This is a genomic window from Streptomyces sp. Root1304 (assembly GCF_001426405.1).
Lineage (GTDB): Bacteria > Actinomycetota > Actinomycetes > Streptomycetales > Streptomycetaceae > Streptomyces.
In genome coordinates, this window is the sequence record NZ_LMEP01000001.1 from 796742 (window position 1) to 852070 (window position 55329).

The 55329-nt window shown below is 72.1% G+C and carries 59 protein-coding genes and 2 pseudogenes (2 of these 61 only partly in view); 31 read left to right on the top strand and 30 right to left on the bottom strand.

Features of this window, described 5'->3' with window-relative positions:
• The 3 genes from ASD33_RS03625 to ASD33_RS03635 all read left to right on the top strand — a co-directional run.
• Positions 1-136, top strand: the final stretch of a protein-coding gene (locus ASD33_RS03625) for a helix-turn-helix transcriptional regulator (protein ID WP_056552984.1). It extends 605 nt beyond the left edge of the window; the window shows 136 of its 741 coding nt (coding positions 606-741); its start codon lies beyond the left edge, outside the window; the stop codon is at positions 134-136.
• A 5-nt stretch (positions 137-141) separates the two neighbouring features.
• Positions 142-612: an NUDIX domain-containing protein gene (locus ASD33_RS03630; RefSeq protein WP_056553846.1), complete on the top strand. Its 471-nt coding sequence runs from the start codon at positions 142-144 to the stop codon at positions 610-612.
• Positions 613-705: 93 nt separating this feature from the next.
• Positions 706-2346, top strand: coding sequence for a DNA repair helicase XPB (locus ASD33_RS03635; protein WP_056552987.1), 1641 nt, complete (start codon positions 706-708; stop codon positions 2344-2346).
• Positions 2347-2428: 82 nt separating this feature from the next.
• Here the strand turns inward: ASD33_RS03635 and ASD33_RS03640 are convergent, their stop codons facing one another.
• Together ASD33_RS03640 and ASD33_RS03645 are read right to left on the bottom strand one after the other, a co-directional pair.
• A complete protein-coding gene (locus tag ASD33_RS03640) occupies positions 2429-2758 on the bottom strand; it encodes a hypothetical protein (protein WP_056552990.1) in 330 nt (109 codons plus the stop codon).
• 48 nt (positions 2759-2806) lie between these two features.
• On the bottom strand, positions 2807-2995 hold the full coding sequence (locus ASD33_RS03645) for a hypothetical protein (protein ID WP_056552993.1): 189 nt from the start codon (positions 2993-2995) through the stop codon (positions 2807-2809).
• 228 nt (positions 2996-3223) lie between these two features.
• Between ASD33_RS03645 and ASD33_RS03650 the strand changes: the two genes are divergently transcribed.
• From ASD33_RS03650 to ASD33_RS03660, 3 genes are all read left to right on the top strand, one after another.
• Entirely contained in the window at positions 3224-5245 is a 2022-nt protein-coding gene (locus ASD33_RS03650) for a UvrD-helicase domain-containing protein (RefSeq protein ID WP_242426817.1), read from the top strand.
• A 14-nt stretch (positions 5246-5259) separates the two neighbouring features.
• Complete coding sequence (locus tag ASD33_RS03655) at positions 5260-5676, top strand: VOC family protein (protein ID WP_056552997.1); 417 nt, start codon at positions 5260-5262, stop codon at positions 5674-5676.
• A 77-nt stretch (positions 5677-5753) separates the two neighbouring features.
• Entirely contained in the window at positions 5754-6326 is a 573-nt protein-coding gene (locus tag ASD33_RS03660; protein ID WP_056553000.1) for a dihydrofolate reductase family protein, read from the top strand.
• An 83-nt stretch (positions 6327-6409) separates the two neighbouring features.
• On the opposite strand, the gene ASD33_RS03665 is transcribed toward ASD33_RS03660, so the two are convergent.
• Positions 6410-7300: an aminoglycoside phosphotransferase family protein gene (locus tag ASD33_RS03665; RefSeq protein ID WP_056553003.1), complete on the bottom strand. Its 891-nt coding sequence runs from the start codon at positions 7298-7300 to the stop codon at positions 6410-6412.
• A 17-nt stretch (positions 7301-7317) separates the two neighbouring features.
• Entirely contained in the window at positions 7318-7908 is a 591-nt protein-coding gene (locus ASD33_RS03670; protein ID WP_056553007.1) for a TetR/AcrR family transcriptional regulator, read from the bottom strand.
• A 109-nt stretch (positions 7909-8017) separates the two neighbouring features.
• On the opposite strand from ASD33_RS03670, the gene ASD33_RS03675 reads away from it, so the two are divergent.
• Positions 8018-8611: a DUF2867 domain-containing protein gene (locus tag ASD33_RS03675; RefSeq protein WP_056553010.1), complete on the top strand. Its 594-nt coding sequence runs from the start codon at positions 8018-8020 to the stop codon at positions 8609-8611.
• A gap of 102 nt (positions 8612-8713) precedes the next feature.
• On the opposite strand, the gene ASD33_RS03680 is transcribed toward ASD33_RS03675, so the two are convergent.
• Together ASD33_RS03680 and ASD33_RS03685 are read right to left on the bottom strand one after the other, a co-directional pair.
• A complete protein-coding gene (locus tag ASD33_RS03680; RefSeq protein ID WP_056553013.1) occupies positions 8714-9403 on the bottom strand; it encodes a copper homeostasis protein CutC in 690 nt (229 codons plus the stop codon).
• Positions 9404-9454: 51 nt separating this feature from the next.
• Positions 9455-10441, bottom strand: a complete 987-nt coding sequence (locus tag ASD33_RS03685; RefSeq protein ID WP_056553015.1) for a hypothetical protein — start codon at positions 10439-10441, stop codon at positions 9455-9457.
• Between the two features lie 217 nt (positions 10442-10658).
• Between ASD33_RS03685 and ASD33_RS03690 the strand changes: the two genes are divergently transcribed.
• The 3 genes from ASD33_RS03690 (at position 10659) to ASD33_RS03700 (ending at position 13625) form a co-directional block, all read left to right on the top strand.
• Entirely contained in the window at positions 10659-10943 is a 285-nt protein-coding gene (locus ASD33_RS03690) for a heavy-metal-associated domain-containing protein (RefSeq protein ID WP_056553018.1), read from the top strand.
• A gap of 85 nt (positions 10944-11028) precedes the next feature.
• The gene (locus ASD33_RS03695; protein ID WP_056553021.1) at positions 11029-13296 is read left to right on the top strand and encodes a heavy metal translocating P-type ATPase; all 2268 of its coding nucleotides are present in this window, start codon (positions 11029-11031) and stop codon (positions 13294-13296) included.
• A 47-nt stretch (positions 13297-13343) separates the two neighbouring features.
• On the top strand, positions 13344-13625 hold the full coding sequence (locus ASD33_RS03700) for a metal-sensitive transcriptional regulator (RefSeq protein ID WP_015035316.1): 282 nt from the start codon (positions 13344-13346) through the stop codon (positions 13623-13625).
• A 41-nt stretch (positions 13626-13666) separates the two neighbouring features.
• Here the strand turns inward: ASD33_RS03700 and ASD33_RS03705 are convergent, their stop codons facing one another.
• The gene (locus ASD33_RS03705) at positions 13667-13846 is read right to left on the bottom strand and encodes a hypothetical protein (protein ID WP_056553024.1); all 180 of its coding nucleotides are present in this window, start codon (positions 13844-13846) and stop codon (positions 13667-13669) included.
• 83 nt (positions 13847-13929) lie between these two features.
• Between ASD33_RS03705 and ASD33_RS03710 the strand changes: the two genes are divergently transcribed.
• From ASD33_RS03710 to ASD33_RS03740, 7 genes are all read left to right on the top strand, one after another.
• Positions 13930-14328, top strand: coding sequence for a BlaI/MecI/CopY family transcriptional regulator (locus ASD33_RS03710; protein WP_056553853.1), 399 nt, complete (start codon positions 13930-13932; stop codon positions 14326-14328).
• A complete protein-coding gene (locus ASD33_RS03715; RefSeq protein ID WP_056553027.1) occupies positions 14325-15233 on the top strand; it encodes a M56 family metallopeptidase in 909 nt (302 codons plus the stop codon). Before ASD33_RS03710 ends, ASD33_RS03715 begins: the two co-directional genes overlap by 4 nt.
• A 322-nt stretch (positions 15234-15555) precedes the next feature.
• Entirely contained in the window at positions 15556-15831 is a 276-nt protein-coding gene (locus ASD33_RS36025) for a GNAT family N-acetyltransferase (protein ID WP_242426818.1), read from the top strand.
• 157 nt (positions 15832-15988) lie between these two features.
• On the top strand, positions 15989-16882 hold the full coding sequence (locus tag ASD33_RS03725; protein ID WP_056553030.1) for a class I SAM-dependent methyltransferase: 894 nt from the start codon (positions 15989-15991) through the stop codon (positions 16880-16882).
• A 111-nt stretch (positions 16883-16993) separates the two neighbouring features.
• The gene (locus tag ASD33_RS03730; RefSeq protein WP_063991893.1) at positions 16994-17434 is read left to right on the top strand and encodes a transcriptional repressor; all 441 of its coding nucleotides are present in this window, start codon (positions 16994-16996) and stop codon (positions 17432-17434) included.
• Between the two features lie 123 nt (positions 17435-17557).
• Positions 17558-18571, top strand: a complete 1014-nt coding sequence (locus tag ASD33_RS03735; protein WP_242426819.1) for a helix-turn-helix domain-containing protein — start codon at positions 17558-17560, stop codon at positions 18569-18571.
• Between the two features lie 179 nt (positions 18572-18750).
• Positions 18751-19758: a helix-turn-helix transcriptional regulator gene (locus ASD33_RS03740; RefSeq protein WP_242426820.1), complete on the top strand. Its 1008-nt coding sequence runs from the start codon at positions 18751-18753 to the stop codon at positions 19756-19758.
• A gap of 103 nt (positions 19759-19861) precedes the next feature.
• Here ASD33_RS03740 and ASD33_RS35355 read toward each other — a convergent pair whose 3' ends face one another.
• The 6 genes from ASD33_RS35355 to asnB all read right to left on the bottom strand — a co-directional run bounded on the left by ASD33_RS35355 (position 19862) and on the right by asnB (position 27056).
• Positions 19862-20101, bottom strand: a complete 240-nt coding sequence (locus ASD33_RS35355) for a hypothetical protein (protein WP_157869985.1) — start codon at positions 20099-20101, stop codon at positions 19862-19864.
• A 226-nt stretch (positions 20102-20327) separates the two neighbouring features.
• Positions 20328-21632, bottom strand: coding sequence for a D-inositol-3-phosphate glycosyltransferase (gene mshA, locus ASD33_RS03745; RefSeq protein ID WP_079044556.1), 1305 nt, complete (start codon positions 21630-21632; stop codon positions 20328-20330).
• 129 nt (positions 21633-21761) lie between these two features.
• Positions 21762-23327 (bottom strand): class I tRNA ligase family protein, encoded by a 1566-nt coding sequence (locus ASD33_RS03750; protein ID WP_056553041.1) that lies wholly within the window; start codon positions 23325-23327, stop codon positions 21762-21764.
• Between the two features lie 103 nt (positions 23328-23430).
• On the bottom strand, positions 23431-24177 hold the full coding sequence (locus ASD33_RS03755) for an SDR family oxidoreductase (RefSeq protein ID WP_056553045.1): 747 nt from the start codon (positions 24175-24177) through the stop codon (positions 23431-23433).
• A 91-nt stretch (positions 24178-24268) separates the two neighbouring features.
• Entirely contained in the window at positions 24269-25195 is a 927-nt protein-coding gene (locus tag ASD33_RS03760) for a PrpF domain-containing protein (RefSeq protein WP_157869986.1), read from the bottom strand.
• Between the two features lie 55 nt (positions 25196-25250).
• Positions 25251-27056, bottom strand: coding sequence for an asparagine synthase (glutamine-hydrolyzing) (asnB, locus tag ASD33_RS03765; protein ID WP_056553050.1), 1806 nt, complete (start codon positions 27054-27056; stop codon positions 25251-25253).
• A 174-nt stretch (positions 27057-27230) separates the two neighbouring features.
• Here asnB and ASD33_RS03770 point away from each other — a divergent pair, with 174 nt between their 5' ends.
• Both ASD33_RS03770 and ASD33_RS35360 read left to right on the top strand, forming a co-directional pair.
• Complete coding sequence (locus ASD33_RS03770; RefSeq protein WP_056553053.1) at positions 27231-27965, top strand: PIG-L deacetylase family protein; 735 nt, start codon at positions 27231-27233, stop codon at positions 27963-27965.
• 111 nt (positions 27966-28076) lie between these two features.
• Positions 28077-29162: a hypothetical protein gene (locus ASD33_RS35360; RefSeq protein ID WP_056553056.1), complete on the top strand. Its 1086-nt coding sequence runs from the start codon at positions 28077-28079 to the stop codon at positions 29160-29162.
• Between the two features lie 100 nt (positions 29163-29262).
• On the opposite strand, the gene ASD33_RS03780 is transcribed toward ASD33_RS35360, so the two are convergent.
• Positions 29263-30783 (bottom strand): chitinase, encoded by a 1521-nt coding sequence (locus tag ASD33_RS03780; protein WP_056553060.1) that lies wholly within the window; start codon positions 30781-30783, stop codon positions 29263-29265.
• A 299-nt stretch (positions 30784-31082) separates the two neighbouring features.
• Between ASD33_RS03780 and ASD33_RS03785 the strand changes: the two genes are divergently transcribed.
• Together ASD33_RS03785 and ASD33_RS33800 are read left to right on the top strand one after the other, a co-directional pair.
• Positions 31083-31247, top strand: a complete 165-nt coding sequence (locus ASD33_RS03785; protein ID WP_157869987.1) for a hypothetical protein — start codon at positions 31083-31085, stop codon at positions 31245-31247.
• 95 nt (positions 31248-31342) lie between these two features.
• Complete coding sequence (locus tag ASD33_RS33800; protein ID WP_079044521.1) at positions 31343-31645, top strand: hypothetical protein; 303 nt, start codon at positions 31343-31345, stop codon at positions 31643-31645.
• Here the strand turns inward: ASD33_RS33800 and ASD33_RS03795 are convergent.
• Positions 31617-32387 carry an MBL fold metallo-hydrolase gene (locus ASD33_RS03795; protein ID WP_056553068.1) on the bottom strand — a complete coding sequence of 257 codons (771 nt, stop codon included), beginning with the start codon at positions 32385-32387 and terminating at the stop codon, positions 31617-31619. The genes ASD33_RS33800 and ASD33_RS03795 overlap by 29 nt on opposite strands.
• 146 nt (positions 32388-32533) lie before the next feature.
• Between ASD33_RS03795 and ASD33_RS03800 the strand changes: the two genes are divergently transcribed.
• Positions 32534-33427, top strand: a complete 894-nt coding sequence (locus tag ASD33_RS03800) for a pirin family protein (protein ID WP_056553074.1) — start codon at positions 32534-32536, stop codon at positions 33425-33427.
• A gap of 145 nt (positions 33428-33572) precedes the next feature.
• Entirely contained in the window at positions 33573-34256 is a 684-nt protein-coding gene (locus ASD33_RS03805) for a TetR/AcrR family transcriptional regulator (protein WP_056553077.1), read from the top strand.
• A gap of 24 nt (positions 34257-34280) precedes the next feature.
• Here the strand turns inward: ASD33_RS03805 and ASD33_RS03810 are convergent, their stop codons facing one another.
• The 5 genes from ASD33_RS03810 to ASD33_RS33805 all read right to left on the bottom strand — a co-directional run bounded on the left by ASD33_RS03810 (position 34281) and on the right by ASD33_RS33805 (position 37938).
• Complete coding sequence (locus ASD33_RS03810; protein ID WP_056553080.1) at positions 34281-35150, bottom strand: MerR family transcriptional regulator; 870 nt, start codon at positions 35148-35150, stop codon at positions 34281-34283.
• 54 nt (positions 35151-35204) lie between these two features.
• Entirely contained in the window at positions 35205-35834 is a 630-nt protein-coding gene (locus ASD33_RS03815; protein WP_056553083.1) for a LysE family transporter, read from the bottom strand.
• Complete coding sequence (locus ASD33_RS03820) at positions 35831-36142, bottom strand: DUF2087 domain-containing protein (protein ID WP_056553087.1); 312 nt, start codon at positions 36140-36142, stop codon at positions 35831-35833. Before ASD33_RS03820 ends, ASD33_RS03815 begins: the two co-directional genes overlap by 4 nt.
• A gap of 43 nt (positions 36143-36185) precedes the next feature.
• Positions 36186-36476: a hypothetical protein gene (locus ASD33_RS03825; RefSeq protein ID WP_056553090.1), complete on the bottom strand. Its 291-nt coding sequence runs from the start codon at positions 36474-36476 to the stop codon at positions 36186-36188.
• Positions 36477-36588: 112 nt separating this feature from the next.
• On the bottom strand, positions 36589-37938 hold the full coding sequence (locus ASD33_RS33805; protein WP_242426848.1) for a RodZ domain-containing protein: 1350 nt from the start codon (positions 37936-37938) through the stop codon (positions 36589-36591).
• A gap of 152 nt (positions 37939-38090) precedes the next feature.
• Here ASD33_RS33805 and ASD33_RS03835 point away from each other — a divergent pair, with 152 nt between their 5' ends.
• Positions 38091-38459, top strand: coding sequence for a hypothetical protein (locus tag ASD33_RS03835; RefSeq protein WP_056553093.1), 369 nt, complete (start codon positions 38091-38093; stop codon positions 38457-38459).
• A gap of 124 nt (positions 38460-38583) precedes the next feature.
• Here the strand turns inward: ASD33_RS03835 and ASD33_RS35365 are convergent, their stop codons facing one another.
• Positions 38584-39261 (bottom strand): hypothetical protein, encoded by a 678-nt coding sequence (locus ASD33_RS35365; RefSeq protein WP_157869988.1) that lies wholly within the window; start codon positions 39259-39261, stop codon positions 38584-38586.
• Positions 39262-39290: 29 nt separating this feature from the next.
• On the bottom strand, positions 39291-39806 hold the full coding sequence (locus ASD33_RS35370; protein ID WP_157869989.1) for a hypothetical protein: 516 nt from the start codon (positions 39804-39806) through the stop codon (positions 39291-39293).
• A 585-nt stretch (positions 39807-40391) separates the two neighbouring features.
• Here ASD33_RS35370 and ASD33_RS33810 point away from each other — a divergent pair.
• From ASD33_RS33810 to ASD33_RS03860, 3 genes and pseudogenes are all read left to right on the top strand, one after another.
• Positions 40392-40601, top strand: a pseudogene (locus ASD33_RS33810) (oxidoreductase); the annotation flags it as partial.
• Positions 40602-40713: 112 nt separating this feature from the next.
• Positions 40714-41199, top strand: a complete 486-nt coding sequence (locus tag ASD33_RS03855) for a DUF1877 family protein (RefSeq protein ID WP_056553106.1) — start codon at positions 40714-40716, stop codon at positions 41197-41199.
• A gap of 113 nt (positions 41200-41312) precedes the next feature.
• A complete protein-coding gene (locus ASD33_RS03860; protein ID WP_056553109.1) occupies positions 41313-41717 on the top strand; it encodes a hypothetical protein in 405 nt (134 codons plus the stop codon).
• Between the two features lie 26 nt (positions 41718-41743).
• On the opposite strand, the gene ASD33_RS03865 is transcribed toward ASD33_RS03860, so the two are convergent.
• Together ASD33_RS03865 and ASD33_RS03870 are read right to left on the bottom strand one after the other, a co-directional pair.
• The gene (locus ASD33_RS03865; protein WP_056553113.1) at positions 41744-41926 is read right to left on the bottom strand and encodes a DUF397 domain-containing protein; all 183 of its coding nucleotides are present in this window, start codon (positions 41924-41926) and stop codon (positions 41744-41746) included.
• The gene (locus ASD33_RS03870) at positions 41919-42728 is read right to left on the bottom strand and encodes a Scr1 family TA system antitoxin-like transcriptional regulator (protein WP_056553116.1); all 810 of its coding nucleotides are present in this window, start codon (positions 42726-42728) and stop codon (positions 41919-41921) included. The genes ASD33_RS03865 and ASD33_RS03870 overlap by 8 nt, the downstream gene beginning before the upstream one ends.
• 109 nt (positions 42729-42837) lie before the next feature.
• Here ASD33_RS03870 and ASD33_RS03875 point away from each other — a divergent pair, with 109 nt between their 5' ends.
• From ASD33_RS03875 to ASD33_RS03885, 3 genes are all read left to right on the top strand, one after another.
• Entirely contained in the window at positions 42838-43083 is a 246-nt protein-coding gene (locus ASD33_RS03875; RefSeq protein ID WP_056553120.1) for a hypothetical protein, read from the top strand.
• Positions 43080-43310: a hypothetical protein gene (locus ASD33_RS03880; protein WP_056553123.1), complete on the top strand. Its 231-nt coding sequence runs from the start codon at positions 43080-43082 to the stop codon at positions 43308-43310. Before ASD33_RS03875 ends, ASD33_RS03880 begins: the two co-directional genes overlap by 4 nt.
• Before the next feature lie 211 nt (positions 43311-43521).
• Positions 43522-44493, top strand: coding sequence for a hypothetical protein (locus ASD33_RS03885; protein WP_056553126.1), 972 nt, complete (start codon positions 43522-43524; stop codon positions 44491-44493).
• Between the two features lie 111 nt (positions 44494-44604).
• On the opposite strand, the gene ASD33_RS03890 is transcribed toward ASD33_RS03885, so the two are convergent.
• Complete coding sequence (locus ASD33_RS03890; protein WP_056553129.1) at positions 44605-44991, bottom strand: hypothetical protein; 387 nt, start codon at positions 44989-44991, stop codon at positions 44605-44607.
• Positions 44992-45113: 122 nt separating this feature from the next.
• Between ASD33_RS03890 and sigJ the strand changes: the two genes are divergently transcribed.
• Complete coding sequence (sigJ, locus tag ASD33_RS03895; RefSeq protein ID WP_056553132.1) at positions 45114-46100, top strand: RNA polymerase sigma factor SigJ; 987 nt, start codon at positions 45114-45116, stop codon at positions 46098-46100.
• Here the strand turns inward: sigJ and ASD33_RS03900 are convergent.
• From ASD33_RS03900 to ASD33_RS03920, 5 genes and pseudogenes are all read right to left on the bottom strand, one after another.
• Complete coding sequence (locus ASD33_RS03900; protein ID WP_056553135.1) at positions 46078-49821, bottom strand: amino acid adenylation domain-containing protein; 3744 nt, start codon at positions 49819-49821, stop codon at positions 46078-46080. The two genes, sigJ and ASD33_RS03900, sit on opposite strands and share 23 nt — an antisense overlap.
• Positions 49822-49879: 58 nt before the next feature.
• The gene (locus tag ASD33_RS03905; protein ID WP_056553137.1) at positions 49880-50566 is read right to left on the bottom strand and encodes a maleylpyruvate isomerase family mycothiol-dependent enzyme; all 687 of its coding nucleotides are present in this window, start codon (positions 50564-50566) and stop codon (positions 49880-49882) included.
• 6 nt (positions 50567-50572) lie between these two features.
• Positions 50573-51943: an adenosylhomocysteinase gene (gene ahcY / locus ASD33_RS03910; protein ID WP_056553141.1), complete on the bottom strand. Its 1371-nt coding sequence runs from the start codon at positions 51941-51943 to the stop codon at positions 50573-50575.
• Complete coding sequence (gene metF, locus ASD33_RS03915; RefSeq protein ID WP_056553859.1) at positions 51936-52799, bottom strand: methylenetetrahydrofolate reductase [NAD(P)H]; 864 nt, start codon at positions 52797-52799, stop codon at positions 51936-51938. The genes ahcY and metF overlap by 8 nt, the downstream gene beginning before the upstream one ends.
• An 11-nt stretch (positions 52800-52810) precedes the next feature.
• A pseudogene (locus ASD33_RS03920) lies at positions 52811-55329 on the bottom strand (homocysteine S-methyltransferase family protein); it runs 948 nt beyond the window's last position.

Consider the following 55329-nt stretch of genomic DNA (forward strand, 5'->3'; position numbering starts at 1 on the left):
CGCGCACGTGTGGGGCGTGAACGCCTACGGGGCACCCGTGTGGCACCTGCGGCGTCACAGCAGCGGCGGCATGTTCGACACCTACGCGGGGAGCTTCGACGCCGTATGGCAGAACGCCCGGCCCATGGAAGGGTGAGCGTCGTGTCTCGAACCGAGTTCTACGACGACCCCGCCGCCCCCGACCCCAACAGCCTCGTCGTCGCCGCCTCCGCCGTCGTCACCGACGCGCACGGGCGTCTGCTGCTCCAGCTGCGGCGGGACAACGGTCTGTGGGCGCTGCCCGGCGGGGCGATGGACATGGGGGATTCGCTGCCCGGTACGGCCGTGCGGGAGGTCAAGGAGGAGACCGGGCTCGATGTCGAGGTCACCGGGCTCGTCGGTACGTACACCGATCCCCGGCACGTCATCGCCTACAGCGACGGAGAGGTCCGCCGCCAGTTCAACGTGTGTTTCACCGCCCGGATCGTGGGCGGGGACCTGGCCGTCTCGGAAGAGAGCACGGAGCTCCGCTTCGTGGCCCCCGAAGAACTCGACTCGCTTCCCATGCACCACACACAACGGCTACGGATCCGGCACTTCCTCGAGCGGCGGCGGGATCCCTACCTGGGCTAGAAGCCCTCAGGGGCCTCCGGCCGGCGCGCGTGTCGGGCACACTGGAGGATTGGCCGTTATGGGGACGGCACGGTGTCGGAAGGACCTGATCGCGTGAACGGACCTCTTATCGTCCAGAGTGACAAGACGCTGCTCCTGGAGGTCGACCACGAGCTCGCCGAGGCGTGTCGGCGGGTCATCGCGCCCTTTGCCGAGCTGGAGCGGGCTCCCGAGCACATTCACACCTATCGGCTGACGCCCCTCGGGCTGTGGAACGCGCGGGCCGCCGGGCACGACGCCGAGCAGGTCGTCGACGCGCTCGTCGAGTACTCCCGCTACCCCGTGCCCCACGCCCTCCTCGTCGACATCGCCGAGACCATGGCCCGCTACGGGCGCCTCACCCTCTCCAAGCACCCCACCCACGGGCTCGTCCTGACCAGCACCGACCGGCCGGTCCTCGAGGAGATCCTGCGGTCGCGGAAGGTGCAGCCGCTGGTCGGGGAGCGGATCGACGCCGACACCGTCGCCGTCCACCCCTCCGAGCGCGGACAGATCAAGCAGACGCTGCTCAAGCTGGGCTGGCCGGCCGAGGACCTCGCCGGGTACGTCGACGGCGAGGCCCACCGGATCGATCTCGCCGAGGACGGCTGGTCCCTGCGGCCGTACCAGAAGCAGGCCGTCGAGGGCTTCTGGCACGGTGGCTCCGGCGTCGTCGTCCTGCCGTGTGGTGCCGGGAAGACGCTGGTCGGGGCCGGTGCGATGGCCCAGGCCAAGGCGACCACGCTCATCCTGGTCACCAACACCGTCTCCGCCCGCCAGTGGAAGAGCGAGCTGGTGAAGCGCACCTCGCTGACCGAGGACGAGATCGGCGAGTACAGCGGTACGAAGAAGGAGATCCGGCCGGTCACCATCGCCACGTACCAGGTGCTCACCACCCGGCGGAAGGGCGTCTACCCCCACCTGGAGCTCTTCGACTCCCGTGACTGGGGACTCATCGTCTACGACGAGGTCCACCTGCTTCCCGCGCCCGTCTTCAAGTTCACCGCCGACCTCCAGGCCCGGCGGCGGCTCGGGCTCACCGCCACCCTCGTCCGCGAGGACGGGCGCGAGTCCGACGTCTTCTCCCTCATCGGGCCCAAGCGGTTCGACGCCCCCTGGAAGGAGATCGAGGCGCAGGGCTACATCGCGCCCGCCGACTGCGTCGAGGTCCGCGTCAACCTGACCGACTCCGAGCGGCTCGCCTACGCCACCGCCGAGGCCGAGGAGAAGTACCGCTTCTGCGCCACCACGGCGACCAAGCGGAAGGTCACCGAGGCCCTGGTGAAGAAGTTCGAGGGGCAGCAGATCCTCGTCATCGGCCAGTACATCGACCAGCTCGACGAGCTCGGCGAGCACCTCGACGCCCCCGTCATCAAGGGCGAGACCCCGAACGCGCAGCGCGAGAAGCTCTTCGACGCCTTCCGCACCGGCGAGATCAGCGTCCTCGTCGTGTCGAAGGTCGCCAACTTCTCCATCGACCTGCCCGAGGCCACCGTCGCCATCCAGGTGTCCGGCACCTTCGGCTCCCGCCAGGAGGAGGCACAGCGCCTCGGCCGTGTCCTCCGGCCGAAGGCCGACGGCCACCAGGCGCACTTCTACTCGGTCGTCGCCCGCGACACCATCGACCAGGACTTCGCCGCCCACCGGCAGCGGTTCCTCGCCGAGCAGGGGTACGCCTACCGGATCGTCGACGCGGACGAACTGCTCGCGCCGTAGCCGCCCCGCCCCGTACGGGCTCCGCCCCGCCCCGTACGGGCTCCGCCCCGCCCCGTACGGGGCCGGGCCCGGCCTCGCGCGCTCAGTCCATCAGCGCGAGGAGCGGACCCGCGGCCCCCAGGGCGTACTGGGCGACCACCAGGCCCTTACGGGGGCCGATCAGCGCCGCCACGCCCGTGGCGGCGCCCAGGCCCACGGCCCAGAAGCCGGCCGCCATGAAGCCGTCGTCGACGCCGTCCCCGTCGACGGCGTCGAGGAGTCCCAGGGCGCCCGTCACCACCAGGCACACCGCGAGGAAGAGGAACCCGCCCGCTGCGGTGAAGCGGAGGGCCCGGGTGCTGGGGCCCGTGGCCGGGGTGCCGGTGGTCGCGGTCGCGGCGGGCTCGGTGCTCGTGGCGGGCTTCGTCGTCATGTGCCGATCACATCAGCGCTCCCCCGGCGCCCACAGCCGTGCGCGTACTCAGTCCGGGCCCGGCGCGTACTCAGGTCGCGGGTTCCGCACGCCCGCCTCCGGTGGGCCGTAGTCGCCGAGGAGGGTCACGGCGGCCGCCGCGCCGCCGAAGGCGCGTATCGCGCGCAACGCCGTGCCGAGGGGGCGGACGCGGGGGCGGGGGACGGTGGTCACGAGGGTGAAGGTCGTCGCGGTCATGCCTCCATCATCGAATTCGGACATTACGAACACATCGCCCTGGGGGTGGAATCCGGGTCCCCCTCACGTCGGACCCCACCCCCTAGGGGTTCCGTGGTTCGCCCGGCCGCCCGGCCGGAGTTACACTTCTCGGCTTCCCCGCTTCCCGTTCGTGGAGCGCCGCCGTCCGGTCGGAAACCGGCGGCCACCTTGTCGTGTCCGCGTATCCACCTGCCCGGAGGCCTCACTGTGTCCGCATCCGATCCGCTCGCGCACGAGCGCGCCCATCTCGCCTCCTCCCGCGCCGCCCTGCGCGCGATGCGCGAGGACGTGGAGGCGCTCGACATCAAGGACGTCACCGCGAACTGGGTGAACTCCCTGATCCTCGGCCGGCAGATCGAGGAGCGGATCAAGGCACTGGCCGACCTCTCCCACACGCCGCTGTTCTTCGGGCGCCTCGACTACCTGCACACCACGCAGGAGGGGCAGCGTTTCTACATCGGGCGCCGGCACGTCCACGACGCCCAGGGCGACCCGATGGTGATCGACTGGCGTGCGCCGGTCTCGCAGCCGTACTACCAGGCCTCGCGGAAGGACCCGCAGGACGTCGGCCTGCGGCGCCGCTTCGGGTACACCGGCGGCGAGCTGACCGCGTACGAGGACGAGCACCTCTCCGACCCCGGCGAGCTGGAGCGGACCAGCCGGCTGCTCCAGACCGAGATCGAGCGGCCCCGCGTCGGCCCCATGCGCGACATCGTCGCCACGATCCAGCCGGAGCAGGACGGCATCGTCCGCTCCGACCTGTCGGGGACGGTGTGCGTGCAGGGCGGCCCCGGCACCGGCAAGACGGCCGTCGGCCTGCACCGTGTCGCGTACCTCCTCTACGCGCACCGGGAGCGGCTCGCCCGCACCGGCACCCTGGTCATCGGGCCGAACCGGTCCTTCCTCCAGTACATCGAGCAGGTGCTGCCCGCCCTGGGCGAGCTGGAGGTGAAGCAGGCCACCGTCGACGACCTCGTCGCGCACGTCGAGGTGCGGGGGACGGACGAGGCGGCGACGGCGGTCGTCAAGGGCGACGCCCGGATGGCGGAGCTGCTGCGCCGGGCGCTGCGCTCGCACGTCTCGCTGCCGAAGGAGTCCCTGATGGTGGTGCGCGGCTCGCGCCGCTGGCGGGTGCCCGCGTACGAGATCGAGGAGATGGTGCGGGAGCTGCTGGACCGGGACATGCGGTACGGGGCCGCCCACGAGGCGCTGCCGCAGCGCATCGCGCACGCCGTCCTGGTCCGCATGGAGGAGGCGGGCGAGGCGCCCGACGACCGGGTGCAGAACACGGTCGCCCGGAACGCCGCCGTGAAGGCGGTCGTGAAGGAGTGCTGGCCGGCGGTGGACCCCGCGAAGCTGGTGCTGCGGCTGCTCGGCGACGCCGAGTTCCTGGCGGAGCACGCCGAGGGGCTGCTCACCGAGGACGAGCAGAAGCTGCTGCTGTGGGCGAAGCCGGCCCGCAGCGTGAAGACGGCGAAGTGGTCGGCGGCGGACGCGGTCCTCGTCGACGAGGCGCGGGACCTGGTGGAGCGGACGCACTCGCTCGGGCACGTGGTCCTCGACGAGGCGCAGGACCTGTCGCCGATGCAGTACCGGGCGGTGGGCCGCCGCTGCACGACCGGTTCGGCAACGATCCTCGGCGACCTGGCGCAGGGCACGACGCCCTGGGCGACGGAGAGCTGGGCGCAGGCGCTCGGGCACCTGGGCAAGCCGGAGGCCCTGGTGGAGGAGCTGACGGCCGGTTTCCGCGTGCCGCGCGAGGTGATCGCGTACGCCTCGCGGCTGCTGCCGTTCATGTCGCCGGGGCTCGCGGCGGTCGAGTCGGTGCGGGAGAACCCCGGTTCGCTGGAGGTGCGGCACACGGACGCGCTCGACGCGGAGGTCGTCGCGGCCTGCGCCGAGGCGCTCGCGCACGAGGGCTCGATCGGTCTGATCGCCGCCGACGCGCGGATCGCGCCGCTCGCGGAGGCGCTGACGGCCGCCGGTCTCGCCTACCTCTCCCCCGGTGAGGAGACGACCGCCGAGTCGCGTCTGACGCTGGTGCCCGCCTCGCTCGCGAAGGGTCTGGAGTACGACTACGTGGTCCTGGACGAGCCGGCGGCGGTCGTCGACGGCGAACCGGACGAGCGGACCGGGCTGCGCCGGCTGTACGTGGCGCTGACGCGTGCGGTGTCGGGGCTCGCGGTCGTCCACTCCGCTCCCGTTCCGCACCAGTTGGGCGCGCTGTGAGCGGTGCGGGGCCCGTGCGCGGCGCCGTCGGGTCGCTGCATCACGTCGAGGTGTGGGTGGGGGACCTGGAGCACGCCGAGGAGAGTTTCGGGTGGCTGCTCGGCGCGCTCGGGTACGCGCCGTTCCAGCGGTGGGAGGGCGGCCGGAGCTGGGCGCTCGGCTCCTGCTACCTGGTCGTCGAGCGGTCCCCCGCCCGTACGTCGGACCGGCACGACCGGCTGCGGCCCGGCCTGAACCACCTGGCGTTCCACGCCGGGGACCGGGCCGCCGTCGACGCGCTCGCCGCCGAGGCGCCGGCGCACGGCTGGCGGCTGCTGTTCGCGGACCGGCACCCGTACGCCGGGGGCGAGGGGGTCTACGCGGCCTACCTGGAGAACGCCGACGGGTTCGAGGTGGAACTCGTCGCCGATCCGGTCGGACACGACCGATGAGTTTCGGCGTACTCCCCCGTCTATAGGTTGTAGTCGGTGCTGCTGAGCACCAGTCACGAACCTCACGGGAGATCCAGATGCGCACCCTGATCAGCACCGCCTTCGTCTCGCTCGACGGTGTCGTGGAGGCCCCCGGCGGCGAGCCCGGCTACCGCAACTCCGGCTGGACCTTCAAGGACATGGAGTTCCTGCCGGAGGCGTACGCCCTCAAGGGCGAGGAGCAGCAGGAGGCCACCGCGATGCTGTTCGGCCGGACCAGCTACGAGGCGTTCAGCCCCGTCTGGCCCGACATGGAGGAGTTCGCGGCCTACAAGGCGATGCCGAAGTACGTGGTGTCGACGACGCTCACCGAGGACGACCTCGTGGACAACTGGGGCGAGACCACGATCCTGCGCTCGCTCGACGAGGTCGCCGCGCTGAAGGAGACCGAGGGCGGCCCGATCATCATGCACGGCAGCGCGTCGCTGGGCCGGTCGCTCTCGGACGCCGGGCTGATCGACCGGTACAACCTGCTCGTCTTCCCGCTGCTCCTCGGCGCGGGCAAGCGGCTGTTCAGCGACACGGACAAGGACACGCAGAAGCTGAAGCTCGTCGAGCACGAGGCCTACGCGAACGGCATGCAGAAGAACGTCTTCGAGGTCGTGCGCTGAACCCTGACAGGGTCGGGGGCATGGGAGGGGCGCCCCCTGTCAGGGGCAGGACCCTGACAGGGTCCTGCCCCTGACAGGGCGGGTCAGAGCTTCGCGTACTCCGCGAGTGCCTCCGTCCGGGCGCGGCGGGCCACCGCCGCCAGGACCCGGTTCGTGTCGCGGTAGTAGTGCTCGGTGACCAGACCCCAGGCGAGTGCCCAGCCCCGCCCGCGCTCCCAGGTCATGTCGTCGACGCGGGCCGCCTCCCGGAAGAGGGGGCGGGTGTCGGCGGTGAACATCGTCCAGGCGGGCATCGTGTCGCAGGCCGGGTCGCCCGTGCCGAGGGCGCCGAAGTCGATGACGGCGCTGAGCCGGCCGTCGCGGCCGAGCAGGTTGCCGGGGAGCAGGTCGCCGTGCACCCAGACGGGCGCGCCGTCCCACTGCGGGAGCCGGAGGACCGACTCCCAGGCGGCGGTCGCGAGTTCCGCGTCGACCAGGCCGTCGGCGGCGAGGTCCCGGACGGCGCCCGGCAGGTGGCCGTCCTCCCAGCCGGTGACCGGGCCGCCCCGGGAGGAGGCGGGCCCGTCGCCCGCGTCGACGACGCGCAGGGCGGCGCCGAAGCGGCCCAGTTCGACGGCCGTGTGGGCGAGGTCGGTGAGCGGGGCGTCGTACGTGTCGTCCCCGTCGAGCCAGGCGAACACCGACCAGACCCGGCCGTATCCCTCCCCTGGCACTCCCCGCCCGACCGGTACCGGCACGGGCAGGGGCAGGTGCGGTGCGAGGTGGGGCAGCCAGCGCTGCTCCTTCTCGGCCTGGCCTTCCGACCAGGCGGCCTTGGGCAGGCGTACGGCGAGTTCGTCACCGAGCCGGAACATCGCGTTGTCGGTGCCGGCGGAGTCGACCTCCCGTACGGGAAGCCCCGCCCAGTCGGGGAACTGGGCGGCGATCAGCCGCTCGACGAGTGCGGTGTCGATGGCGGGGCCGGGAGAGGTCATGCGCGCGACGGTAGCCGTCACGCGCCTTCCGGGCCACGGGGTTTCGGCTCCCCCGGCCCCTCCAGGATCAGGTCTCCGGCCCGGGCGAGGACCTCGGCGCGGGTGCGGCCCCGGTGGTCGGCGGCGAGGAAGTGGTGGCCGATGGCCACGCAGAAGGCGAGGAGGGCGCGGGCCTCGACCTCGTCGGGGTCGGAACAGAAGGTGCCGATCATCTCGCGAAGCAGGTCCATGCGCCGGTTGTCGACGCGGCGCAGGCGGGCGGCGACGGTCTCGTCGCGCCGGGCCCAGTCGCGGACGGCGAGGTCGATGGGGCGCAGCCGGTCGCCGGAGAAGGTGAGCATGCCGGCGAGCGTGATGAGGGCCCTCGGGTCGCCGCCCTCCTCCTGCCGGACGCGGTCGATGACCTGGTCGGTGGCTTCTCGTTCCCAGGTGTCGAGCATGGCGGCGAGGAGTGCGTCGCGGTCGGCGAAGTAGCCGTAGAAGCCGCCTTTGGTGACGCCGAGGCGTTTGGCGAGCACCTCGATCCGGACGGCGTCGGGGCCGCCGTCGGCGAGGACGGTCAGGCCCTCCTCCACCCATCGTTCGCGCGGTGTGCGTGCGGCGCCCATGGTGTGTCCCTCCTCACCCGGCGGCCGAATATACGCCTCCGTACATTCGGTCTGACATGGTTGACCTCGTAGTTGTACGCCAGCGTATAGAACGAAGGTGGCAGCGGTCATGAGACTTCCCGTGCGCGAACACACCGGCCGGCCGTGGCGGATCCACGAGTTCACCCCCGACTTCACGACCGAGGACGTGTGGTCCTACCGCACCCCGGGTGCCGGGCCCGACGACTTCGCGACCGCGCTCGCCGCGATCACGGCCGACGCGAGCCTCACCGAGCCGTCCGGGCCGACGAGGTTCCTGATGGCGGTGCGCTGGAAGCTGGGCGCCCTGCTCGGCTGGGACGACCCGAAGGCCGGTCTCGGCCCGCGCGTCCCGTCGCTGCGCGACCGCCTGCCGGAGGAGCTGACGGAGACGGTGGACCCCGCCGCCGGCCCCGGCCCGTTCGTCCCGCTGTACGAGCTGCACGACGAGTGCGCCCGCGAGCTGGCGAACAGGACCGTCCACGCGGTCATGCACCTGGGCTGGGTGGAGACGCCCGACGGCGGCCACGAGCTCCGCATGGCGGTCCTGGTCAAGCCCAACGGGCGCTTCGGCCGCCTCTACATGGCCCTGATCGCGCCCTTCCGGTACCTGATCGTCTATCCGGCGATGACCCGCCGCCGGGAAGCCGCCTGGCGGGACCGGGAGCGCCGGCCGGGGCGGTGACCCGGTTCGGGCGGCGTCCGGCTCGGACCGTCCGGGAGCCGAGCCGTACGCGTGGGGCGTCCGGCATGAGCGTGCAGGCCGTCGGCGCCCCCTCGCCGGGACCTACGCGTCCAGCGCCTCCCGCCACGTCCGCACCGCGTCCGCGGAGACCGGGGCCGCCCAGCCGCGGGGGCGGGCCGCGCCGCCGATGTGGAAGGCGTCCAGGCCGGCCGCGCGGAGTTCGGGGAGGTGGTCGAGGCGGAGGCCGCCGCCGACGAGGATCCGCGCCTCGTAGCCGGGCTCGCCCGTGCGGGCCGCCTCGGCCTTGAGGGTGGCGAGGCCGTCGTCGACGCCGGTGGCGGCGCCGGCCGTGAGGTAGGTGTCGAGGCCGGGCAGGTCGGCGAGGCGCTTGCGGAGGCCGTCGCGGTCGGCGGCGCGGTCGATCGCCCGGTGGAAGGTCCAGCGGGCGCCGTCGAGGACGGCGAGGAGGCGCTCGACGGCCACGAGGTCGGGCTCGCCGTCGGGGGTGAGGAAGCCGAGGACGAACTCGTCCGCCCCCGCCTCGCGCAGGTCCAGGGCCCGCCCGACCAGGGCGTCGACGTCGCCGGCCGCGAATCCGTCGGTGAGGCGGAGCATCACGCGCAGCGGGATGTCGACGGCGGCGCGGATCGCGGCGAAGCCGGTCCGGGACGGGGTGAGGCCGTCCGCCGCCATGTCGGTGACGAGTTCGAGGCGGTCGGCGCCACCGGTCTGGGCAGCGACCGCGTCTTCCTCGTCGAGGGCGATCACCTCAAGGACTGCACGGTTGCTCATCGAGCCCATTCCTCCATGAATGACGGCTATAGGTCTAGTCCAATGACCAGACTAGCCGTGCGCGTGCCCTCCCGCACCGTGCTCGGTCGCGGAGGCCGCCGGAGCGGGCGCCTGCGCGGGCGCCTTCCCGTTCGCGCCCGCCGTCACGGTGAAGGCCGCCGTCCGTACCTTTCCCTGGTGCTGGAAGTCCAGGAACAGACGGTACGTGCCCGCGCTGGGTGCCGTCGCCGTGAAGGAGACGTCGGGGCCGGGGCCGCCCTCGTTCGGGTGCACGTGGAGGTAGGCGAGGTCGCCGTCGCGGAGGGCGACGAGGTGCCCGTACGCCCCGAGGTACGGCTCCAGGTCGGTGACCGGCTTCCCGGCCTTGGTGACGGTGAGCCGCAGCTCGCCGGCCTTGCCGGGGTCCAGGGTGCCACCGAGGCGGACCTGGTAGCCGTCGACGGCCGCGGTCGGCGCGATGGCGGGCAGCGGCTTCGGCGCGTACGCCCCCGGTACGGAGAGGTCGGCGCCGAGCGTGACGCCCTTGGCGCCGGGCGCGGCGGGCTTGAAGTCGGCGAAGGCCTTGTAGCCGCCGGCGGCGGGCAGGTCGACGGGGGTCGTCCAGGTGCCGTCGGCCGCCTTCACGGGGTGCAGGTGGCGGAAGGTGTTGAGGTCGCGCGAGGCGACGATGAAGTGCAGTTCCTTGCCGTGCTCGGTGGTGAAGGCGGTGACCTTCTTGCCGGCGGCGTCCTTGACGGAGAACTTCAGGACGCTGCGGCCCGCGGTGGTGACGGGGGTCTCCAGGGCGAGGGTGTAGCCGCCGTCGGAGACCTGGAGGCCGCCGGGGAGGTTCGCGGCGGCGGCGGGCGCGGCCTCCTCGTGGCCGGCGTGACCGTCGGCGGCGGGGCTCTTGGTGGCGGTGGGCGCGGCAGCGTGGTCGCCGTGCTCTGCCTTCTTGGGCTCCTCGACGGGGCCGACGCCCGTGCCCACCCCGTACGCGGCCCCGAAGGTCGCGGCGAGCGCGGCGGCGTAGGCAGTGATCTTCACTCCGGTGTTCATGGCTGCTCTCCCGTACGTGGGTGGGGTGGCTGATCCGTGCGGCGCGTCGCGCCCGTGAGGGGCGCACCGCGCTGTCCGATGCACTTCACCATACCCCTGGGGGGTATCAAGTCAAGTCGGGGAACGGCTTGCGTCGGATACGGGAGGGGGGTATACATGGACTCACAACCGAATACCCCCCGAGGGTATCGGACCGGATTCGACCGAGGAGGAAGCCATGGGCTCCTGCTGCACCCCCGACAACAGCTGCTCGACCACGGAGGCCACCGCCGTCGCGGTCGCCGACAGCACCGCCACGGTCTACGCCGTCTCCGGCATGACCTGCGGGCACTGCAGGACCGCGATCACCAAGTCCGTCAGCGCCCTGGACGGCGTCCTCGCCGTGGACGTCGACGTGGACGCCGGCCTGGTGACCGTGACCACGGGCGGCGAGCCCGACGACGCCGCGATCACCGCGGCGGTCGACGACGCGGGCTACGAGCTCACCGGCCGCGCCGCCTGACCGAACAGCCCCCTCGGCCGCCGGGGCCCGCCCACCACGCCCGGGCCCCGGCCCCCGACACCCCGCAAATGAGGAGCAGGAGCTCATGACAACGACGACACCCGGGACCGCCCAGGTCGAGCTCGCCATCGGCGGCATGACCTGCGCCTCATGTGCGGCCCGTATCGAGAAGAAGCTCAACCGGATGGACGGGGTCGAGGCCACCGTCAACTACGCCACCGAGAAGGCGAAGGTCACCTTCGACGCCGACATCGACGTCGCCGCGCTGATCGCCACCGTCGAGGCCACCGGCTACACCGCCGCCGAACCGCAGCCCGAGCGCCCCGCGAGCGGCGGCGGCGAGGAGGGCCCGACCGACGAGGAGAAGGCCGACGAGGAGCTGCGGCCCCTCAAGCAGCGGCTGATCACCGCCGTCACGCTCGCCGTGCCGGTCATCGCGATGGCGATGGTCCCGGCGCTCCAGATCGAGTACTGGCAGTGGCTGAGCCTCACGCTCACCGCGCCGGTCGTCGTCTACGCCGCCTGGCCCTTCCACAAGGCCGCCTGGACCAACGCCAAGCACGGCGCGGCCACCATGGACACCCTGATCTCGGTCGGCACGATCGCCGCGTTCCTGTGGTCCCTGTGGGCGCTGTTCTTCGGCACCGCCGGCACGCCGGGGATGACCCACGCCTTCGAGTTCACGATCGCCCGTACCGACGGCGCCGGGAACATCTACCTGGAGGCCGCGGCCGGCGTCACCGCCTTCATCCTCGCGGGCCGCTACTTCGAGGCCCGCTCGAAGCGCAAGGCGGGCGCCGCGCTCAAGGCGCTGATGCAGCTGGGCGCCAAGGAGGTGACCGTCCTCAGGAACGGCCAGGAGGTCACCGTACCGACGGCCGACCTGCAGGTCGGGGACCGCTTCCTGGTCCGCCCCGGCGAGAAGATCGCCACCGACGGCACCGTCGTCGAGGGTTCGTCCGCCGTGGACGCCTCCATGCTCACCGGCGAGTCCGTCCCGGTCGAGGTCTCGGTCGGCGACTCCGTCACCGGCGCCACCCTGAACGCCGGCGGCCGACTGGTCGTCGAGGCCACCCGCGTCGGCTCCGACACCCAGCTCGCCCGGATGGCGAAGCTCGTCGAGGACGCCCAGAACGGCAAGGCCGCCGCCCAGCGCCTCGCCGACCGGATCTCGGCCGTCTTCGTCCCGGTCGTCATCGCGCTCGCCCTCGGCACCCTCGGCTTCTGGCTGGGTACGGGTCAGGGCCTGACCGCCGCCTTCACCGCGGCCGTCGCCGTCCTGATCATCGCCTGCCCCTGCGCCCTCGGCCTGGCCACCCCGACCGCCCTCATGGTCGGCACCGGCCGCGGCGCCCAGCTCGGCATCCTGATCAAGGGACCCGAGGTCCTGGAGACCACCCGCAAGGTCGACACGATCGTCCTCGACAAGACCGGCACCGTCACCACCGGCCGGATGACCCTGATCAAGGTCCACACCGCCGAGGGCGTCGACGAGACGGACGTGCTGCGCCTGGCCGGCGCCCTGGAGCACTCCTCCGAGCACCCGATCGCCCAGGCCGTCGCCACCGGCGCCGCCGCCAAGGTCGGCACCCTGCCGACCCCCGAGGATTTCGCCAACATTCCCGGTCTCGGCGTGCAGGGCGTCGTCGAGGGCCACGCCGTCCTCGTCGGCCGCGAGAAGCTGCTCGACGAGTGGGCCATGGCGCTCCCCGCGGACCTCAAGTCCGCGAAGGACGCCGCCGAGAAGACCGGCAAGACCGCCATCGCGGTGGCCTGGGACGGCGAGGCCCGTGCGGTCCTGGAGGTCGCCGACGCCGTCAAGGAGACCAGCGCCGAGGCCATCAAGCGGCTCCGCGCGCTCGGTCTGACGCCGATCCTGCTCACCGGTGACAACAAGGCGGTCGCGGAGGCCGTCGCCGCCGAGGTCGGCATCGACGAGGTCATCGCGGAGGTCATGCCGCAGGACAAGGTCGACGTGGTCAAGAAGCTCCAGGCGGAGGGCCGTTCGGTCGCCATGGTCGGCGACGGCGTCAACGACGCCGCCGCGCTCGCCCAGGCCGACCTGGGCCTGGCGATGGGCACCGGCACGGACGCCGCCATCGAGGCCGGCGACCTGACCCTCGTACGGGGCGACCTGCGGGCCGCGGCCGACGCGATCAGGCTCTCCCGCAAGACGCTCGGCACGATCCGCTCGAACCTGTTCTGGGCCTTCGCCTACAACGTGGCGGCCCTGCCGCTCGCCGCGGCCGGACTGCTCAACCCGATGATCGCGGGCGCGGCCATGGCCTTCTCCTCGGTCTTCGTGGTCGGCAACAGCCTCCGCCTGCGGGGCTTCCAGGCCGCCGACCGCTGACGAACGCCCTTCCCTCCCTCCCCCTCCCCCTCCCCGAGGAGCCCGTCGTGGCCGGTTACGGACAGCACAAGGAAGACATCATCAGACGCCTGCGCCGCATCGAGGGTCAGGTCAGGGGGGTGCAGCGGATGGTCGACGAGGACGTCTACTGCATCGACGTCCTCACCCAGGTCTCCGCGATCAACGCGGCCCTCCAGTCCTGCGCGGTGGCCCTGCTGGACGAGCACCTCAGCTGCTGCGTCACGGAGGCCATCGCCCAGGGCGGAGACCAGGCGAAGGTGAAGGTGGGCGAGGCGTCGAAGGCCATCGCCCGGCTGATCCGGACATAGGCCCGGCGGCGGGCCCCCGGTGCGGGGGCCCGTCGGGGAGATCAACCGCTCTTGCGTGAAGGGCAGTCGGCGGACAGCGTGAGACTCAGCCGGAGACAGAGGCCGAGCAGCTGCCGGAGGAGCACCAGCTCCACCGATCCGGGGAGACCGGAGTCGCAGACCTCCGCGCAGGGGCGGTTCTTCGTAGGGGTCGCCAGAAGGGTCTTCAGGAGGGTCGACATCCTGCCACTGTACCCCTGGGGGGTATACCTGGCCGGGGGAAGCGGCCCGTACGATGAGCCGCCCGTAGGGGGAGGGGATGCACGTGCGCCGGCTGGGAGAGCTGGAGGCCGAGATCATGGACCGACTGTGGGCCTGGCAGCGGCCCGCCACGGTCCGCGAGATCGTCGACGACATCAACCGGGAACGACGGGTCGCGTACACGACCGTCATGACCGTCGCGGACATCCTGCACCGCAAGGGCTGGCTCCGCCGGGAGAAGGCCGGCCGGGCCTGGCTGTACGAACCGGTCCGCAGCCGCGAGGAGTACACGGCCGGACTGATGCGGGACGCCCTCGGCGACAGCCAGGACCGCCCGGCGGCCCTGCTCCGCTTCGTCGAGGTCATCTCGGACGAGGACATGGACGCCCTCGACGCGGCCCTCCGCGCGGCCCGCGGCGACCAGCACCTGCATCCACATCCGGGGGACGGGGGCGGCGCGTGAACCACCACATCCTCGTCCCGCTCGGGCTCGTCCTGCTCACCGGCTTCCTGGTGCCCTGGCTGGTGGGCCGGTCACGCTGGGCCCAGCAGGCGCCCCGGCTCGCCCTCGCCGTCTGGGCCGCGTGCGGCGCCGTCTTCGCGGCGGCGACCGCCCTGATCCCCGCCCAGCTGGTCCTGCCGGCCGGGAGCAGCCACCGGCTGGCCGACATGGTGTACACCCTCGAACCGCCCACGCTCGCGCAGGTCATGAACCTCGACGGGCGCGAGCGGTTCGCTTTTTCGCTCTCCCTGCTCGTCCTGTCGCTGCCCGCCGCCGCGTTCGCGCGCCGTCTCGCCCGGGCCCGCCGGACGCGGCTGCGGCACGCCGGTGTGCTGCGGCTCGTCGGGCGGTACGACCCCGCCCTGCGCGCCACCGTCCTCGACGACGAGCGGCCCGCCGTGTACTGCCTGCCCGGCCGCTCGCGCCGGGTCGTGGTCTCCTCGGGCGCGCTGCGCACCCTCACCCCGGCCCAGCTGGCGGCAGCGCTCGCGCACGAGCGGGCGCACATCGCCGGGCGCCACCACCTCCTGGTCGCGGCGGCGGAGGCCTTCGCGGCGGTCTTCGCGCGCCTTCCGCTCGCCCGGTACGGCGGACCCGCCGTACCGCTGCTGCTCGAAATGGCGGCGGACGACCGGGCGTTGCGGCGGTGTACGCGGGACGCGCTGGCGACCGCGCTGTACGCGCTGGCCTCGGGCCGGGCGCCCCGGTCGGCCTTCGCCGCGGGCGGCCCTTCGGCGGCGGTGCGGATGCGGCGCATCCTCACTCCGCACAGCGCGGGACATCCCGTTCTGCTCGGACTGCTGACCATCGCTTCCGCAGCTCTCGCGATGGCGCCCTTGATCGTCGCCTGCTGTTCGTTCCCCTGATAACCGCCCTATTTACTAAGCGAATTCGTAGATTTCGCATCGGTCACGGACAACTGAATTCCCCGCTATTGTGGGTATGTTGGGGCTCACGCTCGGCACGTCGAAGGGTACGAAACCAATGCAGCTGGCTGGGGTTCGGACGGCCGCGGCCGGCGATGCGACGACGATATCCAGGCTGCTTGCCGATGCCATTCGGAGCAGCTACACGGGAATCCTCGACGAAATCCCGATGGGCCGGCTGATCTCCGCACAGTGCGCACTCCCCCGCATACGCGCGGAAATTGAAATTCCGGGGGGCGCGCCCGGCTGGCTGGGCTGGCTCGTGGCGACCGACACGGCGGGCTCCATCGTCGGAGCGGCGGCCGGCGGGGTTCCCGTACCGGGCGAGGGCGAGGTGTACGCCCTGGCCGTGGCGGACGGTTCCCGGCGCGGGGGCGTCGGTACGGCCCTGATGGCGGCGGCCACCCAGCGGATGCGCGACTTCGGCGCCCGCGACCAGCGCGTGGAGCTCCCGGCGGAGTCCGACCCGGCGCTTCCCTTCTACCGGCACCTGGGCTTCGCGGCCCTCTCCCCCCGGCGCTGGAGCCGCGGGCTCTGATCCGAGGCGTGGCAGATCCACGCCATCGCGTGTTCACGCAGCCCGATCCGGTGGATCGGGGCTCCCTCCCCAGGTCAGGATGGGTCCAGCGGCGCGGTCCCGGCGGCACGGGTACCTCGTCCGGACGGCATGGACCGAGCGAGCCCCTGGAGGAGCGATGCACACACCGAGCGGCACTTCCCTGCCCGTCGTGCCCGCAGCGCTCGCGCCGGTCCTGCCGTCCCGATACGGCCGGGAGCGCGAGCCCGCCCCCGGGGCCGGCGTCCGGGTCACCCCGGACAGCCTTCCCGGGCTCGAATCCGTCTCCCCCGCCGACGAGGCGTCCGTGTGGCTGCACGACGCCCTGCTCGGCCCGCACAGCGCGGACATCGTCCGGTACCTCAGCCTCGCCCGCTCCACCGGCGGACCCGTCCTCGACCTCGGCTCGGGAGCCGGGCGGCTCGCCGTCCCGTTCGCCCGGCACGGCTTCGCCGTGGAAGCCGTGGACCGGGACGCCTCGGCCCTGGAGCGCCTCGAAGGCTGGGCCCGCCGGATCGGCCCGCAGGTGGCGGGACTCGTCATGACCCACCGAGCGGACCTCAACGAGCTGCGCCTCGACGGCAGTTACCGGCTGGCCCTGCTCGCGGGCGCCATGGTCACCGCCGTACCCCCGGCGCGGCGGCCCGGACTGCTGCGGGAGGTCGCCGGGCACCTGGAGGCGGGCGGGGCGCTGGCCCTCGACTACACCGCGCACCAGCTGCCGGGGCTGATCGCGGAACCGCGGCGGACCTGGGCGTTCCAGGTGCCGCGCTTCGACGGGATCGACGAGTGGGTGGTGGCCCGGCAGGTCTTCGACCTGCCGTCGATGAGCGAGCGGATCACGTACTACACGGCGCGGACCGGGAAGCTCTCCACGGAGCGGGTCGTGCTCACCACCGACAAGTGGATCGTGGACCCCGAGCGGCTCGCGGCCGAGCTGCACTCGGCGGGGCTGCACATCGAGGGGCGGCGGCGGCACCGGATCGACGAGCGGACCGAGTCCGTCCTGCTCGTGTGCCGGGCGGACGACTGACCGGAGGCGGCGGAGCACCTGACGGGGTGGACGCGCACGCCTGACGAGGTTGACGAGCAAGAGGTACGATGCACACAAAAGTTTGGGCCGACCAGGTGGCGGGCGGAGAAGATGGCAGTCGTGGAAGAGCTGACGGGCCGCGAGGCGGTGATCCAGCGCCTGCGTGACGTCGGGCTGCGGGTCACGGGCCCGCGCCTGGAGGTGCTCACGGTGCTCGCCGCCGGCGGCCATCTCGACGTCGAGGCGATCACGACGACCGCCCGGGAGCGGCTCGGCACGCTGACCAGCCAGGCCGTGTACGAGATGCTGCGCCACTTCCAGGAGACGGGCCTGGTCAGCAAGTTCGACCGGCCGGGTCTGCCCGCCGTCTTCGAGATCTCGGGTCCCGCGCACCAGCACGCCCTGTGCACGGTCTGCGGCCGGGTGGAGAACGTGTCGGCGGCCGCGCCGGTGCCGCCCCGCGGCGCCCTGCCGGAGTGGCGGGTGGACGACGCGGAGATCGTCTTCAAGGGGCTGTGCCCCGATTGCCGGGCAAGCGCCCCCACCGCCTGAGCAGGGCCCAACTCCGTGCGTGTCGTTCGATTTTGTGGCAGGGTCTAGCGGGGCGATTCAACGGGTCCGGGTGGACCGAGGGGAGTCTGCTGCGCAGTGTCCAGAAACACCGCCGTTCCGCGTGTGGGTGGCGATCAGGCCCTCGCCGTCTACCAGGAACTCCGCATCCACCCGGATGCCACGTTCGACGAGGTCGCGGACCGTTTCGAGCTCTCCGCCGAGGAGCGGGAGCGCTGCCGGGACGAACTCGCCGCCCTGGGACTGACCGAGGCCGGCGGACCGGCCGGCTCCGGGGCGTCCCCGGCCCCCGCGATCGTCGATCCCGATGTCGCCCTGCTGCGGCTGCTGCGCAGGGAGCGCGACCGGCTCCAGGAACGCCTGGCCGCGACCAGCCGCACGCACACCGCCCTCGAAGCCCTCGCCGGGCCGTTCCTGCAGGCCGGAGCCACGCCCAGGGCCGAGGTGGAGGTCGAGATCGTCGACGCTCCGGACCGGGTGCTGGGGAGCCTCGCGGACCTGACGGACTCGGTTCGGACGGCCGCGCACTTCATGCACACCGGCTCCGTCCGGCGCGAGGAGATGGGCGGTGAGCTGGACCGGGACCGGCTGTGGGCCGGGCGGGGCGTCCGGGTCCGCGCCATGTACAGCCGCCGGGCCGCCTCGGTGCCGGAGATGGCCCAGCACCTGGAGGAGCGCGCCGCCGTCGGCGTGGAGATCCGGCTGTCGTCGGTGGTGCCGATGAACATGGTGCTGGCCGACGAGAACTTCGCGATGCTCCCGACCGACCCGTACGAGCCCTCGTCCCCGTCGATCCTCGCGCGCGGTCCGGGCCTGGTCCGGTCCTATCTGGCGCTGTACGAGTACTGCTGGACGGCGGCGGCCCCGTACGGCCAGGAGGAACCGGCGGAGAGGGGCGGCGACGGGCTCTCGGAACAGCAGCGGACGGCGCTGCTGATGCTGGCCTCCGGCATCAAGGACGAGCAGATCGCCCGCAATCTGGGGGTGTCGCTGCGGACGGTCAGCCGGCTTCTGTCCGAGGTGATGCAGGAGTTGGGGGCGGCGAGCCGCTTCGAGGCGGGCGTGAAGGCGGCCCGGCTGGGACTGCTGGACAGCGAGGGGACCGATCGCGGGCTGTGAGGACGGGGGGCTCCCCCGGAGGAGTTCGGATGACGCACGATGGGTGCGACCAAGCATGACGGACCCCTCCTGGCCGTATGACAGGGTGAGGGCGGGGGCGACTCGAGCGAACAGGGGGTCACTTCGCCATGATCACCGGCGGCGGCAGTACGGGAGCGCGATGGTCACCCGATCCTGTGGTGGACCTCTACCAGGAATTACGCAGGCGGGGGGTGTCCCGGCTGCGCGAGGTGGGATCCCAACTGCGGCTCGCACCAGAGGAGTACGAGCGATGTAGGGACGAGCTGACCTCCCTCGGGCTGATCGTGCCGACGAATCCCGCCCAGCACGGAGCCCGGGGGGAGTTCGAGGGCGCCGCGGGGCAGCAGGACGGCGACACGGTCGCCGTGATCGACCCGGAGATCGCCATGCTCCGGCTGCTGCACCGCGAGCGGGAGCAGCTGCGCGACCATCTGGACGAGGCGGACCGGGCTTACAGCACCCTGGAGACGCTCGCGGGGGCCTATCTGCGGGCCGGATCACTGACGCGCTCGGACGCCGACGTCGAGCTGCTCAGCGACTACCGGCGGATCCAGCAGGTGCTCGAGGACATCACGGACGTCATCCAGCACGGTCTGGCGTCCATGCATCTGACCTCGCTGAACCGCGAGGTGGGCGAGCGGGTGCTGAGCCGGGACCGGCGGCAGATCGGCAACGGGGTGCGCGTCCGCGCCATGTACAGCGAGCAGGTCTGCTCCTCCCCGGAGGTGCAGGAGCATCTGCGGCGCCGGGTCGAGGCGGGGGTGGAGGTGCGGATCGCACCGGCCGTGCCGATGCCGCTGATCATCGCGGACGCGCAGTTCGCGGTGGTCCCGGTGGATCCGGCGGAGCCGGCGGCGGGCGCGGTGCTGGCCCGGGGGCCGGCCCTGGTCCGCTCGTACCTCGCACTGTACGAGCACTGCTGGCACACCGCTTCGCCGTACGGGGACGCCTCCGCGCCCGAGCAGGGCGGCGACGGCCTCTCCGAGCAGCAGCGGGCGGCGCTGAGCATGCTCGCCTCCGGGATGAAGGACGAGAAGATCGCGCGCGGGCTCGGGGTGTCGCTGCGGACGGTGAGCCGGATGCTGTCCGAGCTGATGCAGGAGATGGGCGCGACGAGCCGCTTCGAGGCCGGAGTGCGCGCCTACCGGCTGGGCTGGGTGGACTGACGGAGGCCCAATTCCGCACAGCCCGGCGGCAATTGCCCGGGGAATGCAAAGGATCCGTGGCCGCCCGGAAAGGGCGGCCACGGAGCCTTTTACCCGACGGCGCTCAATTGGCAGGAATCGGCGCCGGGGAGACACGGTCCCATTCGTTCCCGTTGGACGGGGAAGGCGTGGGGGTGGGGGTGACGGTGGCGGTGCCGTCCGTTCCTTCGGCCACCACATGCTGGGAAGCGGCCGACGCGGTTTCCGGGGCCGTCACGAGCGCCGCACCGCCCGCGACGGACAGACAGGCAGCCGCGGCGACGGCGAACTGACGGACGATCTTACGCATCCCCGTGGCGCGCACAGCAGACATGATTCCTCCAGGATGTGGAATGTGAATTCGTCCTTCCGGGGGCCCGTGCCGCCGGGCGTTCCCTGAAGACATCTCCATTCTGTCCCGGCCCCCGAATCGAATCCAGGGATTCTCTCTGCGTGGACCCGCCATGGCGCGGATGCGTCAATGCGCCATGTGTACAACGGAATTGAAGGATCCGGAGCTTCCCATATCTTTGGTCGAACCAAAAGAGATGCTAGACTTGTGCTACGGCCTTCTCGTTCCTCCAGGAGAGAGGGGCCGTCGGGGCAGGGGCGTGCCGCCGCCCCTGCCCCACCACCCCGACCACGGCCGGCCGGCGCGTCTCCGCGAGCGCCCCCCGGTACACCTCGACCGTCCGCGCGGCGGAAGCGCGCCAGCTCATCCCGCGCGCGTGACGGACCGCCGCCTCCCCCATCGCCTCCACCGCCTCCGGGTGCTCCGCGAGCCACCGCAGCCGCCGCGCGTACTCCACCGGATCGTGGCCGCGCACCAACAGCCCCGTCACCCCGTCCCGCACCGCCGTCGGCAGCCCGCCCACCGCCGCCGCGAGCACCGGCGTCCCGCAGGCCTGCGCCTCCAGCGCCACCAGCCCGAAGGACTCGCTGCGCGAGGGCACCACCAGGACGTCCGCCGCCCGGAACCAGTCGGCCAGCAGCTCCTGCCGTACGGGAGGGCACGACCGCAGCACATCGGTCACCCCCAGCTCCGCGGCGAGCTGCCGGGCCGTCCCCTCGCGGCTCGCGCCCGAGTGGCCGCCGACCACCGGCACCAGTAGCCGGCGGCGCAGTTCCGGCACCTCCCGCAGCAGTTCGGCGACCGCCCGCACGAGCACGTCCGGGCCCTTGAGGGGCTGTATGCGGCCGGCGTAGAGCGGGACGAAGGCGTCCGCGGGCAGCCCGAGCCTGGCCCTCGCCGCCGCCCGGCCGTCCCCGGGGCTGAAGGTCCGCAGGTCGACCCCGGGGCGGACGACCTCGGTACGCGCCCCCTCCGCCCCGTACAGGGTGCGCAGCGCCTCCGCCTCGTCGGCCGTGTTGGCGATCAGCCGGTCGGCGGCGGACACCACCTGGTGCTCGCCCCTGACCCGCAGCTCCGGCTCGGGGGTGTCACCGGCGGCGAGGGAGGCGTTCTTCACCCGGGCCAGGGTGTGGGCGGTGTGCACCAGCGGGACGCGCCAGCCGACCGAGGCGATCCGACCCGCCTGCCCGGAGAGCCAGTAGTGGGAGTGGACCAGGTCGTAGCGCCGCTCCTCCTTGAGCAGGGCGAGCGAGAACGGCACCACCAGGTCGGGCATGGCCTCCTTCGGCAGGGCCTCGCGCGGCCCGGCGTACAGGTGCCGGACCCTTATGCCCGGGGCGAGTTCGACGAACGGGGGCGACCCCTCGCCCCGGCAGCGGGTGAACAGGTCGACCTCCACGCCCTGTTCGGCCAGGGCGCGGGACAGCTCGACCATGTAGACGTTCATCCCGCCGGCGTCCCCCGTCCCTGGCTGGTGGAGCGGGGAGGTGTGGACGCTGAGCATGGCGACGCGCAGGGACACGTGGGGCTCCTGGGGAGTGGGGGCCACGTGTCCCTGCGCGTCGCTCGCGCGCGCACGGTCACGCGACAGGGGACATTCCTACGGACGTACTTAGTTGTTTAGTAGTGGGGGTCAGAACCCGAAGACCGGACCCGACGGCGGTGCCAGCCGCGTCCCCGGCAGCGGCGCCGTCAGCGCGTGCCAGTCGACCGCCCGCCCCGGTGCCACATGGAGCGCCGCCGCGAGCCGGTCCGCGCCCTCCGGCATCACCGGCCGCGACCACGCCGACAGGGCCGAGGCCACCGCCAACTGCGCGGCCAGCGCCGGGAGATGACGGCAGGAGGTACTGGGCCGGCACCGCTCGTGGGCGTTGACGTGGCCGAAGTCGGCCGCCGAGCGGACCATCTCGTCGAGGACGGCCACCGCGCGGCGCGGATCGAAGGCGTCGGGCCCGTACGCCTCGCGCAGATCGTCCACGCCCCGGTGCAGCCGCCGCTCCAGGATCTCCCAGCCGGTGCCGCCGGGCAGCGCCTGCGGGGCGAGCCCGCCGCACTCCTCCCGAACGGCGGCGAAGAGCCGGGACAGCCAGCTGTTCCAGTTCTCGTCCAGCTCGCGCCGGGCCGCCGCGAGCCGCTCCCGGTGGAAGACGGTGCGGCGGCCCAGCGGACGGGCCTGGAGGACATGGCGGCGCAGGGTGTCGGAGCCGTACTCGGTGAGCAGGTCCAGCGCCCAGACGTTGCCCTCCTGGACGCCCTCCTCGATGACGTACGACTCGTTGACGTTGAAGTCCTGCGGCAGCTTGATGTCCTGCGCGAGCAGCAGCACCGGCAGCAGCACCGCGTGGCAGAAGGCGTGCCCGAAGCCGCAGAAGTGGATGGCGCGGCGGGGCAGCGGCCCCGTCACGTCGTAGCCGAAGAGGTGCATGGCTGCTGCCTCGAAGCAGCCGTCGATCCGGTGGTCGGGGAAGCCCTCGACCGGCACCGGCAGCCCCCACTCGGCGGGGTGGCCGACCGCGATGTCCGGCAGGCCGTCCTCGACGAGCGACTCGCACAGGGCCGCGAGGCGCGGCGGGAGGCCGGCCGTCGCCCAGTAGTCGGCGAGCGTGTCCCTGAAGGGTTCCAGGGGGACGTAGAGCCGGCGGCAGCGGCGGGCCACCGCCGGGGTGTCGCAGAGCGCGCAGCGCGCCCCGATCAGGTCGCCGCCGTCGTTGGGGCGGGCGCACTCGTGGCACATCCCGCCGTCGCTGACCGCGCCGCAGTGCGGGCAGGTGCCGGTGGCGTGCGCCCCGTGCAGCCAGCGGTCGCAGGGCTCGCAGTACGGCAGCAGCCGGGTGCGCGGGGCGATCACGCCCTGCGCGAAGAGCCGGCCGAAGAGGTCCTGCACCCAGCGTCCGTAGCCCTTGTCGCGGCGCGGGCGCACGATGTGGTCGAACTCCACGCCCGAGCGCAGCCAGTCGGCGGTGATCGCGGCCCGGTAGCCCTCCGCGACCTCCTCGGGCTTGCGGTGGTGGCGCAGCGCCCGGACCTCGACGGAGCTGGCGTGGTCGGCGGTGCCGGTGGTGAACCGGACGGCCTCGCCCTCCGCGCGCAGATAGCGGGTGAGGACGTCGGCGGCGACGTACGGCCCCGCGAGGTGGCCGATGTGGAGTTCGCCGTGGGTGGCGGGAGGAGTCGCGGTGATCCAGACAGGGGTGCTCATGGGACCTCCTTGACGCTGTGGTGCGGTGGGCTTCAGCGGTCGCGGGCGGCGGAGCGCGGTCGGCGCAGGGCGGTCAGCGGGTCGAAGTGGACGGGCGGGGCGGTCAGCGGGGCTCGAAGTGGAACGAGCGGATGAAGCAGTCGCGCGGCTGCTCGACCGCGTAGACGATGCATTCGAAAAGGGCCTGGGTGGTCAGCTTCTCGTCGGGCGCTATTCCGTCCGGATTCGAGCCGTCCCATTCCGCGAAGCGCGGGTCGGAGGTCGAGAAGTCCGGCGGGAAGAGGGAGAACACCCGGACCCCGGAGGGCCGCAGCCGGCGCGACAGGATGTCGGCGAATCCTGCCTGGGCGCTCTTCGCCGCCCAGAAGGCCTCGTGGGCGGCGCCGGCGGTCGCCGCGGAGGCGCCCTCGGCGTCGCGGACGGCGACCATGTTCACGATGTCGGGCCGCAGCGAGCCGCGCAGCAGCGGCAGGAAGTGCTTCACCATGAGGACGGTGCCGCCGGCCGTCGACTCGATCGTCTCGACGATCTCGGCGTCGCTGGCCGCCTCCAGGTCCATGCCGTCGAGCCAGCGGGCGCCGTTGTTGACCAACAGGTCGACGCGGTCGGTGTGTTCGCCGACCCGGGCGGCGAACTCGCGGATCTCGGCGGGCCTGCTGAGGTCACAGCCGAAGGCGTGGATACGCTCACGGGCCGATCCCATGACTTCGGTGCGGGTGCGTTCGGCCGCCTCCACGGTTCGCGCCGACACATAGACCTCGGCGCCGAGATGGGCGAATCCGACGGCGAGCGCGCGACCGAAATAGCGGGACGCCCCGGTCACGACGACACGCAGATTCTCGAATTTCATGTGTGTCTGCTCTCCCCACGGATACCGATGGCCGGTCCATTTCAGCGTGGCAGAGGAAACGGACCGCGCGCCCGGTGAGCGGGGTGCGCGTTCACGCCGTTGCGTGGATACGCCACGGCACGTCGAGCCTTTCCAGGACACGGGCCCGCTTGTGGTGGACGCGGACGCGGTCGGGCGCGGTGGAGACGGTCACCGGGCCGCCGGGGGTGCGGACCTCGCCGTGGACGGGCGGGACGACGGTGCCGTCGAGCGCCCCGGCTGCGGCGAGGGCGGCGGCCCCGGTGAGGGCGAGCCGGGGGTGCCAGCCGCCGACGGTGAGGGCGCGGACGGAGAGCCGCCCGTCGGGTCCGGCGGCGAAGGCGGCGATCTTGGGGAGGGCGGAGTGGGGCGGGTGGCCGAGGAGCCGGGCGGCCTCGGCGCGGAGGTGGAGGAGCCGGTCCCGGAGGCCGTCGTCGTCGCGCGCCCGGAGATGGCGGGCGTCGACGAACACGTACGGATTGCCGTACCGGACGAGGGAGGCGGGGGTGCCGTCGAGGAGGTCGACGGGGCGGCCGGTGGGGAGGGTGCCGGGGACGGCCGGCGGTCGCAGGAAATGCAGGGTGTACGCGTCGGGCTCGGGTTCGCACAGCACCGTGTCGCCCGTCGTCACCGCGCGGACCGTGACCGGGCCCCGGCGGCCTTCGGCGACCACACAGGCGAGGAGGGAGTGGCCGCAGCCGGCCCGGAAGTCGAAGCCGCCGCCCGGGAGGGCCTGCACGAAGCGGTGGTCGAGGTCGACGCCGGGCCGCGCCGAACTCCCGTACAGCGCGATCTTGTTGAGGTCGGCGTACGGCGTGCGACCGAGGGCGTGGCGCAGGTACGCCAGCTCCTCGGCCAGGGCCAGTGCCCCGGCCGGGAGCCGGTCGAGGCGTACGACGAGGGTGGGACCGGGCGCGTCCTCGGCGCGGACGACGGTGACGGGGACGGTCGCGAGGGCGGTCACGGTGGCGGGGGCGGCCACCGGGGCGGAAACCGTCACAGAGCCAGGGGCGGTCGCGAGGGTCGTCGCGGCCGTGTCCCGGTGGCCCGGCGGGTCAGGCCGCACAGCCGACCGGGATTCTCATGCCCTGGACGACCTCCGTCCACAGCTCGTGGACGGCGAGGGCCCACAGGGCCTGGGCGTCGTGGCGCGAGGGGCGTTCGAGCTGGCGGGCGAGGAGTTTCTGCACCCGGTCCGCGCGGACCTTCCCGCCGAGGACGAGCCGGGCCGGGGAGAGCAGTTCGCGGACGGTGTCCAGGAGCGGGCTGCCGGGCGCGAGCAGGGCCGCCACGGGCAGCGTGAAGGGCTGCTTGGGCCGGCGCAGGACCGCCGAGGGCAGCAGCTCCGCCCCGGCCTCGTACAGCGCGCGCTTGCCCGTACGGGCGGCCGTCGGCAGCGCGCGGGCGTGGGCCACGACCGAGGGCTGGCAGAACGGCATGCGCGCCTCGACGGCCCAGGCCATCGAGAGGTGGTCGACGCGCCGCAGGTGGTACGCGGGGAGCCGCCAGCGCGTCTCGAAGGCGGTCATCGCGGTGAGCCGGTCCTCGCCGACGGCCTCCGCCGAGCGGAGTTCCTGCTCGATGCGGTCGGCGGCGGAGCCCTGGTCGGCGATGTGGGCCCGGTAGTTGGCGGTGTAGAGGTGCTCGCGGAGCATCCGGGGCGCGGCGGACAGGGCGTCGGCGTAGGCGCCGGCCCAGTCGGCCCCGGCGGGGGCGGCGAGCGCGTCGCGCATCCGGTCGTAGCCGCCGAAGAGTTCGTCGGCGCCGTCGCCGGTGAGGGCGACGGTGAAGCCGTTCTCGCGGACGGCACGGAAGAGGGCGTAGGTGGAGAGGGTGATGGGGTCGGCGTTGGGCTGGCCGAGGTGGCGGACGGTGCGGGTGAGGAGGGAGCCGAGTTCGTCGGGGTCGACGGCGACCTCGTGGTGCACGGTCCGGGTCCTGCGGGCGACGGAACGGGCGTACGCGGCCTCGGACTCGGGCCAACGGCCCCGGTAGGTGAGGTGGAAGGTGTGCAGCGGCGGCGCGTCGGTCTCGCGGGCGTGCTCGGCGGCGAGCGCGGTGACGAGGCCGGAGTCGAGGCCGCCGCTGGTGATGGCGCAGACGGGGACCTCGGCCCGGGCGAGCCGGCGCACCTCGTGGCGCAGCACGTCCTGGGTGTCGCCGACGGGGGTGGCCCGGTGGGGGCCGCGGCGGCGTACGACGGGGGCGGCGCCGGGCCGTACGAGGGCGGTCGCGCCGGGCGGCAGGACGCTGACGCCGTCGAGCGCGGTGTGGGTGGAGAAGGAGGTGCGGGTGGCGAGGACGGTGTCGAGGGAGTCCTCGCGCGGGGAGATCCGTACCCCTTCGAAGGCGAGCAGGGCGGGGATCTCGGAGGCGAAGCGGGTGGAGCCGTCGTAGGGGTCGTGGTGCAGGTGGACCGGCTTCATGCCCATGTCGTCGACGGCGAGGACGAGTTGGGTGCTGCCGGGGCGCAGGTCGAGGAGGGCGACGGCGAACATGCCGTCGAGGTGTTCGGCGAAGGCGGGGCCGTACTCGGCGTAGAGCGCGGGGAGCACGGTGCCGTCGCAGCGGTCGGGGAACCGGTGGCCGCGCGCGGCGAGGGTGCGGCGCAGCTCGGCGTGGTTGTAGATCTCGCCGTTGAGCACGGCGAGGATGCCGGGGAGGTGGGGCAGCCGGTAGGGCTGCTGTCCGCCGCAGGGGTCGGTCACGGCGAGCCGGTCGCAGCCGAGGGACCAGCCGGGGCCGCTGAGCACATGGTGCTCGTCGGGGCCTCCGTGGCGCTGGCGGGCGGATACCGCCGCGAGTTGGGCCGGCTCGGGGCGGTCCGCCCCCGCGGCGAAGGAGCCGAGGATCCTGCACATGCCGGTCGCCTCCGTAGTCACTGTCCTCGTCGACACTCGCCGACATTCGTCAACACACTGGTCGCACCCAATGATTTGAATCTACCAAGTTTTTGAATGGCGCGTAAGTGCCATGTCCGGTTCACGCCACGAGTTGGCCTTGCGACGCCCCCGCCGCCCCAACAGGCTTGCCCCATGGAGGACTTCGCGACGACCGAACGTTCCGCGCCCGAATCCCTGCTGGTGGTGGCGGCACACCCCGACGACATCGAGTTCTGTGTCAGCGGCACCGTCATGCAGTGGATCGAGCGCGGCACCCGCGTCACGTACTGCATCGTCACGGACGGCGGCGCGGGCGGTTACGACGAGCAGCTCCCCCGCCAGGCGATGGCGGATCTGCGCCGCGCCGAGCAGGTCCACTCGGCCAAGCTCAGCGGCGTCGCCGACGTCCGCTTCCTCGGCTACCCCGACAGCTTCGTCGAAGCCTCGGTGGAACTCCGCCGGGACCTGTGCCGGGTGATACGCGAGGTCCGCCCGCAGCGGGCCATCATCCCCTCCCCCGAGATCAACTGGGCGCGGGTCGCGGACCTCCACCCCGACCACCGCGCCGTCGGCGACGCCTGTCTGCGCGCCGTCTACCCCGAGGCCCGCAACCCCTTCGCGCACGCCGCTCTGCTCAAGGACGAGGGCCTGGAGCCCTGGACCGTCCACGAGCTGTGGCTGATGACCGGCCCCACCCCGAACCAGTACGTGGACGTCACCTCCGTCTTCGACCGCAAGGTCGAGGCGCTGCGCATCCACACCTCCCAGACCGCCCACTTCGACGACCTCGCGGGGCTGCTCCGCACCTGGCTCGGGGAGCACGCGCGGGCGGGAGGCCTGCCGCCGGGGCGGATGGCGGAGGCGTTCCAGATCGTCCACATCGACTGAGCACGCCCCTGAAGCGTCGCTCTTGTGACCTCGCGGACCGGGTGGGACCGTGAGCGCCACACACGGGGGCGTGTGGCACCGACACGCGTGCGGCGAGGGGGAGTTGAGGACATGACGACGTCACTGTCGGGCCTCGAGGAAGCGATCGTCCAGCAGTACGGCCTGCCCTGGCCGGAGGTCGACGAGAACGCCTACCCGGCGGTGGTGACCGCGCTCAACGCCTACGCGCAGTTCACCCTGGACGACGGCTGGGCCGCCAACCGGCACATGCAGCGGCTGCTCTCCTCCGGCCGGGGCGAGGCCCTGACCGCGCTCCAGGAGCACTGGGTCCGGGTCATGGACCAGGACATGGCGCCCGTCGCCAAGTCGGCCAACACCCTGGCCGGCACCGTGAGCGAGATCCCGCAGGCGATCGTGACCCTCAAGCAGACGATCGCGTACGAGGCGCGGGCGCTGGCCGACCGCAACGGCATCACGCTGGCCGCCGGGGTGCTCACCTTCGGCGGGGACGCCACGGCCGCGGCGGCCACGGCGGCCACGCGCGACGCCGACGTCACCCGCCAACGGGTCGCCGAGCGGATCCGGTCGACGGCCTCGGCCGTCCGGCAGGTCCTCAAGGGCCTGCTCGCGGACCCGAACGTGATCGCCCTGGAGTCGGTCCCGGCCGACCTGGCGAACGGCGTCGGCGGCTCGGTCACCACCGGGGCCGGGGCCGGGGCCGGGATCGCGGGAGCGGGGACGGGGGCGTGGGGCGGCGTGGCGGGAGGTGTCGCGGGCGGGGGCGGCGCGGCCGGAGGTGTCGCGGGCAGAACCTCGGGTGGGGGCGCGGGGGACTCCCGGCACGCCGGAGGGGACGGCGGTACGGGCGGCGACCTCTCCGGCAGTACCGGTGTCCGCGTGGACCACGACGAGCACAAGATCGCCGCGAGCCGGATCGCCTCGGTCTCCGACGACGTCCTCGGCCGGACGAGCGCCGAACTGGCCGACGCCGTCTCCCAGCACGCGGCCGCCCGGGCCGGCGGGTCCTTCGCCGAGGCGCTCGCCCCGGACGTCGACCTGATCCTGGACCGCCTCGCGGCGGCCACGGCGGCCGTCGGCGAGCATCTGGCCGGCGCCCTGCCGGACGCGATCCTGCTGATCTCCGGTGACCAGCAGTCCACGGACGACCGCAACCGGAGGAACTTCGGGGAGCTGTGACGGGTACGGGTGGCGGCCCGGAGTCCATGGACTCCGGGCCGCCACCCGTAGGGGTTCGGACGGACTCCGCCTGAGCCCCTACGGGCCCCGTACTACGGGATCAGCAGGCGCCCAGGTCCTGCCAGACGCCCCACTCGCCCGTGGTACCGGGCTCCTCGCCCGTCGTCCACCACTTGGCCTTCCAGGTGTGGCCCTTGTGCGAGACCTGCTGGCCGCCGGTGTAGACGGTGGCGGAGGCCCACGGGGACGCGGTGCACTGGGTGGCGCCGCCGGTGACCGTCAGCGAGAGGACCGCCGCGTGACCCGCGGAGGCGCTCGAACCGTTGACCACGATCTGGTACGTGCCGGAGACCGCCGTCGCCGCGGTGTTCACGGTCAGGGTCGAGGTGCCCCCGGCCGTCACGGAGGCGGGGCTGAGGGTGGCGGTGACGCCGGCGGGCAGGCCGCTGACCGTGAGGTTCACCGTCTGGGCCGTACCGGCGGTGACGGCGGTCTGCACCGTCGCCGTGGTGGAGCCGCCCGCCGTGACGGTGGCGGACGCCGGGGTCGTGGTCACCGAGAAGTCGTCGGTGGGGGTGGTGGTGCCGCTGGTGAAGGGCGCGAAGATGTGGGAGAAGTCCCAGGTGTTCTGCTGGATCCCCGAGCAGTTGTCGGCCGCTGCGCCGCCGGCGCAGCCGCCGTTGTCACGCTGGAGCGCCCAGAAGGACAGCGTGTTGATGCCCTTGGAGACCGCCCAGTCGTAGACCGTACGGGCGTTGGCGAGGGTGAAGGTCTCGGCGGGGCCGAAGTCGTCGACGCCGATCATCTCGGTGATGCCGACCATGCCCCAGAGCTGGGCGGGGGTCTTGGTGGGGTAGAGCTTGGCGAGCTGGTCGTACAGGCCCTGGCCGGCGGTCTTGGTGTCGGCGGCCATGTCGTGGGCGGCGTTGTCGTAGTAGTCGAAGGTCATCATGTTGACGACGTCGACCTTGGCGCCGTTCGTCACGGCGTTCTTGAGGACCGCGAGCCCGCTGGCGGCGAGGCCGTGGGTGGTCGTCGGCAGGGTGTACGAGATCTCGATCTTGCGCCCGTTGGCGGCGGCCCAGTCCTGGAGGACCTTGATGGCCTTGTTGCGCCGGTCGATGCCCGCGGCGTTGTCGAGCGAGTCGACCTCGATGTCCATGTCGAGCCGGGTGACGTCGTAGGTCGTGATGACCTTCTGGTAGACCGCGGCGATCTGGTTGACGTCGGTGCAGCTGTCGGCGATCTCGGTGCCGGTGGTGTCGGCCGTGTACCCGCCGAAGGAGGGGATGACGTCGCCGCCGCGCGACTGGATGGTCTTGATGTCGGCGCCGAAGGTGGACTGGGCGACGGGGGAACCGCTGTCGCCGTTCCAGTACGCGGTGCACGAGCCCTTCGTGGCGGTCTGGAGGAACGCCATCGTCAGGTGCTTGGCCCCGGACTGGGCGCTGAGGGCGGCGGGGCTCTCGCCGGTCCAGGCCTCGAAGTAGGGGGCGAAGACGTGCGCGGGGAGCGGGGTGGCCGCCTGGGCGGGAGCCGTGGCGGTGGCGGCCAGGCCGAGGGCGGCGACGGCGGTCGCGGCGGCGGTGAGGGCGGAGCGGAGCGACCTGATGCGTCTCATCATGGCAATCCAATGGCTGTGGGGGGGTGCGGGGACGCGCCGACGCCGTTGGGGCGCGCGGGTGGTGGGGATACGGAATCCCCGTTGTCCGGGCCGCGTCAATGGATCGGACCAAAGTTGGACTAGACCAATTTGGCGGTGTGTTGTGTGGTGCATCGAGCGAGGGCGGGTGCGTACTGCCGCGTTGCAAGGAGTGGACGGATTGGTCCAATGAGCCACGCACGCCCACCCTTTACTCCCGTTTGACCCTCGCGGCGGGGGAAGCGGTTCTTCCGGACGGGCGGGGGTACTGGGCGTACATGTCAAAGGGATGGCGCTGGTTCTTCCTTGCCGTGTTCGTCGTCTGGACGGTCCTCGCCCTCCAGTGGGCGGACGTGGGCTGCGACTACCCGGAGGCGTACCTCGCGGTCCTCCGCTTCGGGACGCCGGAGGGCCTGGAGTTCCTGCCGGCGTGCGCGGGGTAGGCGCGGGACGGGGTGCGGGGCGGCGGGGGTCGGCTCGCGCGGGGCAGCCCGGAACGGGCGCGCGGAGTGACTCCCGGCGTGCCTACGATCGCCGTATGACCTCTCGTAACGGCTCGGCCCTGTCGCTCTGGTCGCGGGACTCCTTCCTGTCCGTCGGGTCGGTCGGGTCGACGCTGTCGGTCGGCTCGGTCGGTTCGTTCCTGTCCGTCGGCTCGGTGGGTTCCGCCCTGTCGGTGGGCTCCGTGGGCTCCTGGGCGAGCGTCGGCTCCCTCCTTTCGGCCCGGTCGAGCTGGTCCGTCCTCTCCTGGCGTGCGCACCGCGGGGTGCTCGCGGCGGGGACGGCACTGGCGCTGGCGGGCGCGTACGGGATCAGAGCGTCTCGGGTACGCCGGGCCTGAGCCACCTCAGCCGGCCGGCCAGCTCCGGATCGGCCGCGAAGGCCTCGGTGATGCGCGCCGGGTCCTCGGCGAGGTGCTCCCAGGAGTCGTAGTGCAGCGGGACCACCGTGCGCGCGCCGAGCATGCGGGCGAGCGCGGCGCCTTCGCGGGCGCTCATCGAGAAGGCGCGGTCGCCGGTGGACGGGAAGTGCGCGTCTCCCAGGTGGAGGAAGGCGACGTCGAGGGCGAAGCGCCGCCCGATCTCCGTCAGGGCGTCATGGCGGACGGTGTCGCCGGAGACGTACAGGGCGCCGCCGTCGTACGTGACCACGAAGCCGGTGACAGGACCGGTGGCCTGCTCGGTTCCCTCGGGTCCGTGCCGGGCGGGGGTGGCCGTCACGGTGACGGTCGTCGCGCCGGCGGTGACCGTCCGGCTCTCCCAGGGCGCAAGGCCCACCGCCCGCCCGCCGAGACGTCCGGCGGCCTCCGGGGTGGTGAGGACGACACCCGCGCGGCCGAGGGCTTCGCGGCCGGCGTGGTCGAGGTTGTCGGCGTGCTGGTCGTGCGAGAGCAGGACCAGGTCCACGGGCGGCAGCCGGCCGGCGGCAGGCGCGGGGCTCGCGGTGCGGCGCAGCGGGCGGGCGGCCGGGTAGTCGGCCGGCGCGGGGTCGAGGGCGGGGTCGGTGAGGACGGTGAGGTCCCCGATGCGGAGGAGGACGGTCGCCGTGCCCAGGTAGGTGGCGGAGATCGCGGACGCGGTCATACGGGCGCTCCCTGAGGGGTCGGGTGGATGGGTGGAGCCGCGCGAGTGCCGGACTCCGACACGAGGAAACTAAACCGATCGGTTCAATCTGTCAACGAAACGGTTTAGTCTTGACAGTGAACTGAATGGTGTAGTTCATTCGATCCATGACCTCCGCAGCTGTCACCGCCACCGCCACCGCCACCGAGCGGACCGTCGCCCGCACCGTCCGCCCCTTCCACACCCACGAGGGCGCCGGATTCCCGGTCCGGCGCCCCTTCCCCACCGCCGAACTCCCCTTCCTGGATCCCTTCCTGATGGTCGACCAGGTCGGTCCGGTCGACCTCGGGCCCGGTGAGGCGAAGGGCGCTCCCCCGCACCCGCACCGCGGCTTCGAGACGATCCAGTACGTCCTCGACGGCGACATAGCGAACGCCGACTCCCGCGGCCACCGCGCCGTCGTCCGCGCGGGCGGGGTCCAGTGGCTCACCGCCGGGTCCGGGATCGTCCACGAGGCCCTGCCCACACCGGAGTTCCTCGCCGAGGGCGGGCATCAGCACATGCTCCAGATCTGGGTGAACCTCCCCGCCCACCTCAAGGGCGTCCCGCCGCGCAGCCAGAACGCCGAGGCCGCCGACCTCCCCACGGTCACCGACCGCGAGGGCGCCGCGCTCACCGTCCTGGCCGGCGAGAGCCACGGGGTGACCGGCCCCTTCGAGACCCGTACACCGGTCCTCGTGGTCCACGGGCGGCTCGCGGCCGGCAGCGGCGCCGCGTTCACCGTGCCCGCCGGGCACAACGCGATGGTGTACGTGATGCGGGGCGCGGCCGAGGTGGCCGGCGAGCAGCTGCCCGACGGGCACCTCGCCGTGCTCGCCCGGGACGGCGAGCGGTTCACCGTCGGGGCGCCCGGCGAAGCGGCCGAGGTGCTGGTCCTCGCGGGCGAGCCGATCGACGAACCGGTCGCCCGCAGCGGCCCGTTCGTGATGAACACCGCCGCCGAACTCCGGCAGGCGGAGCAGGACTTCAGGCGCGGGCTGATGGGCCGGATGCCCGTATGAGGGACGGGGGGCCGGAGGGCGGCCCGGGCGACCTTTGCAGACGAAACGGTTCAGTTCATATAGTGCGCGTACGGGTGGGCGGCCCCGCCGGACCGAGAGGCCCCGCCACCACAGCCACCACAGCCACCACAGCTAAGGACCACCCATGGGAGCCGGAGCCGACGCCCACGCCGACGACGCGACCGACGAGTACGGCATCCCGATCATCCCGGACCCCGCCGACGCGGCCTCGCGCAAGCGGCGGGCGATCATCGACGCGGCGCTCGCGGAGTTCCTCGCCGAGGGGTACTCGGCGGCCTCCATGGACGCGATCACCCGGAGCTCCGGGGTCTCCAAGGCGACGATCTACAAGCACTTCGGCAGCAAGGAACGTCTCTTCCTCGCCGTGATCGGCGGGGTGCTCCCGCAGACGTACGCCGGTCTGGAGCCCTCCCACGCCGCCCTCGCCGACGCCCCCGACCTGCGGGCCGCGCTCGTCCGGCTCACCACCGACTGGGCCCGCATCCTGCTGCGCCCCGACATCATGAAGCTGCGCCGGCTGGTGATCGGCGAGATCGACCGCTTCCCGCAGCTGGGCCGGCTCTGGTACCGGGTGAGCTACGAGATGACCAACGGCCCGCTGATCGAGGCCTTCACCGCGCTGGACGCGCGCGGGACCCTGGACGTTCCCGATCCGGCGCTCGCCGTGCAGCAGCTGGTCGGGGCCACGGTGGGCGTGCCGCAGCTGGTCCGTACGTTCTCGCCCGACGCGGAGCTGGACGACGCGGAGCTGACGCGGGTGATCGGCGCGGGAGTGGACCTCTTCCTGGCCGGATACGCGCGCCCCTGAGGTGTGCCCCTGAGGGCGGAGCTCCTACTCCTCCGTCCTTGCCGCTTCCGGCTCCATGACCGGCCAGGCGATCTCCAGGCGGTTGTCCGGGTGGTCCGGGGTGCCGGTCCAGTTGCGGAAGACCGAGCGGACCGGGCCCGCGAAGGCGAAGCCGTGGTCGGCGGTCCAGTTCGCGACGGCGTCGTACGCGGAGAGGATGTCCGGGTACGCGGCCGCCGCGCCCACCACCTCCGTACACGCGAAGGAGTTCTCCGGGAGGTCCCTCACGGACATCCCCTCCGGGAGAACCCCCGGCTGGGCGCCGGTCGCCGAGAACGGCAGGCAGGCCTCGACGAGGGTTTCGTTCTCCTCGTCGCACACCCCGTGGTACCGGACGAACGCGGGCCCGGTGAAGGTGAGCGGGCCGCGCCCGGCGAGGGCGTACATCTCCTCGTAGGCGGTACGGAGGAAGGCGTCGAGTCCGGAGTGGTCCACGGTCGCGCCGCGGACGAGGACGCGTTGGGCTTCGCCCTGGCGAAGGGTGACGGGGTGGCTCATCTCTGCTCCTCGGGTCAGTCGGTTCAACAGGCCGTGGACGACGGACCGCTGGCGGGCGAGCCGGGTCTCCGTGGCGGTGAGGTGGGCGCGCAGCGCCGACGCCAGCTCCTCGCCGCCGTCGCCGTCGCCGTACGCGAGCAGCCTTCGCACCTCCTCGATGGGAATGTCCAACTGCCGCAGTGCGCGCACGAGTTGGGCGATGCGGAGCTGGTCGGGCCGGAAGTAGCGGTAGCCGCTGTCCGGGTCCACATGGGCCGGGGTGAGGACACCGCTCGCGTCGTAGTGCCTCAGGGCGGTGACCGAAAGGCCACTGGCCCGGGAGAACTGCCCGATCGGCAGCAGGTTCGTCCTGTCCATGGGGAGGACTGTGCCGTCTCGGGTAACCCGAGAGTCAACAGGGCGGCCGGCCTCTCACGACCGGGCGACCAGCCGCACCGCGAGCACCACGATCAGCGTGCTCGACGCGAGCGCCGTGACGAGCCGCCCCCGGGCCCCGGCGAGGGTCCGGCCGAGGAGGGTCCCGCCGAGGGCGAGGAGCAGCTGCCAGCTCGCGGAGGCGAGGACGGCCGCGAGGACGAAGGCGCTGCGGTCGGGGAGGGTCGCGGGCGAGGAGGGCCCGGCGGCGAGGACGAGCGCGGCGAAGTAGATCACCGTCATGGGGTTGAGGACCGTGATCCCCAGGAACGTGAGGTACGCGCGGGCCGGTGTCAGGGCCGTACCGTCGTCGCGGGAGGCGAGGCCGCCGGTACGGAACGCGGCGAGCGCGCCGTGGGCCGCCCGGAGCGCGAGGGCGACGAGCACCACCGCGGAGGCCCACCGGAGCGGGGTCATCACCGGGGTGAGCAGCGGGACGAGGGCGGAGCCGCCGAGGACGGCGACGAGTGCGTACACCCCGTCGGCCGTGGCGACGCCGAGGGCCGCGCCGGCACCCGTACGCCAGCCGGTACGGGCTGTGACGGCCACCAGGTAGGCGCCGACGGCGCCGACCGGGATCGCGATGCCGTAGCCGGCGAGCAGGCCGGCCACCACCGCGGCGGTCACGCGACGGCGGTGATCGCGCCTTCGGGGGAGCCGGTCTGCTGCTGTCGGCGGTAGGCCGAACCGTCCTTCGTACGGGCGAGGAAGCCGCCGATCACGAGATACCGGCGGAGCGCCGAGAAGTCCTCGTGGACGGTGAGCAGGGCCTCGTTGACCTCGGACTCGCGGTAGTCGCGGCCGTCGTCGAAGAGGGTCGCGGCAAGGTGCGCGAGCAGGGCCTCACGGCGGGCGGGCCGACGGGGGACGGCCTTGAGCCGCCCGTCGGCGGCGAACAGGTCCGCGACGGAGCGGGGGGAAGGATGACTGGTCATGGGCGCAAGAGTGGCCGCCGGTCCCCCGCCCCGCAAAGGGTTTTCACTTCGGCTCGGGCCGCACGATCACGTTCACGGCCGGCTGGACGGTGGGCAGGAAGGACCGGACGCCGGCGCGTTCGAAGAGGGGCCGGGCCTTCTCGACGAAGGCGAGGAAGTCGTCCTCGGACTCCCAGAAGTCCACGACCCGCCACCCACCGGTCCCGTCGGGCCCGGCGGCGTGCGCGATGAACCCCTTGGGCGGGAACCAGTCGGTGGCCCGGAGCATGCGGGTGGTCTCCTCGTACTGCTCCTGGGTGCCGCCGGGGAGCTCAAGGGTGACGATGACGGCCATGGGGGCTCCTGTACGTACGGGAAGGGTTCGCTGCCCAGCAGACCAGGAGGCCCGGGGGGCCGCACGGGGACGGCCTCCGAACGAGCGAGGGGCACTGACCCGGGGGTGAGCGTCAGCTGTTCCACTCCGAGGGGGTGAACGTCAGCCGCTCCACCTGTCCGGGTTCGTATGTCTCCTGGATCGGCTTGCCGTTGACGACGAGCCGGAAGGCTTCCGCGTCTCCCAGGACGAGGCTGATCTGCTCCCCGTCCGTGAAGGTGCGGGTCTGGCCCGCCTGGAGGACGCCGTCGAAGAGCGACCCTCCGTCGGAGGCCTTGGCCGAGAGCCAGGCGCTCCGCTCCTTGGTGCTGACCACGACGGTCACCTTGCCCTCGGTGCTGTCTCCGGTGGCGGCCGGCGGAGTCGACGGTGCCGGAGCGCGGGTGGAGGGCGTTTCGGTGGCTGAGGGATTCCCGCTCGGCCCCGATGCGGCGGCCGAAGGAGGGTTCTGGTGGTCGTCCTTCTGCATGAGGAGGTACGTACCGCCGACGAGTGCGGCGATCACGGCCGCGAGCACGAGCCCGAGGGACAGGGTGCGTCTGCGGGAAGGGCCGGACGGGAGGGAGGGGACGGACGCGGGGCCGGGCGCCTCCGTCGGAACGGCCGCGGTGGGGGTGTACGGGGCCGGGGCCGTGCCAGGACGGGCGGGCGCGGGATCCGACGCCTCGGCCGGGACGGCCACGGTGGGGGTGTACGGGGTCGAGCCCGGGACGAACAGGTCCAGGAGTTTCGCGGGCGTGGGCCGGTCGGCGGGGTCCTTGGCCAGGCAGGCGGCCACCACGGGACGCAGCCCCTGCGGCACCGTGGACAGGTCCGCGGGCTCGTGCACCGAGCGGTACATCAGCGCCATCGGCGTACCGGCGCCGAACGCGCTGCCGCCGGCCGCCGCCACCAGCACGGCGCCGAGCGCGAACACATCGGCCCCGCCGTCGACCTCGGCGCCCTGGGCCTGCTCGGGAGCGAGAAACCCGGGGGTCCCGAAAGCGGCTCCGGTGGAGGTCAGCCGGGTGGACTCGACGGCCCGCGCGATCCCGAAGTCGAGCACGCGGGGGCCGTCCTCGGCCATGATGATGTTGCCCGGCTTGAGATCGCGGTGGACGAGCCCGCAGGCGTGAACAGCCTGCAGCGCTTCCGCCAGGGCAGCCCCCAGCAACCGCAGCCGGTCCTCGTCCATGGGCCCCTGCTCCGCGAGCAGCCCGCTCAACGTGGGACCGGGGACGTACGCGGTCGCGAGCCAGGGCGCCGCGGCCTCCGGGTCGGCGTCCACGACCGGAGCCGTGTGGAACCCGCCGACCTTGCGCGCCGCGGCGACCTCCGCGCGGAACCGCTCACGGAAATGCGGATCGGCGGCCAGCTCGGGACGGGCGACCTTGACGGCCACGGGACGGCCGCCGCGCGACCGTGCCAGGTACACGGTCCCCATCCCGCCGGCGCCGAGCTCCCGCTCCACGGCATAGCCGCCGATATGCTCCGGCAGATCCGATGCCGACCCCATGTCCCGCACGACCACTCCCCCTACGCGTTACGGCACATCAGTATGACCGGCCACAGCCCCGCCTTGAGGAGGCTCTCGCGATGGATCCCGTGACCGCCCGCTTCATCGAGACCGCGACGGCCTTGCCGCCCGCCGTGCTGGCGACGGTGTTCGACGAGATGGTGGACCGGCGGTCGACCGGAGGCCGGGAGGCGAGCCGCGCGGCGAAGGTGTCCGCGTCGGAGAACTCGTCGATCAGCCGCGCGGTGCGATCCGCGCTGCTCCCCCGCGCCGACGAACTGACGGAGGCCCGGGACGGCCTGCACTCGGACGCGATCTCCGCGTGCGGGATCGCGGCCCGGGCGGTCCGCAAGCGGGGGAAGCTGACCGAGGAGCAGTACACGGTGCTCGTGGAGCCGTTCGCGGCAACACCCGCGGCGGTCCCGGCCTGGACGCCAACCGGGGACTGAGGCGCGCGGGATCACCGACTTCCGCACTCCGCCCAAGCGCTGCGCGAGGACGCCATCGCCCACGAGATCGTCGTCTACCCCGGGACCGAGTTGCAGGACAAGCGCGGACCCTACGGCAGCGGGGCTACCCTGCCGCGAGGGTGCCACTGCGGTTTTCGGCGACCCCCAACAAGTTGGCCAACTGGTCGCCCTTCCAGCCGGATCCGTACCCCTGCAAGGCGGTGATCCTCTCACCCTGGAAGCTCACCACGAGCGCGGGGGATCCCTTCAAGAAGAACTGAACGGGCCTCCCATTCTGCGAACTGAGCACCGTGGCGTCGCAGCCCTTCAGATGTTTCCGGTACGCATCCAAGACCCCATCGGACTCTCCATCCGACGGAATCAGGACGTTCTCCTTCAGGATTCCCCCGTCCGAACCTTCCAGGGAGGCGGACGCCCATCGCCGGATTCCCGATCGGTACAGATCTTGATTCGAGGAATCCGGTGACCTTGTCCAGGGGAATCCGGACGTCTCACAGGAGTTGGTCGGAGTTGTCGCGGTGCCCTGCCCGGTAGCACACGTGGTGCCCGCCAGGTCAACGATGCGTGTTGATCGATTCTTCTTTCCCGCGCCGGGCCAGACATCCTGAACAGAGAGCAGCCCCTCGCCATGTGCGGCCGTTTCGAGCCCGCAATCAACGCCCGGCGGCCGGGCCGACTCCGGCCCCTTGCTCTCGACATCTTCCGTACAGCTCACGGTCATGCCGGCGAGGCAAACCGCTACTGCCGCCTTCCACGCCCACACACGCTGGGACTTGAGCACCGTTTCGCTCCTCTTCAAGCCGGGACCGGTCAGCGGGCCTCAGAGTAGTTGTCCATGGCGAGGATCTTGCCGTAGGTCGTAGAGGTGGTGCAGTTACTGTAGGTATGGACCCTTTTAACGTTGTACGCGCGCATCAAAATCCCGTCCTTGTACGAGACGGTCGTATGCGCGGGTGCGGTCACGGTGAAAGCGGTCGTCGTAGTGTAGGAGGCGGTTACCGATGACGAAATCCCGAACTTGGCGTTGACTTCGGCAATGACCGCACTGGCAGACAATCCCACCTCCACGGACACCTCGGTGGTCTTCGACTTCGACGAAGAGTGAGTAAACGTCTTACTGATAGTTCCACCGGACGCGTTCTTCAGCGTTCCAGAGTCGAAGGCGTACCAGTTGTTCGAGGTCCATGTGTAAGCACGATAGTCGTGCGGCTGACAGTACTCAGACTGAGGCGAGGGGTCCCCCGTAGCCGCTGCGGCGTTCCCAGCACAAAGAGGGCTGAGAGTCAGCCCACACGCGACCAGGGCCATCTTCGTCTTAAGCAGCACGAATTCCTCCAGAATTTACTCCACCCCCCGTCGGAGTGGCCTTCTCTGAGCAGAACTTACGGGCCCAATCGACCAACCGCTGAGCGAAGCGAATAGGTTTGAGCATCCCTTGAGGAATCGCGAGCCGAAAGTGAAGTATGTGAATCTACTCCCGATGGCTTGATTCATCTGCAATGTCATGGCGTACACCCTCCCCGGCATCCAATTTGCCCTGGTTGGATGGCGATAGTGCACGCATCTGACGCGCTCCACACCTCACCTGCAGTCAGCCGCGTTGCCAAACCGACTCCGTCAAGTTGCCAACCCCGGCAAGGCGGCGGGTGCCTACTGCACACAACAGGGCAGCTTCGCTGTGCGGTTCAGAAGCTCCCCAGGGTGGCCCTGGCCTGCATACTCCGACGATCGAGGAGCAGGCTCGACCACGCCACGACGAGTCGGATCCGCGGGCCACGCAGTCCTGCCACGCCATCGGTGCCCGACGTCAGCATGGCCTCGCCGCCCGCCGGCTCGATGCCGGGGCACAGCTCCGCCGACGTCCACGAACACGTCCTGCGCGGCGCGCCGTCCACCTCGACGCCCTCGGACGCCGCGACGGGCCTGTGGGCAGCCACGTCGCCCCTGCTGGCCGGGCGGGGCAGGCTCTATCTGGAGGACTGCGAGGTCGCCCGGGTCTCGGGCCCGGATAAGCCCATGGACAACGGCGGGGTACGCGCGTACGCCATCGCCCCGGACGCGGCGGAACACCTCTGGGAATGGTCCCTCGCGGCGACGGGGACGGCACCGATCCCGCGCTGAACCCGTGCGGCTACGGGACGCCGCCGATCCCGCGCCCGCGCGGCGCCGCGTCACACTGGGCTCTGTCCGTTCGGCCCGACAGGGGGCCGCCGAGCCGGAGGGTCCCGTCACCGTGAGCATCCATCTGCACCTTCGAGCCGTGGCCGAGGACGGGATCCGGGACGACCACACCTGGCTCGCCGCGTTCATGTCCGAGGCCTGGGAGAACCACTCCGCCGAGTACGAGGCGGGTGTCGCGGTCTCGATCGCCAAGGTCTGGAACGCCGTCGACGGCCTCTACGCCGCGGCCGAGGCGCTCGGCGCGGACGCCGACGAGCCCTGGAGGCTGCCGATCTACGGCGGCCGGCCCGTGGCGCACGGCCCCGACGCCGACCCTTCGAATCCCCCGCTGATGCTCCTGGAGCCGGTGGGGGTGTCGCGGGCGGCCCGGTTCCTCGCGGCGGTCTCGTTCGACGAGCTGTGGAGCGCTGCCGGCCCGGGGTTCACCGGCCTCGGCCGGGCCAGAGAGGAGTTCCTCGACCACCACGGGGCACTCAAGGAGTTCTACGGGCGGGCGGCGTCGGCGGGGCACGCGGTGGTGAAGGCGGTATGGGCGTGAGACGTGACCGCGAGGGGACGGCAGCGGGCGGGCGGACGGTTCCGCGCGGTGGGCGATGACCTTCGGCCGGTGAAGAGGCGGTTCGGATACCGTCTCCGCGGAGGTGGAGTCCCGTGTCCTGGCCGTCTGTGATCCTTTTCGCGCCCGCCGTGGAGCGCGCGGCGCTCGAAGCGCGCGTCCGGGCCTTCGGGCTCGTGCCCGATCCCGTGACGGGTGACGAGAAGCTGCACTGGGAGGGGTACTCGTACTACCTCGACCTCTCGGGCGGGATCCTGTCGGACTACGAGCCGGACGAGCTGGCGGAGTTGGCGGCGAGGATCGGTGAGCCGTACGGGGTCTACGTCTCGTGCCAGTCCATGGACGCGGCGCGGACGTTCCTGCGCAGCGCGCTCGACGGCTTCGACGGCCTGATCGACACGAACCACTTCGACGTGCTGCGGGCGGGGGAGTTCCTCGCGCTGCTGGACCGGCACCCGGACTGGGACTGGCGCCGCCACCCGAGCACGGACCTGGGGTAGGCCGCGCGCGAGGCCCCACGCCTCCGTCAGCCCAACTGCGCCCGCGCGTACGCGGTGAAGGCGGACCAGGCGGCCGGGGTGACGGTCAGCTCGCCCTGGGCGTGGTCCTTGGTGTCGCGCACGCGCACGCGGGGAAGGTTGTCGGCGACCTCGATGCAGTTGTCGTTGTCGCCGCTGTACGTGCTCTTGTGCCAGTTGGGCTCAGTCATCGTGCTTCCCCAGTGCTTCGCGGATGATCTCTTCCGACTCGACGGTCCCGAGGGCGTCGGCATGGAGCCGATCATAGATCCGCTGGAACCGGTCCACGTCGGCCGCTTCGACCATGTAGCGGCCGGTACTGAAGCCCTCTGTGTAGGCGGTGCGTTCACCGGACGGCAGGGTCAGGAGGCTCACGGAGCCGGCAATGGAAGAACGGGTCGCTTCCAGGATCTGGATGTTGATGAACGGGCACGTGACCGCTTCGAGGAGTCGCTCGATCTGCCCGCGCATCACCTGCTTCGACCCGATCACCTTCGAGAGCGCGTTCTCGTCGAGGACCACCCAGAACCACGGCGGTCGCTCGCCTTCGAACACCCTCTGCCGCTCCGCACGTCGCCGAACGGCAGCATCGAGGTCGCCCTCGCCGCTGGGGTCGGCCAGTTGCATCGTCGCCCGTGCGTATTCCGGTGTCTGGAGCAGGCCCGGAACGGAGAGCGAGAACTCGTGTATGGTCCGCGCCCGCGCCTGGTCCCTGAGGAACCCCTGCGCGTAATCGCGGAAGGCCGTGCGATCACGGATAACCAACAGGTTCGCCATCGCCCCACCGAGCTCCAGCACCTGGTCCAGCTGGCGCCCGAGCTTCAGATCCGGCGGGTCGCCGTTCTCGATCTCGGAGATCCGCGTCGTACTGCTGAACACCTTTGCGGCGAGGTCTTGTTGGCGCCATCCGAGGCGCTTGCGCGCGTCGCGGATCATGCCGGCGATGAAGCTTTCCAGGCTCTCGCTCGGGTCGATGTCGTTCTGGGCCGGCATATGCCTCGTTTCCTGATCCCCGGGGGAAACCCAACTACTGGTGAGCGTAGGTCCAGTCGCGTCATCGTGGAGGCATCCAGGAGGAGATCCATCAGAAAGAGAGCCCTCCATGCGTACGTCCACCCACACACCGCCCGTCCATCCCTCCCGCCCCGTCTCCGAGTCCGAAGCCGCGCGGGTCTTCCAGGACCTCAAGGCCGCCATGGACTCCGTCGGGCTTCCCACCAGTGGGCTCTACCGCGACGTCACCCACTCCCCCGGCGGCGACGTCCACCGCTACGGGCTCGGGGTCGTCAGTCTCCTCGGGGCCGAGCGGCTCACCGTGCTCCTGCGTGACGCCCGAGCCACCCCGTGAGGTACCGCGTCGGCGAGGTCGTGACGGACGCGCAGCGCGCGCTCACCGGGCGCGTGCGCGGCGTGCACGGCGGCATGCTGGTCCTCGTCCGCCCCAGCGGCTACCTGTGGGAGGCGGCGGCCGACCAGTGCTGGGCCGCGAGCCCCGAAGAGCGCGAAAGCCTCACCCCGCGCGGAGCGGTCCGCGTCATCAGCACGTCACCGTCGCCCGCGCGGCCCTCTTCCTGATCGCCGTGGCCGTGGGCGCGCTCCGGCCCCGTACACGCAACGCGGCCACCGCGAACTCAGGTCCGATACGGGGGACTTCACTCGTACGGGCGTACTTCATCCGGTGTGTCCGCTTGCGCACCTTCCGTGCGGTACGTTCGCGCAAAACGGCCCCCGTCGATGGCTAGCGACCATCGCCGGGGGCCTCAACCACTCGTGGAAACAGGCCACTGTGATCTACCGGAACGTTATCTCCCCCTGCCGTGCCTTCACCCAGTTCTCGCACGAACTCATCCGGCACCCCCGCCTTCGCTCCGACGCCGTTCGGCTTCTGACCTGGCAGCTCTCCCTCCCCCGGGGCGCCACGGAAAATCTGTCCCGTACGGCTGAACGTGCCGGCATCGGCGCGACCGCCTTCACCCGTGCCAAGCGGCAGCTCATCGACGAGGGCTTCCTGCACGAGCGGCGCGTCCAGGGCGCCGGTGGCCGCTGGGTCACCCAACAGCTCGTCTCCAGTCGGCCGTTGACCTCCGACCAGGCCGCCAAGCTCCTCGCCCGTACGCCCCTCCGCACCAGCCCCGATCCCGCGTCCCCGCAGGTCGCACCGGGTCGCGGAACACCGGTCGCCGGTGACCCGCCCGTCGGCGACCCGGCCGTCGACGCGCCAACTCCCCCGTCGACCGACGGTCATCCAGATAAAGATCCTGGGGAAGAGACCTCCAACCTTCCCCCCGCGCCCCGGAATGCTCCCGAAGTCGAAGCCGAAGCCGTCGCCGTCGCCGTCGCCGAGCCGGAAGAGCCCCGCGCCCCCGCCGAGTCACCCCACCTCGACGACGCCCGCGCCCTCATCGGCGCCCTCCCCCTCCTCTCCCCCGCCCTCCGGCACATCCCGCCCGGCATGCGCGACGAACTCGCCCGCCTCGCCGCCCGCTGGCTCGACGCCGGGCACAGTTCCACCGACGTCCACGAGCACGTCCTGCGTGGCCTCCCCGGCGCCGGGACCCCCGTCCACCGGCCCGGCGGCCTCGTCCGCTACCTCCTGCGCGCCGTACCGGCCCGCGAACTGCCCCGCCCCGCGCCCACCGGCACCCGCCTCTCCCCCCGTCTCGAAGGCGCCCGCGAATGCCTCAGCGGCACCCACACCCACCCCATGCTCTTCCGGCCCGTCGCCGACGAGACCCTGTGCCCCGACTGCCGCACCTGACCCCCGGGCCGCCGCCCCTCAGCCGGTCCAAGCCCCGGGCCGCCGCCCCACAGCCGGTCCAAGCCCCGAGCCACCGCCCCTCACGCCCGGCCCGAGCCCCCGCCCCGACCCTCAACGCCCCCGCGCCCCCCACACCCTGCTCAGGTCCAGCACGCTCAGCGCGAACATCACCACGCCCAGCGGCAGGTGCACCGACGGCACGTGTGCCACGCCCAGGATCACCTGTGCCGAGGCCAGGACCAGGAAGCCCGTCGCGTACAGGATCGGGCGCGGGGAGCCGCCGCCCGGCCGCCACGCCAGGACCGCCGCGAGGAGGTACACCATCGTCGCGCCGTACATCACCCGCGCCCCGACCCCGTGCAGCAGTTCCCCGTACGACGAGGAGAGCACCAGCCCCGCCGTGCTCGCCTGGAAGAAGATCGCCACCGTCTGCAGCGCCACCGACACCTTCAGGAACGTCGCTCCGTTCCGCCCCGCCGTCGTCGCCTGTACCGCCATGGTCCGGCCCCCACTTCCCGCCTCGCGGCGGTCGATCGATACTGTCTCGACAGTCCGACGAAACGGAGCCGCGAAGTGTGAGGCGACGTGCGCCGACCGGGGGAATCAGGAGCTTCGCCGTCATGAGCACTCGCACCGGGACCGACCCCGCCGCCCTCCTCCGCGAGCGGCCCCTGCTCCTCAACATCGCCTACCGGCTGCTCGGTTCGCTCACCGAGGCCGAGGACGCCGTGCAGGAGGCGTACGCCCGCTGGTACGCCATGCCGCCGGAGAAGCAGGCCGCCGTCGACGCCCCCGGGGCCTGGCTGACCACCGTCACCGGCCGCGTCTGCCTCGACCTGCTCGGGTCGGCGCGGGCCCGGCGCGAGCGCTACGTCGGCGAGTGGGTCCCCGAGCCGCTGCCCGACCGCTCGGAGTGGATCGGCGGGGCGGCGGGCGGCCGGGTGCCCGCCGATCCCGCCGACCGGGTCACCCTCGACGAGTCCGTCAGCATGGCGTTCCTCGTCGTCCTGGAGTCGATGACCCCCGCCGAGCGGGTCGCCTTCGTCCTCCACGACGTCTTCCGTTACCCCTTCCCCGAGGTCGCCGGGATCGTCGGCCGGACGCCCGCCGCCTGCCGGCAGCTCGCCTCCTCGGGGCGCCGCCGGGTCCGCGCCGCGCACGCCCCCGCCGTACCGGCGGCCGGGCAGGCCGGTCTCGTACGGCACTTCAAGGAGGCCTGGGAGGCCGGGGACATCCAGGCCGTCGTCGGGCTCCTCGACCCCGACGCCACGATGACCGCGGACGGCGGCGGGCTCGTCGGAACGGCCCTGCGGCCGGTCGTCGGCAGCCGGAGCATCGCCGAGTACCTCGTGTTCATCGCCGCCAAGGCCCCCGGCCTGACCCTCCTGGAACGCACGGTCAACGGCCGGCCGGGGCTGGTCGCCCAGCACTCCGGCGTGACCGTGACCGTGGCGGCCTTCGACCTCACCGGCGACCGCGTCGGCCGCATCTGGGCGGTCCGCAACCCGGAGAAGCTCCGGGCCTGGGCCGCCCTCGACGCCGGGTCTCCGGGCAGCCCCGGAGACCCCGGCACCCCCGCCCCGGCTACTGACCCAGCCGGTACCTGATCTTCTTCGTCAGTTCCCTCAGGTCCGGCTGCCGCAGCAGGCTGTAGTGGTCCGCGTCCAGCTCCACCACCGTCGGCGGGCGCGTCGACCAGCCCTCCGCATTCTCCAGGAACGAGTAGTCGTCCCCCGCCGCCTTGAAGAGCGTCACGGGGCAGCGCGCCTGACGCTCACTCAACTCCTTGAAGGTGTACGTGAACTCGAAGGTCTCCTCGACGATCGCCACGATCCGGCCGATCAGATCGGGGTCCAGGGCCGGGAAGCGGTCCGCGACGTGCGCGACGAACGTCGCCCGGTCCCGGACCTCCGGCGGAAGCTCCTCGATCGCCCCCGAGAACACCGAGTTGAGGATCGTCACGAACGCCGGGTTGTCGTACGTCGCCCCGCCCGTCTCCGCCGACCGGACCTTCGGGGAACCCGGAGCGATCAGGAAGAGGTTCTCGACCTGCTCCCCCGCCGCTTCGAGCAGGTGCGCCGACTCGAAGGCGACCCGGGCGCCGAAGGAGTAGCCCCACAGGGTGTACGGGCCCGCCGGCTGGCGCCGCCGGATCGCCTCCACGTCCGCCGCCGCCATGTCACGGATGGTGTCGTACGGTTCCTCGCCCCGGTTGATGCCGTAGGCCTGCACCCCGTAGAAGGGGCGGTCGATGCCGATCTCCTCCGCGAGGTGCCGCAGGTTCATCGTGTAGCCGCCGAGACCCGGCCAGCAGTAGACCGGCGGGCGGGCGCCCGGCGCGTGGAGCCGGACCAGGCGGGAGGCGGGGGTCGCGGCGGCGCCGTCCAGCTGGTGGGCGAGCTTCTCGATCGTCGGGCGGTCGAAGAGGATCTGGAGCGGCAGCGCCGCGCCGAACTCGCGGTTGATCCTCGTGACGAGCGCGACCGCGATCAGCGAGTTCCCGCCCGACTCGAAGAAGTCGTCGAGGACGGAGACCGCCCCGGACTCCTCGTACTTGAGGGCCGCCGCCCAGATCTCCGCGAGCCTGCTCTCCGTGCGGGTGCGCGGGACGACGTGCGGGCGGCCGTGCAGGCCCGCGTTGACGACCGCGAGTTCGCCGAGCGCCTTCGTGTCGACCTTGCCGTTCGCGGACAGCGGCAGCCGGTCGAGGACCACGACCCGGTTCGGGATCATGTAGTCCGGCAGGTGGTGGACGAGGTCGTCGCGGATCATCTCCGCCGGACCCTTCATGTGGACGGTGTCCTCGTACATGCCCTCGCTCAGCCGCTGCTCCTCGGAGACCCGGCCGCCGACGAAGAAGTACGAGGGGCCGGTCTCCCGGCCGGCCGCCGTCAGGATCTCGTCGACACGGCGGGCGGCGGGCAGCGGATGGCCGGACTTCGAGCTGTAGCCGGAGGACATGAACCCGAGGCCGTGGCCGCCGAGCTGGAGGCGCTGGAGCGCGCGACCGAGGTCGACGTACGCCCGTCCCGTCTCCGCCGTGCGGCTGATCACCGTGATGCCGAGCGCCGCCCGCTCGTAGACCGCCTGGTTGATCGCGATCACGTGCTTCTTCTCGACGAGGGAGGGCGAGACCGGGCGTAAGCCGCCCTGCTCGTAGGCGTACTGGCCGGCCGGGAGGTCCGTCACCCGGCCCGGGTGCGCCTGGACGTAGACGTCGACCTCGGGGTCGGCGCGGCACTCCTCGTCGTACGGGTGGATCTCGTACGAGGCCTCCCCGGCCCCCGCGCCCCCGGAACCGGCCTCACCGGGCGCCGACGCCCCCCACGGCCTGATGTCCAGCCCGTACCCCGGCAGGATCTCCTCGAACAGGCCCACCATGTGGCCCGTCTCGATCTCCAGGACCTCCTGGATGTTGTTCCGGTAGACCGGCTCGATCGCTTCCCGCCGCCCCCGGAACGACACCCGCAAGCACGGTTCGCCCTCGCCCCCGGCCGCCTCCGTCAGGTACAGCCGGTGCCGGACCGGGTGGTAGTAGTACGTGCCCGGCTCCAGGCCCGTGATCCCGCGCGCCTCCACGTACAGCTGGGTGGCGTACAGGGCGCCCGGGGACGCGAAGCCGTACTTCGGGAGCAGGCGTTCCTCGCTGGTGAACTGGCCGAACCAGCGCAGGACCTCGCCCAGGTCGCCCACCGTCAGGCCGGCGATCGTCCGGGAGCCGATGCCCTCGGGGCGGCGGGCCAGGGCCGCGAGGACGTCGGCGCGGGTGACCTCGCCGCCCTCGTAGAAGCGGTAGGTCTTGCGGGCGAAGACGGTGCGGCGCATCCGCTCGGTGGGGGTGACGCCCGGCAGGACGACGACGGGGCGGCCCGCGAGGTCGGCGTCGTCGCGGGTGCCCGCGTCGGAGAGCTGCGCCTTGACCTGGAGCTTGGACTCCTTGGACTGGTGGTGGGCGCCGTGGTTGCCCTGGTCCATCAGGGCCGCTTCCTTCGGGGACAGCTCGACGCAGGCGACCAGGTTCTGGAAGCCGGTGCGGGGCTCGTCCTTCACGATCACGGCCGCGTTCTTCACCCAGTCGTGGTTCTCGACGGCGAGCGCGATCTCGTCCAGCTCGACGCGGAAGCCGCGGAGCTTGATCTGGTTGTCGGCGCGTCCGGCGAACTGGACGGTGCCGTCCTCGTTCCAGTGGGCGAGGTCGCCGGTGCGGTAGAGGCGCTCGCCGGTCCCGGTGGTGACGAATCGTTCCGCCGTCAGCTCGGGACGGTCCAGGTACCCCCGCGCCACCTGGACCCCGCCGATGCACAGCTCGCCGTCGCGGATGTGGAAGGTGGTGTCGTACGCGGGTCTGCCGATGGGTATCGCGGCCGGCCCGTCGGCGGTGAGCGTCGCACGGTCGACCGTGTGCGAGGAGGCGTTGATGGTGCACTCGGTGGGGCCGTAGAGATTGATCAGCTCGGCGGCGGGCAGCTCGGCGAGGAGCTGCGCGGCCAGGTTGCGGGAGAGGATCTCGCCGCCCGAGTACACCCGGCGGAGGCTGGTGCAGGTGCCGAGGCGCTCGGTGTCGACGAGGGCCTGGAGGAGGGTCGGGACGCCCTGGAGCATGGTCGCGCCATGGGCGCGGATCGCGTCGACGAGGGCCTCCGGGTCCCGGTAGCAGCCGGGCGGGCCGACGGCGACGCGGGCGCCCACAGCCGGGGCGAGGATCTCCCACTGGGCGGCGTCGAAGCTCATGGGGGTCTTCTGCAGGACGGTCGCGCCGGGGCGCAGCCGGTGCTCGGCGGCCATCCAGCGCATCTGGGCGACGATCGAGCGGTGCTCGACCATGACGCCCTTGGGCTTTCCGGTGGAGCCGGAGGTGTAGATGACGTACGCGAGGTCGCACTCGTCGATGCCGTACGGGACCACCTCCTCGCCCGCCCTCCGCCAGGCGTGCCGGACGGCGTCCTGGAGGGTGACGACGGTGGTGCCGGGCGGGGCGAGCGCGGTGACGCGGTCGCGGTGGCGGTCCTGGGTGAAGACGATCCGGGCGCCGCTGTCCTCGATCATGTAGCGGACGCGCTCCTCCGGGTACTCCGGGGAGAGGGGGACGTAGGCGGCGCCGGAGCACAGGACGCCCCAGGCCCCGATCACCAGTTCGAGTGAGGGATCGACGTGGACGCCGACGCGGGTGTCCTTCGTCGCGCCGAGCGTCCGCAGGTACGCGGCGAGGACGAGGGCGCCCTCCGACAGCTCCCGGAAGGTGAGCGTCTCGCCCTCGTACACCACGGCGGTGGCGTCGGGCCGTTCCAGTGTCTCGGCGTGGAGCAGCCGGTCGAGCGTGCTGGGCATGGCGTTCCTCTGGAGGAAGGGGGCGACGGGGACCCGGGCCCGGCGCCCCCGCCGGCCCTCAGCGGTAGATGAGCAGTTCGTGTTCGGTCGCACCGGTCAGCTCGTAGCGGGTCCGGACCAGCGGGCGGCCCGCGTAGATCCGGATCAGGGTGGCGGCGTCCCCCTTGAAGGAGGCCGGCGGGCGGCCCTCGACGGGGTTGCCGAGGGCCACCGGGGTGGCGTCCCGGTCCGCGAGGACGCCCACCAGGCGGGGCGTCTCCCGCTTGCGGCTCGTCACCGAGAGGAGCGGCAGGGCGAGGTCGAGGCTCTCGCCGCAGTAGGCGCCGGGTTCGCCGAAGGCCTCCCGTACGTCTCCGGCGTGGACCCACTCGCCGAGCGCGACGGCGTCGAGCCTGCCGTCCTCGCGCGCCGCGATGACCGGTCCCGCCTCGGTGAGGCCGCGTTCCAGTTCGTCGAGGATCCGGCCGAGCGGCCACTCCTCCCGCTCGGCCACGTCGCAGGCGTTGGCCTCGGGCAGGAACACCCCCTCTTCGAGCCGGCCCTCGACGATCCGCACGAGGGCCGCCCCGCAGTGGGCGAGGACCTGCCGCGCCGTCCAGCCGGGGCAGGCGGTACGCAGCTCGTACGCCTCCTCGGAGGTGCGGCGGAGCAGCGGCATCAGCAGGTCCCGCTCCGTCCTCAGGAGCCGGTCCGGTAGCCACGGGTCGCGCACGTCGGGCGCGTCACCTGGGTCGTCGGTACACATGCGTCCTCAGTAGCGGTAGTGGTCCGGCTTGTACGGGCCCTCCACCGGGACCCCGATGTACGACGCCTGCTCGGGGCGCAGGGTCGTGAGGCGGACGCCGAGGGCGTCCAGGTGCAGCCGGGCGACCTTCTCGTCGAGGTGCTTCGGCAGCGTGTACACGTCGACGGGGTACTCCTCCGGCTTCGTGAACAGCTCGATCTGGGCCAGCGTCTGGTCCGCGAAGGAGTTCGACATCACGAAGGAGGGATGTCCGGTGGCGTTGCCCAGGTTCAGCAGCCGGCCCTCGGAGAGGACGATGACGACCTTGCCGTCCTCGAAGGTCCAGGTGTGGACCTGCGGCTTGACCTCGTCCTTCACGATCCCGGGGATCCTGGCCAGGCCGGCCATGTCGATCTCGTTGTCGAAGTGGCCGATGTTGCCGACGATGGCCTGGTGCTTCATGCGGGCGATGTCGGACGCCATGATGATGTCCTTGTTGCCCGTGGTGGTGATGAAGATGTCCGCGGTCTCCACCACATCCTCCAGGGTGGCGACCTGGTAGCCGTCCATCGCCGCCTGGAGCGCGCAGATCGGGTCGATCTCGGTGACGATCACCCGGGCGCCCTGGCCGCGCAGCGACTCCGCCGAGCCCTTGCCGACGTCGCCGTAGCCGCAGACCACGGCGGTCTTGCCGCCGATGAGGACGTCGGTGGCACGGTTGATGCCGTCGATGAGGGAGTGGCGGACGGCGTCGTTCACGTTGATCGCCGGGAAGAGCAGCGCGCCCTCGCGGTGCATCTCGTACAGGCGGTGGACGCCCGTCGTGGTCTCCTCGGTGACGCCGCGGATGGCGGCGGCGATCGTCGCCCAGTCGAGGGTGGTGCTCCGCAGCAGCTCCAGGATCACCCGGTGCTCGTCGTTCTCCGCCGTCGACGGGTCAGGGACCTCGCCGGCCTTCTGGTACTCCACACCCTTGTGGACGAGGAGCGTGGCGTCACCGCCGTCGTCGAGGATCATGTTGGGGCCGTCGGCGCCCGGCCAGGTCAGCGCCTGCTCGGTGCACCACCAGTACTCCTCCAGGGTCTCGCCCTTCCAGGCGAAGACGGGGATCCCGGCGGCGGCGACGGCGGCCGCCGCGTGGTCCTGGGTGGAGTAGATGTTGCAGGACACCCAGCGGACCTCGGCGCCGAGGGCGACCAGGGTCTCGATGAGGACGGCGGTCTGGACCGTCATGTGCAGCGAGCCGGTGATCCGCGCCCCGGCCAGCGGCTGCGCGGCGGCGTACTCGCGGCGGATCGACATCAGGCCCGGCATCTCGTGCTCGGCGAGGGTGATCTCCTTGCGGCCGAAGGCGGCCAGCGAGATGTCGGCGACCTTGTAGTCAGAGAAATCAGACATGTGCGGCAACTCTCCTTGCGCTGAGGATGGTTCGGTGGATGTGCAGGGCCGCCGTCGACTTGTTCAGCGTGATGTAGTGCAGGCCGGGCGCGCCCTCGTCGAGCAGCCGCAGGCCCATCCGCGTGGCGTGCTCGACGCCGATGCGGTACGCGGCGGCCGGGTCGTCCTTCGCCGCCTCCAGGCGGTGCGCCAGGTCCTCGGGGAACGCGGCGTCGCTCAGCTCCGCGAAGCGCCGGATCTGGCGTACGTCGGTGGCCGGCATGATCTCCGGGATGATCGGGGTGTCGCAGCCGGCGGCCGCCACCCGGTCCCGCAGCCGCAGATAGTCCTCGGGGTCGAAGAACATCTGCGTGATGGCGTAGTCGGCCCCGGCCCGGCACTTGGCGACGAAGTGCGCCAGGTCCTCCGCCGGGCCCCGGGACCTCGGGTGACCCTCCGGGAAGGCGGCCACCCCGATCCGGAAGTCGCCCAGCGAACGCACCAGCTCGACGAGTTCGTAGGCGTAGCGGAAGCCCTGCGGGTGCGGGGTCCAGGCGCCGCGCGGGTCGCCCGGCGGGTCGCCGCGCAGCACGAGGACGTCCCTGACCCCGGCGTCCGCGTACGCGCCGATGATGGCCCGCAGCTCGGCGACCGAGTGTCCGACGGCCGTCAGATGCGCGACGGGCCGCAGGGTCGTCTCCGTGACGATCCGCTGGGTGACGTCGATGGTCCGGTCGCGGGACGAGCCGCCCGCGCCGTACGTCACGGAGACGAAGTCCGGGGACAGCGCCTCCACCCGGCGGATCGCGTCCCACAGGGTCTGCTCGCCCCGGTCGGTCTTCGGCGGGAAGAACTCGAAGGAGAACGTGGGGTTCACGCACGTGGGGTTCACAGGCGCCGGCCTCCCGCGTTGAAGTAGCTCGCCTCCGGGTGGTGGACGACGATCGCGTCCGTCGACTGCTCGGGGTGCAGCTGGTACTCCTCCGACAGCTCGACCCCGATCCGCTCCGGGCGGAGCAGGGCGGCGATCTTCGCCCGGTCCTCCAGGTCGGGGCAGGCCGGATAGCCGAGGGAGTAGCGGCAGCCCCGGTACTCGGTGCGCAGCATCCCTTCGAGGCCCGCCGGCTCCGAGGCCCCGGCGATGCCCCACTCGGCGCGCACCCCGGCGTGCCAGTACTCGGCCAGGGCCTCCGCCAACTGGACGGAGAGGCCGTGGAGTTCGAGGTAGTCGCGGTAGGCGTCGGCGGCGAAGAGACGGGCGGTCTCCTCCCCGATGCGGGAGCCGACGGTGACGACCTGGAGGGCGACCGCGTCCACCTCGCCGGAGTCCTCGGCGCGGTGGAAGTCGGCCAGGCAGAGGCGGCGGCCCCGCTGCTGGCGGGGGAAGGAGAAGCGGGTCCGCTCGCCTCCGTCCTCGTCCAGGACGATCAGGTCGTCGCCCTTGGACACACAGGGGAACCAGCCGTACACGACGGCCGCTTCGACCAGGTCCTCGCGCTCGATCCGGTCGAGCAGGGCCCGCAGCCGCGGCCTGCCCTCCGTCTCGATGGTCGCGTTGTCCTTCAGTCCCCACTGGCCCTTGAAGAGGGCGGTCTCGTCGAGCCAGGGGGCGTACTCCGCGAGCGGGATGCCCTGGACGACCTTCGTCCCGAGGAAGGGGGGCTCGGGCACGGGGTTGTCGGCGGCGACGTCGGAGCGGCCGGCCGGCTCGGGCTCCCGGACCTCCACCACGGGCGTCTCCCGCTTGGGGACCCGGCGCGGCTTGAGCGGCGGCAGTACGGCTCCGGGGACGCCGCGCTTGACGCCCATGAGCGCGTCCATGAGACGCAGGCCCTCGAAGGCGTCCCGGGCGTACCGCACCTCGCCCTCGTACAGCTCGTGCAGGTCCTGCTCGACGTACGCCCTGGTCAGGGCGGCGCCGCCGAGGATCACGGGGAACTTCGCGGCCAGTCCCCGGCCGTTCAGCTCCTGGAGGTTCTCCTTCATGATCACGGTGGACTTCACGAGGAGACCGGACATGCCGATGACGTCGGCCCGGTGCTCCTCCGCCGCCTCCAGGATCGCGGAGACCGGCTGCTTGATGCCGATGTTGACGACGTTGTAGCCGTTGTTGGACAGGATGATGTCGACGAGGTTCTTGCCGATGTCGTGGACGTCGCGTTGTAGCCGTTGTTGGACAGGATGATGTCGACGAGGTTCTTGCCGATGTCGTGGACGTCGCCGCGGACGGTGGCGAGCACGATCGTGCCCTTCCCCTCCGCGTCCGACTTCTCCATGTGCGGTTCCAGATGGGCCACGGCCGTCTTCATGACCTCGGCGGACTGGAGCACGAACGGCAGCTGCATCTGGCCCGAGCCGAACAGCTCACCGACGGTCTTCATGCCGTCGAGCAGCACCTCGTTGACGATCTCCAGAGCCGGACGCGACTCCAGGGCCTCGTCGAGGTCCGCCTCCAGACCGTTCTTCTCGCCGTCGACGATCCGCCGCTTCAGCCGCTCGTCCAGCGGCAGCGCGAGGAGTTCCTCGGCCTTGCCGGCCTTGAGGGACTTCGCCGTCGCGCCCTCGAACATCTCCAGGAAACGCTGCAGCGGGTCGTACCCCTCGCGGCGCCGGTCGTGGATCAGATCGAGCGCCACCTCGACCTGCTCCGCCTCCAGACGGGCGATCGGCAGGATCTTCGAGGCGTGCACGATCGCCGAGTCCAGGCCCGCCTTCACGCACTCGTCGAGGAAGACCGAGTTGAGGACGATCCGGGCGGCCGGATTCAGACCGAAGGAGATGTTGGAGAGGCCCAGGGTGGTCTGCACGTCCGGATGGCGGCGCTTCAGCTCGCGGATCGCCTCGATCGTGTGGATGCCGTCCCTGCGGGACTCCTCCTGACCGGTGCAGATCGTGAACGTGAGGGTGTCGATCAGGATGTCCGACTCCCTGATCCCCCAGTTCCCGGTCAGGTCGGCGATGATCCGCTGCGCCACCGCCACCTTGTGCCCGACGCTGCGGGCCTGGCCCTCCTCGTCGATGGTCAGCGCCATCAGCGCCGCGCCGTGCTCCTTCGCGAGCGCCGTGACCTGCGCGAACCGCGACTCCGGCCCGTCGCCGTCCTCGTAGTTCACCGAGTTCACCACGGCCCGGCCGCCGAGCTTCTCCAGACCGGCCCGCAGCACCCCGATCTCCGTCGAGTCGAGGACGATCGGCAGCGTCGAGGCCGTCGCGAACCGGCCGGCCAGCTCCGCCATGTCCGCGGTGCCGTCCCGGCCCACGTAGTCCACGCACAGGTCGAGCATGTGCGCGCCCTCGCGGATCTGGTCCCGCGCCATCTCGACGCAGTCGTCCCAGCGGCCGTCGAGCATCGCCTCACGGAACTTCTTCGAGCCGTTGGCGTTGGTGCGCTCGCCGATCGCCAGGTA

Excerpts from the sequence above, each read along its gene's own strand:
- ASD33_RS03865 (WP_056553113.1), bottom strand. The coding sequence starts at position 41,926 with ATGACTGAGCCCAACTGGCACAAGAGCACGTACAGCGGCGACAACGAC.
- ASD33_RS03660 (WP_056553000.1), top strand. The coding sequence starts at position 5,754 with ATGCGCACCCTGATCAGCACCGCCTTCGTCTCGCTCGACGGTGTCGTG.
- ASD33_RS03645 (WP_056552993.1), bottom strand. The coding sequence starts at position 2,995 with ATGACCGCGACGACCTTCACCCTCGTGACCACCGTCCCCCGCCCCCGC.
- ASD33_RS03900 (WP_056553135.1), bottom strand. The coding sequence starts at position 49,821 with ATGCCCAGCACGCTCGACCGGCTGCTCCACGCCGAGACACTGGAACGG.
- mshA (WP_079044556.1), bottom strand. The coding sequence starts at position 21,632 with ATGCTCAGCGTCCACACCTCCCCGCTCCACCAGCCAGGGACGGGGGAC.
- ASD33_RS03705 (WP_056553024.1), bottom strand. The coding sequence starts at position 13,846 with ATGTCGACCCTCCTGAAGACCCTTCTGGCGACCCCTACGAAGAACCGC.
- ASD33_RS03875 (WP_056553120.1), top strand. The coding sequence starts at position 42,838 with ATGCGTACGTCCACCCACACACCGCCCGTCCATCCCTCCCGCCCCGTC.
- ASD33_RS03805 (WP_056553077.1), top strand. The coding sequence starts at position 33,573 with ATGGGAGCCGGAGCCGACGCCCACGCCGACGACGCGACCGACGAGTAC.
- ASD33_RS03685 (WP_056553015.1), bottom strand. The coding sequence starts at position 10,441 with ATGAACACCGGAGTGAAGATCACTGCCTACGCCGCCGCGCTCGCCGCG.
- ASD33_RS35360 (WP_056553056.1), top strand. The coding sequence starts at position 28,077 with ATGACGACGTCACTGTCGGGCCTCGAGGAAGCGATCGTCCAGCAGTAC.
- ASD33_RS03795 (WP_056553068.1), bottom strand. The coding sequence starts at position 32,387 with ATGACCGCGTCCGCGATCTCCGCCACCTACCTGGGCACGGCGACCGTC.
- ASD33_RS03670 (WP_056553007.1), bottom strand. The coding sequence starts at position 7,908 with ATGGGCGCCGCACGCACACCGCGCGAACGATGGGTGGAGGAGGGCCTG.
- ASD33_RS03835 (WP_056553093.1), top strand. The coding sequence starts at position 38,091 with ATGGATCCCGTGACCGCCCGCTTCATCGAGACCGCGACGGCCTTGCCG.
- ASD33_RS03695 (WP_056553021.1), top strand. The coding sequence starts at position 11,029 with ATGACAACGACGACACCCGGGACCGCCCAGGTCGAGCTCGCCATCGGC.
- ASD33_RS03820 (WP_056553087.1), bottom strand. The coding sequence starts at position 36,142 with ATGACCAGTCATCCTTCCCCCCGCTCCGTCGCGGACCTGTTCGCCGCC.
- ASD33_RS03730 (WP_063991893.1), top strand. The coding sequence starts at position 16,994 with ATGGCAGTCGTGGAAGAGCTGACGGGCCGCGAGGCGGTGATCCAGCGC.
- ASD33_RS03905 (WP_056553137.1), bottom strand. The coding sequence starts at position 50,566 with ATGTGTACCGACGACCCAGGTGACGCGCCCGACGTGCGCGACCCGTGG.
- ASD33_RS03675 (WP_056553010.1), top strand. The coding sequence starts at position 8,018 with ATGAGACTTCCCGTGCGCGAACACACCGGCCGGCCGTGGCGGATCCAC.
- ASD33_RS03640 (WP_056552990.1), bottom strand. The coding sequence starts at position 2,758 with ATGACGACGAAGCCCGCCACGAGCACCGAGCCCGCCGCGACCGCGACC.
- ASD33_RS03870 (WP_056553116.1), bottom strand. The coding sequence starts at position 42,728 with ATGCCGGCCCAGAACGACATCGACCCGAGCGAGAGCCTGGAAAGCTTC.
- ASD33_RS03800 (WP_056553074.1), top strand. The coding sequence starts at position 32,534 with ATGACCTCCGCAGCTGTCACCGCCACCGCCACCGCCACCGAGCGGACC.
- ASD33_RS33805 (WP_242426848.1), bottom strand. The coding sequence starts at position 37,938 with ATGGGGACCGTGTACCTGGCACGGTCGCGCGGCGGCCGTCCCGTGGCC.
- ASD33_RS33800 (WP_079044521.1), top strand. The coding sequence starts at position 31,343 with ATGACCTCTCGTAACGGCTCGGCCCTGTCGCTCTGGTCGCGGGACTCC.
- ASD33_RS03770 (WP_056553053.1), top strand. The coding sequence starts at position 27,231 with ATGGAGGACTTCGCGACGACCGAACGTTCCGCGCCCGAATCCCTGCTG.
- asnB (WP_056553050.1), bottom strand. The coding sequence starts at position 27,056 with ATGTGCAGGATCCTCGGCTCCTTCGCCGCGGGGGCGGACCGCCCCGAG.
- ASD33_RS03750 (WP_056553041.1), bottom strand. The coding sequence starts at position 23,327 with ATGAGCACCCCTGTCTGGATCACCGCGACTCCTCCCGCCACCCACGGC.
- ahcY (WP_056553141.1), bottom strand. The coding sequence starts at position 51,943 with ATGTCTGATTTCTCTGACTACAAGGTCGCCGACATCTCGCTGGCCGCC.
- ASD33_RS03780 (WP_056553060.1), bottom strand. The coding sequence starts at position 30,783 with ATGAGACGCATCAGGTCGCTCCGCTCCGCCCTCACCGCCGCCGCGACC.
- ASD33_RS03810 (WP_056553080.1), bottom strand. The coding sequence starts at position 35,150 with ATGGACAGGACGAACCTGCTGCCGATCGGGCAGTTCTCCCGGGCCAGT.
- ASD33_RS03890 (WP_056553129.1), bottom strand. The coding sequence starts at position 44,991 with ATGGCGGTACAGGCGACGACGGCGGGGCGGAACGGAGCGACGTTCCTG.
- ASD33_RS03680 (WP_056553013.1), bottom strand. The coding sequence starts at position 9,403 with ATGAGCAACCGTGCAGTCCTTGAGGTGATCGCCCTCGACGAGGAAGAC.
- ASD33_RS03825 (WP_056553090.1), bottom strand. The coding sequence starts at position 36,476 with ATGGCCGTCATCGTCACCCTTGAGCTCCCCGGCGGCACCCAGGAGCAG.
- ASD33_RS03690 (WP_056553018.1), top strand. The coding sequence starts at position 10,659 with ATGGGCTCCTGCTGCACCCCCGACAACAGCTGCTCGACCACGGAGGCC.
- sigJ (WP_056553132.1), top strand. The coding sequence starts at position 45,114 with ATGAGCACTCGCACCGGGACCGACCCCGCCGCCCTCCTCCGCGAGCGG.
- ASD33_RS03665 (WP_056553003.1), bottom strand. The coding sequence starts at position 7,300 with ATGACCTCTCCCGGCCCCGCCATCGACACCGCACTCGTCGAGCGGCTG.
- ASD33_RS03725 (WP_056553030.1), top strand. The coding sequence starts at position 15,989 with ATGCACACACCGAGCGGCACTTCCCTGCCCGTCGTGCCCGCAGCGCTC.
- ASD33_RS03785 (WP_157869987.1), top strand. The coding sequence starts at position 31,083 with ATGTCAAAGGGATGGCGCTGGTTCTTCCTTGCCGTGTTCGTCGTCTGG.
- ASD33_RS03755 (WP_056553045.1), bottom strand. The coding sequence starts at position 24,177 with ATGAAATTCGAGAATCTGCGTGTCGTCGTGACCGGGGCGTCCCGCTAT.